Consider the following 57,671-nt stretch of genomic DNA (forward strand, 5'->3'; position numbering starts at 1 on the left):
GAACCGGGAGAATTTGAAGTAAGAATCGGAGCATCCTGCGAAGACATAAAATTGAAAAAGGAATTTACGATAACAGCGGCTAAATGAAATGCGTTTATGAGGTTAAAACGGAGCAGGACGCTTTAAATAACCTGCTCTAATTATAAATCTGTTTTTTCTGATTCAGTAAAAAAATGCTAATTAGTTATTAAGCCAAAAAAATGGAAATTAATTGCATCTAAACAATGTTAACTGTGAAGCTCTTGTAGTTAATGTAATTTATTAATTAAAATATTTAAATATGGCAAACAGAAGAAATTTCATCAGAACGTCAACCCTTAGCTTAGCGGCCACCACTTTGCATCCACTTATCGACAAGGGTGCAAGGGTTATTAACTATGCGCCTGGCTCAAATGATTTATCCATCGGCATTGCTGATTATACTTTTGTTCATTTTGATATTACACAATCAATTCAAATGATGCAAAGAATCGGTATTCATTATATGTCAATTAAGGATTTTCATTTGCCTCTTGATAGTTCACAAGAAAAAATTGATGCGATAATAAAACAATATAAGGACGGAGATATTAGTGTCTATGCGGTTGGCGTTATTTATATGAAAACCAGGGATGCAGTTGATCGGGCATTTGATTATGCAAAGAAAGTAGGTGTGCCTCTCATAATAGGGGTGCCTGATTATGATCTTATTGATTATACAGAACAACAGGTAAAAGCCTATGATATAAGACTGGCTATCCATAATCACGGGCCCGAAGACAAATTGTATTCCTCCCCTGAAGAAGCTTACAAAAGAATTAAAACCAGAGATTCCCGTATGGGGCTTTGCCTGGACATAGGCCATGCAATGCGTGCAGGAGTTGATCCTTCACAAGCTGTTTTACATTACGGCAGTCGAATATTTGATCTGCACATTAAAGATGTAACAAAGGCGCAAAAGGACGGTGAGGCAATAGAGGCAGGGCGGGGCATTATTAATTTCCGGGCATTGATAAAAGCACTACGCAAGATAAATTATACAGGACATTGCAGTATCGAGTTTGAAAAGGATATGAAAGATCCTTTGCCGGGCATTGCGGAGTCAGTGGGGTTTTTTAGAGGAGTGAACGACGGCAGTGTTTGAAAAGATGTATAGTTAGAAGATGACAACAGCATCGAACTATCTCAAACGAAGAATTAACGATATAAGAAACGATTGAAAAATTTAGTGTACTGGCGAATGAAGTGTAAGTTGATTTCGAAAGTCCGCCAAAACCTCACACGGCTAATAATCCGCTATCTACTAATTCTTAACCTTTATTACTTCTGCTAACAACTTGCAGGACGTTATTATTTGGTATTTATATTGGAAGAGAGATATACGGGCTTGAAAAAATTATTTACCTTCTATAAGTCTTTGCAAACTTGCTTCATTTTCCATCAAGCGGCGAAGCAACATTACTTGGTTACCGGCTCTTACAAAATTCTGATCTTTATATTTAGCGCCGTAATAAACATCATTGTTTAAATAATCTGCAAGAAAGCGAATTGCCTGCATGTATATCATGAATTTGCCGGCATAAATAAAATGATTCTTTTCTTCGGTTGATAATTCATTACTCATCTCACTCATATAGCCTTTCCAGATTGCAGCAAAATATTCTTCTCGTATTTTTATTTTGGAGAAATCTTTTTCTTCTTCGTCTACAGGTGACAGGTAGGTTCTTATCATGTCGCCCACATCACTGATGAAATATCCTGCCATTACCGTGTCAAGGTCAATCACACATAATCCTTTATCATTTTTGTCAAAAAGTACATTGCTTATTTTTGTATCATGATGTGTAACTCTTAATTTAAAAGCAGGATTGTGTAATATATGTTCATAAGTTTCAACAATTTTTTTATTTTTAGTTATGAAATTGATCAACTCTTTTGATTGTTGAATCCTCTCTTTATTCCCATTTTCTAAAGCTTCAGTAAATTGCTGGTACCTTAGCGAAAGATTATGAAAATCGGGTAACGTAACCCTTAATTTATCAATTGGGAAACCCGACAATAGTTTTGTAAACTGGCCAAATTTTTTGGCAGCTTCATAAGCCTGCTCTTTTTTCTCTACCGCGTTAATGGTATGCGATTGCCTTACGTAATGGCAAAGACGGAAATATCCTTTGCCATGGATGTGCACAATTTCTTCGTTGGTTGTTGTTTTTATTGGTCTGATAAATAAGAAGTCAGGATAAGCGTTGGCAAGGTAATCCGCCAACATTCTTACATTAGCGGCAATTGCCTCCGGGTGTTTAAACACCGTATGATTAATTTTTTGAAGAATATAATCATCGTGCGAATTTTTTATCCGCCATGTTTTATTAATGAGCCCGTTTCCAAAGAGTTCCACGTCAAGCTGGTTCTGCGATAAGTTATACGCAGAAAAGATTTCTTCCATCATTAAATGATATTCATTGTTGATCGTTATTGAACAAACTTATGCGAGTTACTGCTATTATATGTGCGCAACCGATTGTTCAATTTTTATAAGAATAATATCCTGGTAAAGTTTTAAAATTGTGTATGCCCTAAACGAAATTTTCTATTTTTTATGAATTATCAACTGTCCTTCAATTAGAATATTATGATATTTTTTTTCCTCCTCATCTGGTATATTATCAGCATTAAACAGATCGAATAATATTTCAGTTGCTTTTTTTGCCTGCTCATAAGGATATTGCTCAACAGATGCAAGTGGCGGAAACTCGAGGTAATTTATTATCGGTAAATTAGCATAGCTAACAAAAGAAATGTCCTTATTTATTTTAAGCTTCGATTTTCTTGCATATTGAATTGCGTCTAATGCAACATAGTCGTTAATTGTTAAGATGGCTGTTGGAGGATATTTTAAATCCAATAAATTTTTCATAGCCTCGAAAGTTTTTACCTGTGTCAGGTCTGTAGTTACAATGAGAGATAAATCGATTTTAATTCTCTTTTTTTGTAACACTTCCATGTAGGTTATAATTCTTTCCTTACTCGACTTCATTTCTTCGGGGCCATTAATAACACCAATTCGTCTATGCCCTTTCGTTATGAGAAATTCAATTGCCTGTTTTGTGCCGGTATTGAAATTGGAAGCTACTTTATGAACCGTCGGGAGATCGGGAACCCTGTCAAAAAATACAACGGGTATATTATATTTTCGCAGGCTGATAAAGTGGTCGTAATTTTTGGTATGCTTTGATATAGAAACAATCAGGCCGTCTACCCGTTGATTTTTCATTGCTATCGCAATTTGTTTTTCCTGGTCTATATCATCATGCGATTGACCTATTAATACACTATACTTATTTATTTTGGCAACGTCTTCTATACCATTTATAGCTTGAGAAAAAAATTCTTCTTTGAGGTTCGGCAGTATAACACCTATGGTATGTGTCTTTTGTTGTTTAAAGAACAAGGCTGTTTGGTTAGGCTCATAATTTAATTCTTTTGCTAACTGCTTTACCTGCATTTTAGTGCGAAGCCCTATACTCGGGTGGTCATGCAATGCCCTGGATACAGTTGAAACAGAAAATTTCAAACGCCTGGCAATTTCTTTAAGAGTTGGTAATTTATTATCCATAAGCACTAAGTCCGCAAATTACAACAAATGCTGAAAACGATACGGAGGTTTAGTTGGTTGATCAATCGATTGCGCGAAAAGTTCCCTCGTATCATGTCGATTTTGTTTTTGACCAATTCTAAATCAGCCATTGAAATTTTTTTTGTAAAATCATCTTGCACGTTCATAGGCCGTTTTTGTTTTTTTATTTTAAAAAATCCATGTTGTTGAAAAATAGAACAAACGGTTGCGCTGATTTTTCAATCGTTTGCGTAGCAAAACTTCGGCTGCACAACGATTCCAGGTACAGCATTTATAAATAAAATATGTCAATTTAGTTCCGAAGCATTTAATACAATATTAATTTGCCAAAGAAAAATTGCGATATGTTATCATAGTAAGATGTACTTATTAACAATAATCTAAACCAAAAAATAGCGAATGAAAAATCAGTTGCTGCGTTGTAAAAGTGGCATGGTGAATTACTTGACCACGACGAGGTGCTATCAAGGCGTTGTTAACAATCATTAAATATGTTAATTGCTTATCCGATTGTACTTACGTGCCTGCTAACTCATGTTTTGATATTACCGGGTGCGTTGCCACTGCGCTAATTAACGCAGTGGAACCATATGACTCAGGGAGGAGATAAATTCCGGGTATGAAGGCGAATATCTCACGAGATTTTTAAATTCGCTATTGACTGTGTAGCCCTTATCTTGCTTACAAATTTTATAAATTGTGACTGATGTTAAAAGCCCTTCCTTTACTTTTTATTTTCTCTTTGGTTTTCTTTCATGCAGCAACCTCACAGGTAAGCATAAATGATAATCTTGTATTTGATTCGTTGCCTAAAAGGTGGGACGAAGCGATCCCCTTAGGGAATGGCATGTTAGGTGCGTTGGTCTGGCAAAAAAATGATAAGCTTCGATTTTCCCTTGACCGGGCTGATTTGTGGGACGAAAGGCCAGTGATAGATTTTTCTAAGTTCAATTTTAAATGGGTACAGCAGCAGGTTGCCAAAAAGCAATATGACACGGTCCAAAAATTGGGAGATGTTCCTTATGAGGCATATCCTTATCCAACAAAACTTCCCGCAGGCGCTATAGAATTCGACATGACATCTTTCGGCAAAATAAAAACTTCAATGCTGGACGTTGAACATGCGCTTTGCAAAGTAGAGTGGGAGAGCGGTATCGAGCTGGAAACGTATGTTTGTGCAAATGCCGGCTGTGGTGTTTTCACTTTTAAGAATATTTCAAAAAATATTGCTGCCAGTATTATTGCACCGCCTTATCGCACTAACAGGAAAGGCGTTGCAGGGAATTCCGTGGAGGGCCAGGGATTGGAAAGATTAGGATATCAACAGGGTGATATTCTTAAACGAAAAAACTTTCTTCAATATACACAACCTATAACTAACGGTTACGTGTATGTGATAACGGTGAAGTGGAAAGAACAGGGCAATGAAGTGAGGGGAATTTGGTATATCAATAAAGCCCGAGCTAACGTGAAAACACAGGATGCTTCTGCATTTGCTGACACCAGTTTTGCCAGGCATTGTTTGTGGTGGAAAAACTTTTGGAACAAATCTTCTGTGTCGATACCCGATAAACAAATTGAAAAGCAATATTATCTTGAATTATACAAGTTGGGCTGCGTTGCCCGGGAAGGCGCTCCCGCTATAACTTTGCAGGCTATTTGGACTGCGGATAATGGCAACCTCCCGCCATGGAAAGGCGATTTTCATAACGATCTCAATACACAACTTTCTTACTGGCCTTCTTATACCTCCAACCACTTGCAGGAGGCAAAGACCTTTACTGATTGGCTTTGGAAGATTAAAAAAGAAAATGAAAAATATACAAGGGAATATTTTGATGTTGATGGTTTGAACGTTCCCGGGGTTGTAACACTATCTGGTTACCCAATGGGTGGATGGATTCAGTATTCATTATCACCAACAATTGCTGCATGGCTCTCGCAGCATTTTTACTGGCAATGGAAATATTCAATGAATAAGAACTTCCTGCAAACAAGAGCCTATCCTTATCTGCATGAAGTGGCCGTCTTTCTTGAAAACATCTCTTACATCGAAAACGGGAAACGCAAACTGCCTTTAAGTTCCAGCCCGGAATATAACGACAATGATATTAGTGCATGGTTTACCAATGCTACTAACTACGATTTGTCCCTGATGAAATTCGCTTTTAAAGCAGCAGCAGAATGTGCCACCGCTATGAATAAAAAAGATGAGGCAATACATTGGCAAAAGATAAATGCCGAGTTGCCTGCATTGGATATTAATGAAACCGGTCTTACCATTGCTCCCGGTTTTACAAGAAAAGTTTCTCATCGCCATCATTCGAATCTGATGTCAATTTATCCGCTGGGATTATTGAACGCAAATAATGCGCATGATAAAATGATTATAGATTCATCATTACGCTGGATGGAAAAAACCGGCACTGATGAATGGTGCGGTTATTCATTTAGCTGGGCTGCTTCCCTGTATGCAAGAGCTAAGCAGGGCGACAGTGCCGCGAAGGAATTAAAAATATTTGCATCCAATTTTTGTTCGCCCAACAGCTTTCATTTAAACGGAGACCAGAAGGGTGGCCAATATTCTAAGTTTACGTACCGGCCTTTTACATTAGAAGGAAATTTTGCATTTGCACAGGGATTGCAGGAAATGTTATTGCAGAGTTATAGCGGTGTTATAGAGATTTTCCCTGCAATACCAGCCTCTTGGAAAGAGGTAAGTTTTAATAATTTACGTGCAGAGGGCGCTTTTTTGATCAGTGCTGTCAAAACTAGCGGAACAATAGACGAAGTTAAAGTACGTGCCGAACAGGAAGGAACATTGCATTTAAAACTTCCTTTCAAAACATTTTATCTTTCTGATGCCGCAAAGAAGTTCGTGGTAAAAGATGGAGTTGTCATCATTAAAATGAATGCAGGTGAGCAATTCACCATTGAGAATGGTTTTGAATGATTTCATGCAAACGATTGCCTGTTCATTTATTCTTTTAAAACGATAGTTTCAATTTTTACCATCTGTAACCTGTAATAATTATTTACCTGGCTGAATAGTATCAAAAAAAACCTTTAATGAAAAAATTAAATCGAACAACCTACGCCGTTATAATCATCGGCATCCTGTTTTTTATATTTGGTTTTGTAACATGGCTCAACGGAACGCTTATCCCTTTTTTAAAACTCGCCTGCCAGTTAAAAAGCGATACACAGGCATTTTTTGTAACCTTCAGTTTTTACATGGCTTATTTTTTCCTCGCCATCCCGTCATCTTATGTTTTAAAAAAGACCGGTTATAAAAATGGTATGGCGCTGGGATTGTTTGTTATGGCCATCGGTTCCATTATTTTTATCCCGGCTGCCAATGCAAGGAATTTTGGTTTATTTCTTACAGGTTTGTTTGTGCAGGGGATGGGACTGGCGCTGCTCCAAACCGCTTCCAATCCTTACATCAGTATTATTGGCCCCATTCAAAGCGCAGCAAAGCGAATTAGTATAATGGGTATCTGTAATAAAACTGCGGGTATGCTAAGCCCTATAATTGTGGGTGGATTGGTTTTAAAAAATGCAACCTCAATCGAAGAAAAAATTATGTCTGCTACTGATGTAAATGAAAAAGAAATCCTATTGAACGATCTTGCACACAGGGTGATCACTCCATACATAATTATCACGATCGTATTAGTTATCATGGCCGTTATGATTACCAAATCATCCTTGCCGGAAATTGCATCAGATGAAAAAGAAACCGATACTTACAAACCGGGTCCGGAAAAAACAAGCGTGTTTCAATATCCCCATTTAATGTTGGGTGTGTTATGCCTCTTCCTGTATGTTGGTGTGGAGGTAATGGCCGGCGATGCGATTGGTACTTATGGCAAACACATGGGCATGCCCCTGGACCAAACAAAATATTTTACTGCGTTTACGTTGTTTGCAATGCTGGCCGGTTATGTTATTGGCATTTTTACTATTCCTAAATTTATTTCACAACAAAGGGCGCTGGCTATCTCCGCGATTCTTGGTGCAATTTTTACAATTGGCGTTTTTGTTTCATCCGGTTATGTTTCTATAACGTTTATTGCACTGTTGGGCCTCGCAAACGCATTGATGTGGCCTGCGATTTTTCCATTAGCTATTGATGGGTTGGGAAAGTTTACCAAGTTTGCATCTGCCTTGCTTATCATGGGCATTGCAGGCGGGGCCATTATTCCATTGATCTATACCAGTCTCAGGGATAGCGCACATCTTTCAAATTCATTATCATTTTTAATTTGCATGTTTCCGTGTTATGTATATATTTTTTACTATGCAGTTAAAGGGTTCAAAGTGGGAAAGCCTTTTGCGCTTAAAGCCGTGGCGACTGCGGCATAATATTTTACAAACTACAATGTCAATCTTGTGCAAACGTTTGCCTGTTCATTTATTACGGTAAACTTGTAGTTTTAGGCTGGTTGTTATAGCCGTTTAATCAGTTTACTAAATTTCATTAATGAAAAAAGTTTTATCGGTATTTATCTTTCTCAGTATAGCCTCGGCGGCATTTTCCCAGGAGCTAAAATTTAGTAACTGTACCAATTGCTGGAACCCTGATTCACTGGGCAATCACAGGGTAGTTCTCGTTTTTAATAAACAGGGAAAATATGCAAAGGCCATCATTCCATGGCGAAGGAGAGACGAAAATCCACAGGCTAAAAGAATCATAGTCGAGGACGCCAAAACGAAGGAAAGGATCTTAAATATAAAAACAGGTACGCTTACCCGTGAGGTTGGTGAAGTTTATTTCGAACCTGTGTCAGGGGCTGGTACTTATTATTTGTATTACATGCCTTATAAAAATGAAGGCCGTTCCAATTATCCAAAAGGTATCTATTTAAAGCCGGATTCAACCGCTTCCGCAAAATGGCTCAGTGGTTTAAATAACAACAGCAATATTCCCCTGGCTTCGGTAAAAGAAATTCAATCTATCGACTCGTTCAATACTTTTTACCCGATGGAAATTATTGCGACAAAGTCTGAAACAGAACGGTTGATTCAAAAAAATAAATCCCAATCCTATTTAATTTTTCCTGAAGACCGCTTGCATTCTATAAGAATGACAAACGATCTACCGCAACGCTGGATCGAAATCGGCCCAAAAAATTATTTTAAAGGTGAGGCGATGAAAGGAGAAAACTTTGCTTTTCAATTAGGCATCTACGCATTTGAAAATCTTGAGAATGTAAAAATCAATTTTACCAATCTTAAGACTTCAGCCGGTAAAACTATTTCTTCAAATAATATTTTTTGTATAAATACTAATGGTGTTGACTACGATGGAATTCCTTTCACTAAAACATTGAATGTTGAACCAAACAAAGTACAGGCATTATGGTGTGGCATTGATGTGCCGGTAAATGCAACAGCGGGAACTTACAAAGGAAAAGTGATCATTACGGCAGATGGAAAATCACCCAAAGAAATTCAATTAACCGTTACTGTTAGTAATTCGGTTGCTAAGAACGGGGGCGTGAATGAGCCCTGGAAGATGACAAGACTAGGATGGCTCAATTCAACTATGGCTCAACAGAACACCTTGATAGCGCCTTACACAGCGCTTGTCGTGAATAACGACACTGTTGGTTTGCTGGGAAGAAAAGTTGTTATTAATAAAGACGGATTTCCCCAACAGATTCAAACTTTTTTTACACCTGAAATGACGGAGTATTCAAAGGAGCCAAACGATCTATTAACCGAGCCTATTCATTTTCATTTCACAAAAATGAGCGATGGGAAAAATATGGTTCTTAAAAGCCAGGGAGTGCAATTCATTAAAAAGGAACCTGGAACTGTTCAGTGGCAAGTTACCAGCAGCAGTGATTCGTTGAAAATGGAAGTATCTGCGTCTTTGGAGTTTGATGGATTTATGTCGTATAAAGTTAAAGTGACTGCTTTGCAGGATGTTAGTTTTAAAGACATCGTGATGCATATTCCTTTTAAGAAGGAAGTTGCAAAATACATGATGGGGCTCGGTCAGAAAGGAGGTTACCGGCCTGAAAATTTTGAATGGAAATGGGATGTAGCACATAAAAACCAGGATGGTGCATGGATAGGAAATGTAAATGCCGGGCTTCAATATTCGCTTCGCGATGATAAATATGTCCGTCCGTTAAATACCAATTTTTATTTGCAAAAACCTTTACTGTTGCCTTCTTCGTGGGGCAATGAAAACAAAGGCGGAATAACTATCGGAGTAAAAGGTAAATCTATTCTTGCCAATAATTATAGCGGTGAGCGCCAAATGAAAAAAGGAGATGTACTGTATTACAATTTCAATTTACTCATAACGCCCTTTCATACTATTAATACCGATTTTCAATGGGCAACCAGGTTTTATCATGCTTACAAGCCAATTGATAGCATTAAAGAAACTGGTGCTACTATTATCAACATACATCATGCAACTGCCATTAATCCATATATTAATTATCCGTTCATTGCATGGAAATTGATGAAAGCATATATTGATTCAGCACATAATGCTGGATTGAAGGTAAAAATTTATAACACCATTCGTGAATTATCAAATCATGCGTATGAAACTTTTGCATTAAGAAGTTTGGGCCATGAAATTTATTCAACAGGTAAAGGTGGCGGATTTAGTTGGCTGCAGGAGCATTTGGGAGATGATTATATTGCAGCATGGTTTGTTCCTGAATTAAAAGATGCAGCGATCATTAACAGTGGAATGAACCGCTGGCATAATTATTATGTAGAAGGCATGAACTGGCTTACGCAAAATGTGGGGATTGATGGAATTTATCTAGATGATGTTGCATTTGACCGTGTAACCATGAAGCGCATAAAAAGAGTGCTTACAAAAGATGGGCATCCGGGGATAATTGATTTACATTCTGCCAATCAGTATGATAAAAATGACGGGTTTAATAACAGCGCTAATTTGTACATGGAAAATTTTCCGTACCTCAATCGTCTTTGGTTTGGCGAATACTTTGATTATGAAAAAAATAATCCTGATTTTTTTCTTACCGAAGTAAGCGGAATTCCTTTTGGATTAATGGGAGAAATGTTGCAGGGTGGTGGCAATCCATGGCGTGGAATGGTTTATGGAATGACGAACCGGATGCCATGGAGTGATAATGCAGATCCTCGTCCTATCTGGAAAGTATGGGATGATTTTGGAATGAAAGGCACAAAGATGATTGGTTATTGGGTAGATGATAACCCGGTAAAAACCAGTAACGACAGCGTGTTAGCCACTATTTATAAAAAAGAAGGCAAGGTGTTGGTGTCGATTGCCAGCTGGGCTAACGACGAAGTGTACGTGCAATTAAATATTGATTGGAAAAAATTAGGGATTGAGCCGGCCAAAGCAACCATTACAGCACCCGAAGTTAAAAATTTTCAACATGCAAAGACTTTTCAATCAGATGAAAAAATTTTTGTTGAAAAAGGCAAAGGATGGCTGTTAATTATAAAATAAAAACCACTTAAATCTTATGAACAGAAAAGAATTTGTAAAAACAAGCGGCCTTGCAGCGGCAGCTTTTGCGTTTGCACCATCAACAAAATTTTTTGTAAGAGATGGCGAGCCGAAAGTTAAGATGGCAATAATGGGTGTTGGCGGCAGAGGGCAAAGTCATCTTGATCTGTTGCTGAGAAGAGATGATGTTGACCTCGTTGCCATTTGCGATGTAGAAGCGCATGCACTTGAAGATTCAAAAAAAATAATTGCAAAGAGCGGTAAAAAAATGCCGCAAATTTTTACCGGTGATAATTATGCGTGGAAGAGGATGTTAGAAATTAAAGGTGGCCTGGATGGAGTGGTTATAGCAACTCCATGGGAATGGCATAAACCGATGGTGATGGGTTCTTTGGAAGCGGGTCTTAAATATGTAGCAACCGAAGTGATATTGGGTCTGTCGTTGCAGGATCACTGGGATGTTGTGAAGGCAGCTGAAAAATACAATGCCAATGTTATGATGCTGGAAAATGTTTGCTATCGCCGGGATGTTATGGCTGTTTTAAATATGGTGCGCCAGGGATTGTTTGGGGAATTAATTCATTTACAGGGCGGCTACCAGCATGATCTGCGCGGAGTAAAATTTAATAATGGTTACGCCGGAAAAGAGCATGGTGTTGAGTTTGGGGAGAAAGCATATTCCGAAGCACATTGGAGAACAGAACATTCTGTTCATCGTAACGGTGACCTGTACCCGACGCATGGAATCGGCCCCATAGCGAACTACATAAACATTAACCGTGGTAATCGTTTTCTTTCTTTATGTTCTTTTTCGTCTAAATCAAGAGGACTTCATAATTATATTACCAAATGGGGTGGTGAAAATCATCCCAATGCAAAAGTTAATTTTAAATTAGGTGATGTGGTCACCACTTCAATCAACTGCGCCAACGGTGAAACTATTTTATTACAACACGACACCGATTTGCCAAGACCATATTCATTAGGTTTTCGTGTACAGGGCACCGAAGGATTATGGATGGATGTAAGCAAGACGATTTATATACAGGAAAAATCTGCAAATGAAGACCAATGGGACGATGAAAAAAAATGGTTAGACAAATATGATCACCCCCTTTGGGCAAGATGGAGCAAAGAAACTGCGGGTGCTGGTCATGGTGGCATGGATTTCTTTGTGATTCATGCATTTGTTGAATCCATCAAGCATAAAACGCCAACGCCGTTAGATGTCTATGATGCTGCAACCTGGAGCGTTATTTCACCATTGAGTGAGCAATCAATTGAATTAGGCAATCAGACGGTCGAGTTTCCTGATTTTACCGGGGGACAATGGATGTTTAGAAAACCTGTTTTTGCGCTAAACGATGAATATTAATGCTTACCCATTAATAAACGGGTAACAAGCGATTGGTTCATCCTCTTAATTAAATGCAATTTAAAATTTTCAATATGCGGAAATTATTTTTAATCGTATTTATCTGCGTGTGCTATTCATGCATTGCACAAAGCGATGCAGTAATTCATGAGTATAATAAAGCTTTTACAACCTATCCTTTTTCAGATCCTAATCCTGTTCCCTCATTCACTAAAATGTATCCCTATTTCCGGTACGACGGATTTACGGATAAACCCGTACAAAAAGAATGGAAAGTTGTTGAGCTTGAAAATGATTTTATTAAAATCATAATATTGCCGGAAATTGGAGGAAAGATTTGGTCGGCTGTCGAGAAATCAACGGGTCGCTCTTTTTTTTATTATAATCACGCGGTTAAGTTTCGCGATGTTGCATTGCGTGGTCCATGGACAAGCGGAGGGCTGGAGGCCAACTATGGAATTATGGGGCATACGCCCAATTGTGCTACACCAGTGGATTACACAACGCGAAAGAACGAAGATGGTAGTGTGAGTTGCATTATCGGCACCCTGGATTTGCTTACCAATACCAACTGGACAATCGAAATCAATTTGCCTAAGGACAAAGCTTATTTTACAACAAGATCTTTTTGGTATAATAATACCGATCTTGAAGAACCTTATTATCATTGGATGAATACGGGATTAAAAGCTAAAGGAAATCTTGAGTTTTTGTATCGCGGAAATCATTACCTCGGGCATGAAGGTGAGTATAGTGACTGGCCTGTAAATAAGCAGAACGGAAAGAAAATATCTTTTTACGAAAACAATGATTTTGGCGGGTATAAATCTTATCATGTATTTGGGCAGTATACCGATTTTTTCGGGGCGTACTGGCATGATGATGATTTTGGAATGGCGCGATATTCCGCTCATGATAATAAAGCAGGGAAGAAAATATGGATATGGGGGTTATCGCAACAAGGAATGATATGGGAGAAATTATTAACCGATACAGATGGCCAATATGTTGAATTGCAATCGGGGAGATTGTTTAATCAAACCGCTGATAAAAGTACATTTACACCCTTTAAACATAAAAGTTTCGCACCTTATGGAACTGATGTATGGACGGAATACTGGTATCCTGTTTTAAATACAAAAGGCTTTGTGGAAGCCAATGAATATGGGGCTTTGAACGTAAAATATGAAAATGGCTGGCTGAAACTTTATTTTAATCCTGTCCAAAAAATGAATGATGATCTTGAAGTGAAGGCAGGTGATCAAATCATTTACAATAAACGAATTCAAGCTTATCCACTTAAAACATTTGTTGATTCCGTTAAGATAAATATTGATCCCAACGATTTATTAATAACAGTTGGAGGTAACAAACTTATCTATAATTCAAAACCCGGCGCTTATGATTTAAGCCGCCCGCTTGAGGCACCAAAAGATTTTGCCTGGAATTCGGCGTATGGATTATATATACAGGGCAAAGAATTTTCTGACGAAAAACAATATGATTCGGCAGAGAGCAAGTTAAATGAGGCTATAAAAGCTGATCATAATTTTTTGCCGGCGTTAGTAGAGATGGCAGAACTTATGTACCGTAACATGCGCTACAGTGAGGCGCTTCAATTTGCCAAAAGGGCTTTAAGCATTAATACCAATGACGGGGGCGCCAATTATTATTATGGAATTATTAATGCCAGGCTGGGCAATATTGTCGATGCAATGGATGGACTTGACCTGGCGAGTCTATCTGTTGGCTACAGAAGTGAGGCTTGTACGGGTTTAAGTAATATATATATCAAACAAAAAAATTGGGACAAGGCACTGCAGTATGCGTCTAAGGCAACTGACTTTAACCGTTACAATGTTTCTGCATTACAAACTCAGTGTATCGCTTACCGTTATGAAAATAATCAACGTGCTGCTGACGAAGAATTGAATACAATTTTATCGTATGATCCATTAAATCATTTTGCGTTATTTGAAAAAAATCTATGGCAACCATCTGAAGAAAACAAACAACATTTTGCTGATATTATAACCAATGAACAACCTGCACAAACCTACCTCGAATTAGCGATTAGTTATTATGCCAGGGGCTGTAATGCCGAAAGCGAAAAAGTTTTAGAACTTTGTCCTTCAAACGATCTTGCAATTTACTGGCGGGCTTTTTTGCAAAATAAGCAAGGCAAATCATTTTCAAAATTATTAGCCGAAGCCGATAATTCATCTCCGGCTTTTGTATTTCCTTTCCGCCCGGAAGACGAAGAGATGTTGATTTGGGCCAAAGAACAAAGCAATAACTGGAGAGCGAAATATTATCTCGGCTTATTATATAAAGACAGGAATCGCATTAATGAAAGTCAACAACTTTTTATGGCCTGCGGAAACGAACCCGCATATGCACCCTTTTATGCTGCCAGGTCACTCCTGTTCGCGGGATTTACAACCGGCCAGGCGTTGACTGATCTTCAAAAAGCCATTGCTTTAGATAAAGATAATTGGCGTTATTATAAAATGCTCGGTGAATATTATATCGATCATAAAGAAAACGAGAAAGCAACAGATGTAGTTGGGCCTTTTTATAAAGCTCATTCAGGAAACTACATTATAGGTATTTTGTATGCAAAAATATTATTGCTGAATAAACGCTATCATGAATGCTTTGATCTTTTATTACATATAAATATTCTTCCTTTTGAGGGCGCTACTATCGGCCGAGAATTATATCACGAAGCCGGGTTAATGCAGGCTATGGATGAGATGAAGAGCAAAAATTATAAAAAAGCACTTTCATACATTAATGATGCAAAAAAATGGCCACAAAATTTAGGAGCAGGTAAACCTTATCAGGAAAATATTGATGAGCGTTTGGAAGACTGGATGAGTTACCTGTGTTATGAAAAAGCTGGCCAGCAAAAGCAGGCAGAACGATCCTTGCAAAAGATAATGGAATTCAATCCTAAAATTGAAAATACCGTTATTAATTTTTTCCCGGCAAATGAACTCGTAACTGCATGGGCTTTGGAAAAAATTCAATCGACTACCAAGGCTGCTGAATGGTTGCAGGAGGAGGTAAAAAAGTATCCCGGTAATAAGATTATACAATGGTGCCTGCAGGTTTTTAATGATGAAAAAGCCGGGACTGCCGATAACACTGACTCCGGGACTCGTTTAATTGAGAGACTAATCAATCTTCAACAGTAGCTTTTTTACAACGATTGGGAGGAATTTTATGCCGTTCAATAGCGGTTATGATAGCCCGTTATGATGTTTTTCTGCAACAAATTTTTTTTGGGAATGTTTTCAGAATTGGAAGTTCAATGAAAAAACCTGCCGTAACTTAATACTTACTTTTTGTATTAGCTGTTTTTCCAGGCAAGCAGTTTCTGTTTTTGTTTCGGGAACTGAAGGATATAAAACTTTTCGCATTCCAGCCATTATTGCTTTATCTAATGGGCTTCCGCTTGCCTTTGCAGAAGTCCGTGTAGATGGGTCAGGTGATATTGATATTTTTATGAAAGAAAGTATGAAGGCGAAGTAAGAAAAGGAAATAGGCTACGTGAATTTTGATATAAAACTTCAGCCTACGATGGCGTTACCTGGTCTGATGCAGTAAACATTACGACTTGGGTGAATAAACCCAAAACAGCCAAAAATGAACCCCGATTATAATTTTGCGGAAGATTGGCGCAGCTATGCCAATGCACCGGGGCATGCCATGCAGTTTCAACATGGAAAATATAAAGGGAGAATTTTTATTCCTACTAACCACTCTAACGGTAACCCGAAAACGCATTTTAAAGATTATGAAGCACATGGCTTTTTTACTGCTGATCATGGAAGCACTTTTCATTTGAGTGAGAATATAAATAAGGGCGGCAGTAATGTATCTATTGAACTTAGTGAGGGTAAACTGATGATGAACAGCCGCAATCAAAGTGGCTACGTTAAAGCACGTATCGTTTCAGTTAGCAGTGATGGCGGATTAACTTGGGACACTACGTATTTTGAAAATACATTAATTGATCCTGTGAATGAAGGAAGCTTATTAACTGTAGCGAATACAAAGGAAAAATATTATTGCATAAAACCTGGACGAAAGTTCATGTTATAGATAAAAGTGCAGATGGAAGTGAGGGTGATTACACCGGATATTCTGATATTGTAAAATTGAGCGGGAAAAGATCGGCGTGTTGTACGAGAAGGGAAATTACAGTGAAATTGTTTTTACTACTGTTAGATGGAAATATAAACGTTAGTTTTAGCCGGCGCTTAAAAATATGCCAATTCCCGGTTGGATCGATAATATCCTTAGTTCTACTTCAACCTATGCACTTACCCCAAGCAACGTTCGTTGTTGCTCTTTAAAGCCTTATTAAATTTCAAAATAAAAAATGGATTTCCTCATAACTTAAAAAAATAAAGCAATAATATTTCGAACTAATTAAATTTTTTAAAAAGTTTTGGCAAGTTCAATAAAAAATTTAATTTTGAAAAATGACCAGTAAAGCACTGCTTTATAAGAGAAAGATTCTAAAAGAATTGTGTTTTGGAAATGTTTTATCTGCGCTGGAATTAAGCATTCGAATTGAAAAGAGCCTTCCTTTAACTACCCGCATTTTGAATGAATTGGTGGATGAGCAAATTTTGAAAGAGAGTGGCTATGCCTCATCTACCGGTGGAAGGCGGCCGCAACGATATTCGTTGGTTGCAGGGAAAATGTATGTAGTTTCCGTGGCGATGGACCAGCTCGTAACCCGAATTGGTATTATTGATTTGCAGAATTGTGATATCAGTCTTAGCCAAAAATATAACCTGGTTCTTTCACATAACGACGCTTCACTTTCTACTCTCACCAAATATATTAATGGCTTTATCAAAAAGTCGGGAATAAAAAAAGATAAAATACTAGGAGTTGGAATTGGTATGCCCGGCTTTGTTGATGTGGATAAGGGAGTTAATTATTCTTTTTTAGACCACAAGGGTGAAAGCATACCGGCATATATAGAGGAAATAATTGAGCTTCCCGTTTTCATAGATAATGATTCAAGCGTCATAGCTTTAACAGAATTAAAATTAGGTTCAGCAATAAATACAAAGAACACAATGGTTATCAACCTGGGCTGGGGTGTAGGGCTGGGAATGATTATTAATGGAAAATTGTTTAGGGGAAATAACGGTTTTGCCGGCGAGTTTAGCCACATCCCGCTTTTTGAAAACAATAAACTATGTGCCTGCGGAAAAAGCGGGTGTTTGGAAACAGAAACTTCTTTATTGGTAGTAATTGAAAAGGCAAAAAAGGAATTAGATAAAGGCCGCGTTTCAATTATTAAGAAAATACCCGCGGATTTTGAAGAAGCGTGCAATACAATTATTAGTGCCGCCATTAATGGTGACCAAATGGCCGTTGAGTTGCTGTTGAACATGGCCTATGATCTTGGGAAAGGCATTGCTACGCTTATCCATATATTCAATCCTGAATTGATAGTATTAAGTGGAAGAGGTGCATCGGCAGGCAATATGTTATTGGCTCCGATACAGCATGCTATAAATAAGTATTGCATCCCAAGGCTGTCAGCTTATACTAAAGTAATCATATCAACTTTCAGTAAAAGCGCAGAGCTAATTGGGGGAGCGGCACTCGTAATAGAAAACTATGATAAAAAGCATTCAAAACAATTAATAACCTTGCTCAATAATTAAATGATTTTAAAAATTATGTACTGAAAAATAACACACGCATTATTCAATGGACTCTAAATTTTAAAAGTATAAAAAAAACCAAATTACAATGAAACAAAAATCAAAACGGCTGCTACTGTTTCTTTCGATGTTTTTTTGTGTTGTCGTAACGTCAGCACAGGAAAGGCAAATTACAGGAACAGTCAAAAACACAGACAATGCTCCTATCGCCAATGCCTCTTATCTTATTAAAGGCACCAAAACCGGGGGGCTTACTGATGAAAATGGCCATTTTACTATTTCGGTAAAAGGCACTAACCCAGTATTAGTATTTAGTGCTGTAAATTTAAAAACTAAAGAAGTTACTGTAGGAAAAAATTCTTTACTTGACATAACATTAGAACCTGCGGAAAATAGACTTGCCGAAGTTGTAGTCACGGCCCTAGGTATTCAGAAGCAAAAAAAATCCTTAGGATACTCTATTCAGGAAGTAAAAGGCTCCACTTTAGTGGAAGCAAGAGAGACGAATCTTGTAAATGATCTTTCGGGAAAAGTATCAGGTCTGCAAGTAGTGCGTGCAGGTAACGGACCGGGAGGTTCTTCTCAAATTATATTGCGTGGAAATAATTCTTTAACGGGGCTTTCGCAACCCCTTATTGTAGTGGATGGAATTCCGATGGATAATTCTACAGGACGTGTAGGTATTGGTGCATCTAATGGCTTTTATAATACATCACTCGACATGGGTAATGGTTTAAGCGACATTAATCCGGATGATATTGCTTCCATTAGTGTATTGAAAGGGCCTGCTGCTGCTGCGTTATATGGCTCTCTCGGTGGCAATGGAGTTATTTTAATTACCACAAAAACAGGTAAAAAGCAACCCGGTTTAGGAATTACTCTTTCATCATCAGTAGGATTTGAAAGCATCTTTACCAATCCTGATATGCAGAATTCATTTGCGCAGGGAAGTAATGGCAAGTATGATTCTGTTTCTACCATCAGTTGGGGTCCAAAAATAAATGGGCAAACAGTAACAGATTGGTCAGGTAAACCGGTTAAACTTCAGCCTTATGACAATGTTGCAAATTTCTTTCGTAATGGAGTTATTTCCAATCAGAACATTTCATTTCAGCAACAACTAAATTCAACTTCTATTTATGCTTCTTATAATCGTTTCGATGTTAAAAGCATGATACCAGGCCAAAAGCTTTCACGCAATAACCTTACGGCGAGGGCAGTAACTAAATTTGGCAATAATGAAAACTGGACATTAGATACTAAAGTTCAATTTATTAATGCGACCGCAGATAACAGATCCATTGAAGGACAAGACTATAGTATTTTTGGTACCATAAATAATTTACCGCGAACATTAGATATTCGCAATTTCGAAAATCCCTTAGATGCCAGCGGAAAAATGTTTTGGTGGCAAAAAGGGAGTGGTGCAAATCCTTACTGGACAGCAAAATACAACCTTAATTCAGACACCCGCAACCGCTTCATAATGTATGCCTCTGTTAAGCATAATTTTACGAAGTGGCTCATGGGCCAAGCAAGCGCTGGCGCTGATATGTATACGACAAACACAGAAGCAAAATTATATGCAGGAAGCCCCGGCAGTACTACCGGAAATTATAGTTTGGGAAGACAAACATACCAGCAAACCAATTATAGCGGGTTGCTTACCGCTAAAAAGGATAACCTGTTAGGAAGGTTGGGTGGTTCTGTTATGGTGGGTGGAAACTTGATGAAATGGCAGCAGTCTGAACTCAATGGCAGCGCCGGAACTTTGAAGGTTCCGAACTTGTTTTCTGTGAATAACTCTATTGGGAATCCTGGTGTTTCCCAGGCATTTAGCCAAAAGAAAATCAATTCACTTTATGGATCAGTAGAATTAAATTATGATGGTTATTTATTTTTGAGTAGCACTTTTCGAAATGACTGGTCATCTGCATTAAGCCCGCGAAACAATTCTTATTTTTATCCTTCTGTAAGTCTTTCTTATGTGTTTACAGATATGGTTAACCAAATGGGCGGCACGCTTCCTTCATGGTTTAGTTTTGGAAAATTAAGAGCATCTTATGCCGCTGCAGGTAGTGATCTGAATCCCTACGAACTGTATAATACCTATTATATCGGTACAGATCCTAACGGAAACACTACTGCGGGAAGAAACGGAACATTGTTCAATGACAGTGTAAGAAGCCAGTTAATTAAGTCTTACGAAGCCGGTGCTGAATTACGCTTCTTTCAAAACAGAATTGGTCTAGATGTTTCTATATATAAATCGAATGCTACCAACCAGTTAATTACGCTTCCTATGGACCCATTAAGTGGATACAGCGGCAGAATAATTAATGCTGGTAATGTTCAAAATAAAGGTATAGAAGTTACTGCTGATGCCCGAATCCTGACTAATCCGAAATCTTTAAACTGGACGCTCGGTGTTAACTTCTCCCACAATAAAACCACGGTGCCTTCTATTTATCCTAACGTAAACAAGTATCAGTTACCTGGTGGCGGTTTTGATAATATCCAGATTTTGGCTGTTGCAGGGCAACCCTATGGCGAGATTTACGGCACAAAGTTACTTAGAGTTGCCGACGCTAAAGATGCTAACTATGGCCAGCTTATCCTAACCACTAACGGCCTACCTCAAGCTACTACTGATATATCCAGGTTAGGAAACCAACAGGCAACGGCATTATTGGGCTTTACCAATTCATTCTCTTATAAAGGTTTTGGGCTTTCAGTACAACTTGATGCAAGATTTGGTGGAAAGATATTTTCTCAAACTTTAGATAATATGGAGCGAAACGGAACAGCCGCTATCACGGTAAACAATGGCTCAAGAGATTCAATGGTAGTGAAGGGAGTTTTGCTTGATCCAAGCACAAATAAATATGTTGCAAATACACATAGGATTTCTACACAGCAATATTGGGGAGCCACTGCAGGTTCTGGAAATACCGGAATTACAGAAACCAATTTGTACGATGCATCCAATGTGAGAATACGAAATATTCAATTGAGCTACAATTTTCCCAGCAAAATATTGAATAGTACTTTTATTCAAAAAGCGATTGTATCAGTATCCTGCAATAATGTATGGCTCATCAGCAGCCACATGCACGGTCTGGATCCTGAATCAGTATTCGCTACAGGTACACCTTCTGTAGGTTTTGAAAACGCAAGTCCGCCTACATCTCGTATATTTTATGTCAATTTATCTTTAGGGTTCTAATAATTAACAAAAAAAATTCAAAGCAATGAACCACATAATTAAAAAATCAGCTTTATATATAACAGTGATTCTGTTATTTACAGCCTGTAAGAAAATTACAGACATCAATACAAATCCTACTGCCGCCAGTGCCGAACAGGTGCAAGTGGAATATTTTATCGATAATTCCATTGTTCATGCACAAATGAATCCCGGAGTTTCAGAAAGAGCGTTTATACTTTACTGGGCAGCGGCAGGCCACCAGGTAAGTGATGCAGATGGTGCAACTTTTTCCTGGGGCAGTTACAGCGATGAATGGATTGGTGAATATTACGATAATCAATCAGGTGCACTTAATACTATTAATAGCGCCATTGATGTAGCCAAACAGCAAATTACGGCTGGAACACAAAAAGAGTACACTAATAATCTTATGCAGGTTGCACGCATTTGGCGCACTTATTTGCTGAGTGAAATGAGTGATAATTTCGGTTCAATGCCCACAAGCGCTTTCCAGGGGAAAAACCCGGAATTTAAGGATGTAAAATCCGTTTATTATTATATGCTTGATGAATTAAAGGATGCAACCTCTAAATTAGATCTTTCGATAGCAGCAGTGCCATCAGATGTAAGCAAAGAAGATCCTGCATATTCATTTGATTTTGCAAAATGGCAGGCTTATGGCAACTCTTTGCGTCTTCGCTTAGCTATGCGCTTGTCAGAAGTTGATCCATCAAAAGCACAGGCAGAATTTGAAGATGCTGCCAAGGGACCTTTACTTACAGATAAATCACAAATGTTCCAGATAAAGGAAAAACCGGGATGGGATGACCTTTCGGGCATGTATACACGCTGTTGGTTCCAGGCACCGGAAGCAGTTACTTTTAATAACCTGGTTGTAAACCTTGGAGGCGTTACAACACAGTCACAAATTCCGTCTGTAATCAGTGATCCTGCAGGCCAGGCGGACGCGATTGCAAACATTAAGCCCGCTGACTATGCAGGTCAATACTTTCCTGTTCAGCTTACTACAAAAACAAACAATCCATTTTCTGCTTATTGGTTAAACGGATTACCCAATACTATCGATCCAAGGGCTTATCAGATTTTTTACATGCCGGGCAACAGTAGCGACCCTTCATTTCCCAGCGGAACCTGCGGAGCTGTTAATTCAAATACTGTAGGCAATGTAAAAGATGTAAATAATAATGTGATAAAAACAATTGATGGTAAATATACCTGGAACCCAACACCAGATGGTAACTGGGGTACAAAAGGCGACTGGCACAATACGCTTTTTCAGGGGGTGGATATTGGCAGCGCTACAAGTATGGCACCATCTCTGAAAAATCAGTTCAGAACACAAACAGCTGAGCGGGTATTTTTTGGCCCGTGGGAAACATATTTCCTTCTAGCTGAAGGTGCAGTGAGAGGATGGACATCACCAGTGGATGCTCGAACTGCTTATGAAACAGGCATTGCCAAAAGTTTTGAATATTGGGGAACCTCCAGCTATTTGGCAACTTACTTAGCTTCTACAGATTATAACAGGGACGGCACATCAGTAAGTTGGAACCATACTACTGAACCTGGAAATACTCATATGATGAATTTTGTAGATGGTTTGACAGGAACACCAGGAACAGTTTCGATAAATTATCCTGTAAATAATTTGTATAAAAATGGTACTGTAAAAAATGATCATCTTACCAAGATCATTACTCAAAAATTTATTGCTCAAACTCCCTGGTTGCCTTTGGAAACTTGGAGCGACCACAGGAGACTTGGATTGCCGTTTTTTGAAAACGTGGTACTGGAAGGTCCGATACAAACTCTGCCTGCACTTACTGGTTCTAATTATATGACCAGCAATGTACAGTTCTTTCCGCAACGCATGAAATATCCGTCAGGGTTGCAAAACAGTAATGTTGCAGGTTATAACCAGGCAGTTAGCGAGTTGGGTGGCGCTGATGAAGTTCTGACTCCATTATGGTGGGCTCAACATTAATAGAGTTAAAAATGATAAAATATTTCTCATAAACTAGGCATTGTTAGTAAGGCTCTTATTTCTATAGGAGCCTTTTTTTATGCAGTAAACTTTACTTTGTTTCTTTTTAAGCCACCAGGATGCTACACTAACGGTATCGCGTAAATGACATTTTAAATATATATATTCCTTAAATATGTTTTAAAATGAAACAATCATGCAAAACCATTATCGTGATTAAAAAATACGCAATCGGTTGCGTTCATTTTTCCATAACGATTTTATTATGTTTGATGAATTACCAATATTTCTATTTTTTAAATTTGGTTGCATCGTGCAGTTCACCAGGTTATTTATGAAGAAACTACTTTTTTTAACCGTTTTCCTTTTAACAATAATGAATTGTTTTTCCCAGCAAAAGCACTCATTTGAAATAAAAGACGGATCGTTCATATATGACGGAAGAGCTATTCAAATCCACAGTGGAGAAATGCATTTTGCCAGGGTTCCAAAACAGTACTGGCGCCATCGTTTGCAAATGATAAAGGCAATGGGGCTAAATACGGTAGCTACTTATGTATTTTGGAACTATCATGAAACAGCACCCGGTGTATGGGATTTTAAAACAGGAAATAAAAATATACGCGAGTTTATAAAAACCGCACAGGAAGTGGGTCTAATGGTAATTTTAAGACCAGGTCCTTATGCATGTGCTGAGTGGGAATTTGGCGGGTACCCGTGGTGGTTAGTAAAAGAAAAAGCACTGGTAATACGTTCTTATAACAAGGCATTTTTAGATTCCTGTAAAACTTATATTAATAAGCTGGCTCAACAGGTAAAAGATTTACAAATGACCAAAGGCGGGCCGATAATTATGGTCCAGGCGGAAAACGAATTTGGTTCTTATGTGGCACAGCGTAAAGATATTTCCTTGAAAGACCATAAAGCATATAGTGCTGCCATTAAACAAGAATTAATTGACGCAGGTTTTAGTGTTCCCTTATTTACGTCCGATGGAAGCTCGTTGTTTAATGGCGGTACTATTGCAGGTGCTTTACCCACGGCTAACGGAGAAGACAATATTGAAACTTTAAAGAAAGTGGTTAATGAATATCATGATGGAAAAGGACCCTACATGGTTGCTGAATTTTATCCCGGCTGGTTGGATCATTGGGCTGAGCCTTTTCAAAAAGTGTCCACTCAAAATGTAATTGCACAAACTGAAAAATATTTAAAAGCTGGTGTATCATTTAGTTTTTATATGATACACGGGGGGACCAATTTTGGTTTTACAAGCGGAGCTAATTACAATGGAGAGCACAATATCCAACCGGACATAACGAGTTATGATTATGATGCACCTATAAATGAAGCAGGATGGGAAACACCCAAGTACAAAGCATTGCGACAGTTGTTTCAACAATATGTTTCGTACAAAATTCCGTCCGTACCCGCCCCGATACCCGTTATATCAATTTCATCAATTCAATTAAATAAAGCGGTTGATCTGTTTGATTTTAAGGAAAAAATTATTCCTGTTGAAAGTGATACGCCACAAACATTCGAATCAATAAACCATGGTTATGGCTATGTATTGTATTCTAAAAAAATTGAAAAACCAATAAAAGGAAAATTAAGGATTGATGGACTGAGAGATTATGCGACCATTTTTGTAAATGGCAAAAAGGTTGCAACACTTAATCGTGTTTTTAATAATTATTCCTGTGACATCAACTTACCTCTGAATGCCACATTATCAATTTTGGTTGAGAACATGGGAAGGATAAATTACGGGGCTGAGATTGTTCACAATTTGAAGGGAATTATCAGTCCCGTTTTAATTGATTCCGCTGAATTGAAAGGTAACTGGAAAATGTATAGGTTACCTATGAATGCAGAGCCAGATTTACACTCTTTTAAAAACAGGTATGTTAAAAGCCATCCTGTTATTTACAGTGGATCTTTTAGTTTGATAAAAACAGGAGATACGTTCTTAGATATGAGATCCTGGGAGAAAGGAATTGTTTTTGTAAATGGTCAAAACTTAGGCAGGTACTGGAATGCAGGTCCGCAGCAAACTTTATATCTCCCTGGTTGCTGGTTACATAAAGGGAGAAATATTATTACCATCTTTGAACAGGAAAATAATGAGGAGCATACGGCAATAAGTGCAATTGCAACACCAATATTGGACGAACTAAGAAAATAAATTAGTTAATTGCCAAATTAAAAATAGCTGGATAGAATACTTTCGTCCAAGCGTGAAAAAGATGCCGAAAGACGGTACTCCTTAATTAGAACAGATTATTTATGATCCGCACTTTATTACAAGTTCAGTTTATTTTATATACCTTTTTTTGACAGGATTATTCAAAAGCATTTTTGAAAAAAGATTCTTTTGTAAATTCCTTAATTTCGTTAAGTAGTATAATACAAAATATAATAAAATGAATACAAATCGCCTGAGTGAAACATTGCGTTCCGCCCTAAACACACAAATGACCAGGGAAGCTTATGCCTCGCAAATCTATTTGTCTTACGGTTCCTGGGCAGCAACCCAGGGCTACGATGGAATTTCCAATTTTCTTTTTCGCCATGCAAATGAAGAACGTACTCACATGATGAAAATACTTGAATACATTATAGAACGAGGAGCGAAGGTAAACGTGGAAGCAATCGAAGCGCCTCCTGCAGATCCGCAAAGCGTACAGGATTGTTTTGAAAAAACATTTGCCCATGAAATAGACAATACCAACGGAATTTACAAAATTGTGAAAATGAGTCATGATGAGGGCGACTGGGCCACCTGGAATTTTATGCAGTGGTTTGTGAAAGAACAAACTGAAGAAGAAACGATGGTTATGAATATGCTCGACAAATTAAAAATTGCCGGCGGAGAAAAAGCTTCAGGAGAAGCATTGTATTCACTCGACAGGGATATGAAAACAACTCCTGACGATGCTGACCTGGCACAGGATAAAACCGTCGAGAGCCCTTAGGTTAATAAGATATTATTCGTGTAACCTTTAACGTTATACAGCAGCTAACGCCGAAGCATAGCTTATAAATTCAATGCTAAACTAATTACTTAATTTCTATATGAGCTTTGCCCCTGTAGTAGAATTTATTCAGTGAATCAAGTACTCGTGTTGTGTCAGAAAGGGGCAGCATGAAGGGATGAGCAACTTTATAAGTTATAGAATCTTCAGTATAAACGATAACTTTTCTTCCATAATTTTTTAGGTGCTGAAGCAATGCCAATGCAACATCTTTGCTTTGTGTTTCTCTTATAACTACTTTAAAAGTAAAACTATCTGCAGGATTCTTTTGGAGGTTGGCAAGGCTATCTGTTATTTTCTGAACACGTGCCAACGAATCTTTTCTAAGTTGTTCAACTGTATCTATCGTATCTTTTATTGGAACAATATTTTCAGTACTGCCAGCAGGCTCGGTACTATTTTTCTTAAAGCCGTAATTCCATGCCGCCCACGAGCCAAATCCTACTAGGATTATTATAATAACAACAAATAATGTTTTGCCATTATTTGAAGCCGGCTCTCTTTGATAATCATTGAATAAATTTTCTTCGTGCTTTTCTGCGCCTTCATCTTCAATCTTAGCTTTAGGAACTTCTACTCTTTGAATGAGTGGCCCGGGCTTAAATTCAAGTACTCCTGATTTTACTTTTTCGAGTGTACCCAGGTTTTGTATAGTAAAAGGTTTTCCTATATTTAAAAACTGCCTGCCTAAAGTTAAAAACGAATCCAGGTCAGCAGAAGCCAGCGGTTTTATCTTTTTTGTGTTCTGAACTATAAAATCTATAAGATCATTATCTTCTTTAACTTTTGGATCATATATAAATGATATGGCTTCCGCTGGAATTATAACTGGTTTATCATTTTCAGTAGTTTCAGGAATTGCGCCATCAATTTTAAAAGTTCCAATTCCCTGTAAAGAAATTTGTTTGTGCTTTAATAAATAGAGTACAAGAGCCTGCTCAATTTTCACAGTTATATTTTTAATGAAAGCAAACCTACATTTTATTGACCGAATTCCAAAAAATGCAGGACTGGTTTCATATCGTTCATTTTTTTACAGGAGTTTTACTTGGTAAATTTGCGAATGCTTACAAAAGATGAATTACTATTTTTAGAATATTGGGAAAAAAACAGGGATAAAGAAAACGGATTTTTACGACAGCTATTGGTTGGACTTCCTATGGGCCTTGTGTTTTCACTTCCGGTATTACTTGCTGTCATCTTTCATGGATGGTATAAAAACATGATTTACATTTCTAACTCGCAACTTATAGTAATCATCATTACCGTTTTAATTGTTGCTGTTTTCTTTTCAATATTTCGTGGCAAGTTTAAATGGGAGTATAATGAACAACTATACAAAGAGTTAAAATTTAAAGAGAGAAAAGATAATGCAGCAATTTAATAAATTTTATGCTCTTTATTTGCAAACAAAATTATTAAACGATGATTAAAAAAACGCTCTCTGGTTTGTTTATGGCTTCGATTATTTTTGCTAGCTGTGTAAAAAATAGTACTAAATGTAATTACTCTGATTCTAATGTAACTGCTCCTGATAGTGAGATACAAAGTTTAAAAGACTCTCTATTTTCTCATAACATTACAGATGCAACATTAAACCCTATTGGATTTTATTACAAGATCGATAATGCCGGGTCAGGCAACGCCGTTGCCAACCTCTGCACGAACATTAGTGTTAGTTATAAAGGAACTTATTTTAATGGCGTTTCATTCGATTCTACCGCCGCTAATCAATCCGCGACATTTCAATTGGGGCAGGTTATTGTAGGCTGGCAAAAAGGTATTCCATTGGTAAGTAAGGGTGGTGTAATTAGCTTGTATATTCCTCCTACACTTGCTTATGGGCCTAATCCGGTAAAAGATAATGCCGGAAATGTACTGGTTCCCGGTAACTCGTACCTTGTATTTAAAGTTCATGTTGAAGACATACAATAGTTTATAGTTTTATTATAAAATACTTTTTAAGGCTTTGATGGTATCATCAAGGCCTTTTATATTTATTACTAATGCTGATATTAAACTCGATTTTTCGCATATCCTTTTACATAACTTTGGTGTATAAATTTTTTATGTGAGCCACGAAGCGATTTCTGTTTTTGATATGTTTAAAATAGGAGTAGGTCCATCCAGCAGCCATACACTAGGCCCCTGGCGTGCAGCTAGTCTTTTTTTACATTCATTACAACACAAAGATTTATTACATAAGGTAACGAGGCTGGAAGTACTACTTTATGGATCACTTGCAAAAACGGGAAAGGGCCACGGTACCGATATTGCTGTGCAACTGGGTTTATGTGGAGAAGATCCCGTAACATTTGATGTAAATATGATTGATGCTAAAATAAATGATATTAATGCAATGAAAAAATTGTTACTGGATGGTAAATACGAAATTGATTTCGAGCCCGAAGAAGACATAGAGTTTTTATATACCGAAACATTGCCTTATCACCCCAATGCACTTACATTTTTAGCTGTACTTGATAATGATGAACATATAGCTGAAACCTATTATTCAGTTGGTGGAGGTTTTGTTCATAAAGAAGGGGCACAATTGAATGATGATAGTAATGTTACACTTCCATTTCCCATTAATGATGCCGGAGATTTGTTGCATTGGTGTATGAAAACAGGCATGAGTATAAGTGAGGTGGTAATGGAAAATGAAATTACCTGGCGGACTGAAAAGGAAACACGGTTAAGGCTACTCGAGATATGGAATGTTATGAAACAATCTATTTTCCTGGGATGCCATATGCAGGGTTTACTACCGGGCGGGTTAAATGTGAAAAGAAGAGCGGCGGCTTTAAATAAAAAATTATTGAAAGATAAAACTTATAATGATTTTGAATCGTGGATAAAAATAATAAAAGAAGGAGGGAATGATTTTAAATATACACTCGATTGGGTAAGTTGTTTTGCACTGGCAGTTAATGAACAAAATGCTTCATTTGGAAGAGTTGTAACAGCGCCTACTAACGGCGCTGCAGGTGTTATACCTGCAGTGCTTACTTACTATATTATTTTTTGTGATGGAAATGATGATAATAAGATCATCCAGTTTTTATTAACCGCTTCTGAAGTAGGAAGTATTTTTAAAAAAGGCGCAACAATATCAGCGGCAATGGGTGGCTGCCAGGCAGAAATTGGTGTGTCATCTTCTATGGCTGCTGCGGCCTTAACTGAATGTTTTGGTGGCACACAAAGACAAGCTTTAATGGCTGCTGAGATTGCAATGGAACATCACCTCGGCATGACTTGCGATCCTATAAATGGGCTCGTACAAATACCCTGCATTGAAAGGAATACAATGGGGGCCATAAAAGCTATAACCGCTTGCCAGCTTGCGTTACAGAGCGCACCGGATTATGCAAAAGTTAGCCTCGATAATGTTATTAAAACCATGTGGAATACGGCTTTAGATATGAATAATAAATATAAGGAAACCTCCGATGGTGGATTGGCGATTAATGTACCATTGAGTTTGAGTGAGTGTTAAATATCTATTGCTTCTGCGTTTAGCCTTTAGAGTTATATTTAAACCCCATACTTCCTTTTAATGTCTCTGTCGCTTTCTCTTTCTTTAATGGTTTCCCTCTTATCGTAGATCTTTTTCCCTTTTCCTAAACCTATTTCCATTTTTGCAAATCCATTTTCTGCAATAAAAATTTTTAATGGAATAATAGAATAACCTTTCTCTTTTATTTTGCCTTCAAGCTTGCGCAATTCTTTTTTATGCAATAATAATTTGCGCTCCTGCATCGGCTCATGATTATAATGGGTGCCAAAATTATATTCGGAAATATGAAGGCTTTTTACAAACAATTCACCTTTATTAAAAATGCAATAGCTGTCATTGAAACTTGCTTTGCCCGCACGAAGCGATTTAATTTCAGTACCGCTCAATACCATACCTGCAATATATTTTGCTTCAATATTGTATTCGTAATATGCTTTGCGGTTACTAATATCCATGTGAATGGTGAGTAGTGAAAGCGAGTAGTCAATGGAGCCGATTCGCAACTCACAACTGACCATTCGCGATCTAGTTACGAAACAATGTCAACAACTGTGTCAACTTATCTTTAAGTTCTTTCCTGGCAACGATAAAATCGAGGAAACCATGTTCCAGCAAAAATTCGCTGCGTTGAAATCCTGGTGGCAGATCTTTCTTAATAGTTTCTTTTATAACACGCGGACCGGCAAATCCAATAAGGGCACCCGGTTCGGCCATAATAATGTCTCCAAGCATAGCAAACGAAGCTGTGGTTCCACCGAATGTGGGGTCGGTACACAAAGAGATGTAAGGAATTTTTGCATCAGACATTTTAGATAAACCTCCCGATGTTTTTGCTAATTGCATTAACGAAAAAGCGCTTTCCATCATACGGGCCCCGCCACTTTTATTAATAATCATAAACGGGATTTTATGTTCAATGCAATAATCACATGCCCTTACAATTTTTTCGCCCATCACGCTTCCAAGGCTTCCTCCAATAAATTCAAAATCCATACAGGCAATAACCATATCCATAGCGCTTATTTTTCCATGCGCTACTGTAATAGAATCATGAATGGAGGATTTTGCATAGGTTTCTTTTAACCTTTGTGCATAAGGTTTCAAATCAACAAAGCCTAAATAATCTTTTGATTTTATATTGGCATAAAGTTCCTGGTAACTATCATTATCAAAAATAATTTCAAAATATTCTGCGCTTCCAATACGATGATGGTAATCACACTTTGGACATACAAATAGATTTTCCCTTAATTCTGAAACAGTGCAGGTATAACGGCAAGCTGGGCATTTGGTCCATAAGCCATCCGGAGCTTCTTTTTTATCTTTTGTTGAAGTGGTTATTCCTTTTTTTATTCTTCTAAACCACCTTCGTTTGGTTTCTTCAGTATCTCCTTCTTCACCCGCAAGGTTTGCATCAAAATCTTCTTCCTGTTTCATAAAAAAGTCATTAAGTCATTACTCATTGAGTCATTAAATTCCAGATCATCTATACATTTCAATGACCATTGACTTAATGACCTTTACATTGAACTATGCAATCGTTATGCTATTATCCAAATAAACATCCTGTGTTGCCAATAATAATTCCACACCTTCCTTATACGGTTTTTGAAAAGCCTTTCTTCCCAATATAAGACCAGTTCCACCGGCACGTTTGTTAACGACTGCTGTTTGAACCGATTCAGCTAAATCAGTTGCGCCTTTGCTTTCGCCGCCACTATTTATTAAACCAATTTTTCCGCTATAGCAATTTAATACCTGGTAGCGGCAAAGATCAATCGGGTGGTCTGTGCTTAATTTTTCATAAACTAATTTAGAAGTTTTTCCAAACTTTACTGCATTATATCCGCCATTATTTGTGGGCATTTTCTGTTTAATAATATCTGCCTGAATTGTTACTCCAAGGTGATTGGCCTGTCCTGTAAGATCGGCAGAAGTATGATAGTCCACGTCACCAACTTTAAAAGCATTGTTTCGTGTGTAACACCAAAGAATGGTGGCCATTCCCAGTTCATGCGCCAACTCAAAAGCCTGGCTTACTTCCTGCAACTGGCGCGTGCTTTCCTGGCTGCCCCAGTAAATAGTTGCACCAACAGCTACAGCGCCCATATTATAAGCACTTTTTACAGTGCCATACATTACTTCATCAAATTTATTCGGATAGGTTAATAATTCATTATGGTTAATTTTTACAATGAAAGGAATTTTATGCGCATACTTTCTGCTTAAAATACCCAGCACACCAAAAGTGGAAGCAACTCCGTTGCAACCGCCATCGATAGCAAGTTTTACAATATTTTCAGGATCGAAATACATTGGATTGGGAGAAAAAGATGCGCCGGCACTATGTTCTACACCCTGGTCAACCGGAAAGATTGAACAGTAGCCGGTATTGGCAAGGCGGCCATGGCCCATCAGCATTTGCAAACTTTGCACAACCCGGTTATTGCGGTTGCTGTTCACAAAAATCTCGTCAATATAATTTGGAGAGGGTAGTGTAAGCGTTGATTTGTCAATAATACACTTGTGATTTAATAAATCATCGGCTTTATCGCCTAATAATTCTGAAATTTTTTTAGAAGACATTACAATTTTTTTTTAAATGTATGCAAACCTACATGAAAATGATAAAAACACAATACACTTCAATTTTTTGTAATCACAATTAAAAATTTAAATGAATAATTGAATTTTATCAATCAATCTTTACAGCAGGGCAGTAATTTAAAATTTTTTCAGATCATGAGGCCATTATCCTCCGCTCCGGTTTAAGGAGTAATTTTCTATTACCCTATTCATCCAGCATAATTACCCGAAGGTTATCAATCATTGCCTGGTTTATTATTCCATTCATATTGTTATCAAAATCTTCGAAGCTTAGGCTAATGACATGTTTTCCTTTTGGCAAATACACTTTTACAGAATTGCTATATCCCCAATTGCTCCATTCATTTTTACCGCGTTGCGGAAATACAACAGTTCCTGTTTCCCTGTTATCAACTTTCAGCGTTCTTATAGCGCATTTATTTTCAGTATTCGTGGGCCCGTTACCGTTAGCATACCGGAAATCAATGCTGTAAAAGCCTGGGTTTTCAATAGTAACTTTGAATGACAAATTCCGGTTTAAGCTGGTACTTATTTCAACGAAACGTTCGCCGGTGAAACCTTTATATGCTGAATCGGATTTTAGAGCAAAGTTTTCTGCTTCAAAAGTTTTTACATTTTTATCGTCGGCTATTAAAATAGGTTCACTGGCAAAAGAAGTAACCTTATTTTTATCAACAGCCATTACCTGGTACTCTGCAGTTCCGTTTTTTTCAATGTTGAATGAATTCGTTTGAACAGAAGCAATCTGTTTTCCATTTTTAAAAATGCTACACGATACAGCATCTTTAACAGGCTGCCAGGTAAGCTTATTCTTATCAGGCAAAACAACAGGTGCTGCTAAAGAAAAATAAACAGGTTGATGATTAATAGTATTGTTGATTGTGTTCTTATTGGAAAGTTGTATATGTATTGTATGCGTCCCTTTAAGTGTTGAAGGTATAACATAGGCGGATGTTGGTTTTCCGTCTATCGTAAAGGAAGAAATTTTATTACCAAATCCATTCATTTGTATATTTAAAATTGAATTCCTGTATTTAAAATTATCCAGGCTTCTTTCGCCTTTTAATGCTTCAGGCACAAAAGGATGAAAAGTCAATTCATTACTTTCGAACTTTATGCCAAACAAAACTTTATGCACTAAACTTATATTGCCGGATAAGCTCCAAAGCATATTGCTTGAATTAATCTGCGTGCCTGCAAAGTCGCCATTTTCCGCAACTAAATTTTCTTTGTTGGTAACAAACAAAGCCGCAGGGCGATAGATGTCTGCAATACTTTGCATCACAGCTTTTTCATTTCCGGCTCTTGCAGCAGCCCATGTATAATAAGTTTGCACAAAGGGCCATACTGCATCATTGTGATAGGGAGGGATGTTTGGTATCTGCGGGTAAATGCATGTTGTACCAAAATCTGTAACAGGCATGTTTGCAATCATTTCTTTTTGCTTTGCCGAATCAGCGATGTTCCAGATTATGCATAATGCTTCGCCCAACGCTTCACTTCGCGGTGAAACTATTTTATAATTTCTTCCATATAAATATTGTGCATAATATCCTTTAGCAGGTATCCATAAATATTTATTGATGCCATTTTTTATCTGCAATGCAATTGCTTCATGTTTTGCGGCAACATCCTGATGATTTAGTAACAGGGCCATTTGCGCCAGCACTTTATTGGCTTCATAATGAACGGCATTTGTTCCAAGACATTCACTTTCGTAAATATCTGCGGGCTGCATCCATTTGGGGTAGGTTTGTTCACGCCAGTCAAGAAAGGATGATTCACCTCTTACCAGGCCTGTTGTTTTATCGTAAGCAACATGTTCATCATCCTCGATAGAATTTTTTATAATGACATAAGCCTGCTGCAGCCACTCTTTATTACCGGTTGCTTTATATACTTCATAAGCTGCAACTGCCCATATCATTCTGTCGGTGGAACAAGGCCATGCGCCACCGGTTCCGGTGTCCTGTATAATTCTTTTTTTACCATTCACCTTGCGCAACAAACTATTAATGGCAACCTGGGGTTGCATGTAAGCCATTGAAAGAATAATGCTGTAGCTTATGTCTCTGGTCCATACTCCCGCCCATTCTTTTCCTGTTCTGAAAGTACTGTCGGGTTCAATGGCTTTAATCATTTCCTCCAGTGACATGTTATAGAGTGCGTCTGAAATCGGGTAGCCTGACTTGTATTGTGGGTAAAGAGAAATATCTTTTGTTAGTTCCCAATTTGCATTTGTTTTCTTTTCATCTTCCTGCGCATTTAATACTAACGTTGTAGAGTAAACGTGATTACCCTTTTCATCTTTTAATTGTAATTGCGGATGATTTACGAGGTTATCAAAATCCCAGATTAATGGAGAAGAATTGCCAGCGATGTAAACGCCTTTAAAGTCTTCTTTATAAATTTTATTGCCGTTAAATGTTGTATAATATCCCTGCTTATTGAAATCGTTAAATACATCACTCATATCCACACTTACCACAAATTTTGCATTAGGCGCCAGGTAGGTATTATCTTTTACATTGACGTTATCTTTTAACTGGGTTCCAAATTTTATCACAGGCGTTTCGCAAGCACCATTTGTTGCCGTACAAATAAAATGATGATCTGTCCCGGAGGGCATTTCATTATCTTTTCCATTTATGCTAAACTTGAAGGCAATATCATTGCTCTTAAACTGGTTGGCCGGGCTTTGATAATTGGAGGTAAGCTTTGTTGACGACAATGCCTTTGCTGTAAACTTACCCTGCACGATGCTATCCTTATATACAATAAATTTTTTATTTTGATATAAAGGCGTGCTCATCGTTTGCGCATTACTGATATGAGTGAATACTAAACAAAAAATAAGAATATGTATACTGTTCAACAATTTTAATAATTTAAGCATATCGGGTATCTATAAAAGATTACTTATAATGAAGTGTTGATCAAAAACCACGATGAAACGTATTCATCCGGAATTAGCTTGAAAGTTAAGTTATAAAATTTATAAAGGTAAATACCGCAGAGTCTGGTGAATTTTCATTCAATAGAATTTATTTTCCTGAAATAATCGGCAGTTTTTAATAACCTACTTCCGTACCAGCTGAACATTTCCCCATCAACTAAAATAATTTTTATGTCCGGAAAAGAATCCTGCAATTCTTCTTTTTGTTTTTCTTTAAAAGGATAAGGCTCCGAGGATAACAGTATCAGTTCGCAATCTCTTTCTTCAATTTCCTGTAATTTAATTTCAGGATACCGGTTCTCTTTGGAAAAAATATTTTCATATCCGCAATAATTCAGCATATCATTGATGAAAGTATTTCCGCCTGCAACCATATATGGATTCTGCCAGATAAAATACGTGACCCTTGTTTTCCTTTTTACTTGTGCAGCTTTTTTTAATTTTTCAAACTCATCAGTTATTTGCGATGCCAGGGCTGAGGCTGGGCCTGATCTTTGCGTTAATTTTCCCATGTGATTGATCATATTAACCGCATCAGCCAGGTTCTTGACGTCTGTAACCCAAACATCATGTTTGAGAGCCAACTCTTCAACCTGGTCTTTTACATTTTCTTCTTTATTAGCTATGATAAGATCCGGAACAATTTTTTTAATGGCACCAATATTTATATTTTTTGTTCCCCCGATATGCGTTTTATTTTTATGCCACGCTTTGGGATGAACACAAAATTTAGTAATGGCTTTTACTTCCTCATCGAGCCCGAGGTGATACAAGAGTTCTGTTTGCGAAGGAACTAACGAAACAATTCTTGAGTAAACAGGAAAAGCAGAAATATCTTGCGGATGTATAATCATAAATCATCTGCAAGATATTAGTAAAATAAAAACTTCTGCAATGAAGAACGAATCAACTTTGCAGAAGCAATTCTTTTTGCCTTGTTTAAAGGCTTCCTGGGATGGTGGTTTTTCTTTCCAGAAAAAATTTACTGGTTTGAGGTGAGCCGTTTCAGGAGTGAATTTTTTAGTGTTTTCCTGGGTTCGTTTTTCAAATGGATCTCAGACAATTTTGGTCTTAATGGTATTGGAAAAAATTAGAAGTTGACTGATACTGGATTTTTTGATTTTTCAGGAATTTGGATAGATTCTGATCTTTGTTTTTCGCTGGATATTTGGATATGTGATTAATGCTAAATCAACATCAATCAACTTCTGATAACAAAGATATAAGTGCGTGTAGATCTATGCAATAGCGTTATTGCTTAATCTTCTAATATAGAAAAATACTATCTACGTAGCGTTTCAAAGAAAATTAACTAAGAAAAAATACTTTTATTATTTAGTGTTTTTACGAAGACAGTTATAAAAAAATAGGTAGCTATCCCAACGAATTATTTAAAATCAATCGTTTATCCAGGAAATTTATTTTGTAAGTATTACTTGGCCAGGCTTTGTATAATATCATATTTGGTAACGATATGGTAATCTCCCGTTTCATCCTTGCTAAGTACTGCACCGGTTTGTTTCGAAATAAGCCTGCTTAATTTTTCAACAGGCGTGTCAAAAGCAACTACCGGGTATTCCTTTTCCATTACTGATTCTACCGTTTGGTTTTTAATTTCAGGATCTGATAAAATTTTATCAAACAATCCTCCTTCACTTAACGATCCAACAATTCCTTCGCTGTTTACAACGGGGAGATTTTCTATATCATGTTTTTTCATCATTGCAATTGCTTCGGCTACTTTTTGTTCGGGCGAAATAGTTAATAATTTTTTTGTACCACGGCCGCTAACCAAATCTTTAAATGTTTTTACTTCAAGAAATCCTCTTTCCATCATCCATTGGTCGTTATAGATTTTTGCAACATACCTGCTTCCATGATCATGAAATATGCAAACAACCACATCATCTTTTTTCAATTCATTTTTAAGTTGCATTAATCCCTGCAAGCAACTTCCTGCACTATAGCCGCAAAACAAACCTTCTTCTTTGGCAATGCGGCGGGCCATTACAGCGCCGTCTTTATCGGTTACTTTTTCAAACCGGTCAATATATTTCATATCATAATTTGCAGGCACAAAATCTTCACCAAAACCTTCGCTTATATATGGGTAAACTTCTTTCTCATCTATTTCACCAGTATCAAAATATTTTTTAAGTAATGAACCATAACTGTCAATTGCCCAAACTTTGATCGCAGGATTTTTTTCTTTCAGATATTGACCGGTTCCAACAATAGTTCCGCCGGTTCCTGTGGCAACAACAAGGTGGGTTATTTTGCCTTCCGTTTGTTCCCATATTTCGGGACCAGTCTGCTCATAATGTGCCAGCCTGTTTGCAAGATTATCGTATTGGTTTACATACCACGAATTAGGAACTTCAGCAGCAAGTCTTTTTGATACAGAATAATAGGAGCGTGGGTCTTCAGGATCTACATTAGTAGGGCACACGATAACTTCTGCGCCTACTGCTTTTAAAATATCTGCTTTTTCTTTAGATTGTTTATCCGTAGTCGTGAAGATGCACTTATAACCTTTTACACACGCAGCCAGCGCAAGTCCCATCCCTGTATTGCCTGATGTTCCTTCGATGATGGTTCCACCGGGTTTTATTTTTCCTTCTTTTTCTGCAACCTCAAGCATCTTTAAAGCCATCCGGTCTTTAATAGAATTCCCTGGATTAAAATATTCCACTTTAGCAAGAACGGTGCAAGGCAATTCTTTTGCAATCTTATTTAAGCGGATAAGTGGAGTGTTTCCAATCGTCTCTAAAATGCTGTTTTTCCACATAAAAATATTTTACTCAAAGTTAAAAAAAATAGGAGGTAAGGAGTTATTTGCCTGAAAGCGTAACATCGCCGCTGGTTATTACTTCCAGCGCTTTCTTTACCGTCTCGTCTTCAGGATTACTTACTTCGTATAACCCTTCAGTGCGCCAAATCTGGCGTGCAGTCAACGATTTAATTTGCTTTTCTAAAAGTTTCTTTCCTTTTATATCTTCAATATTATAATCGATGGAATCTTTTGCTGCGTAATTTTTAAAATCATTTAAAGTTGCCTCGTCAACGGTATATCTTTCTTCAAAATCTTTTGGAGTTTTATAAGCATCAAACTCCTTTTCATGGTCAAGAAAATTTAAATAAACAAAATTATTAAGCGTTCCGCTTAAATAAACTTTTGCCAATGCCCTGTCGAAAGAAGTTGTATCGTACGGAACAAAAACATCCGGTGTTATACCGCCACCGCCATATACAAGTTTACCTGATTTTGTTTTGAACACTTTTTCATTAGTGTGTTTAATGGAATCGGCAGAAATCATTTCTCCATCGTGAAAGCGGTTCATGATATCCATGTTGTAGGCTTCCACACCGTTTTTGTAGGACTTCTGGATGCTGCGCCCGAGCGGCGTATAATATCTTGCAACAGTCAATCGCAACCCGGATCCATCACTTAATTGAAACTGTTCCTGCACCAAACCTTTTCCAAAAGTGCGTCTACCCACTACCGTTGCCCTGTCCCAGTCTTGTAAAGCTCCTATTAATATTTCACTGGCAGATGCTGTTCCTTCATTGGCGAGAACAACTAATTTTCCTGTTTCAAAAATGCCCGGCTTACTGCAACGATATTCTTTTTTCGGTGAATGTTCTCCAACCGTATAGGTAATGAGTTTATCATCACTTAAAAATTCATCTGCAATGTTGGTTGCTTCAGTAAGTATGCCGCCACCATTATCTCTTAAATCGAGGATCATACTTTTCATTCCCTTCTTTTTAAGTTCCTGCGTTGAAGTCATAAATTCATCATAAGTTGTTTCAGCAAACTTATTAAGGCGGATATAACCTACGGTGTCTGCGATCATGTAAGCGGCATCAAGACTGTACAGCGGAATCATTCCACGGGTAATAGTTACTTGCTTTTGATTTCCATGCCGGAGTATTAAAATATTTGCTTTGCTGCCACCAGCACCCCGTAATAATTTTCTTATTCTTTCGGAAGTAATATGAACACCGGCAACTGCAGAGTCACCCACTTTTAAAAATTTATCACCGGGTTCAAGAATATTATCAGACGGGCTATTTTTAAGAACGTTCAACACATTTATAGTATCGTTAAAAATATTAAACTCAATACCTATTCCATAAAACTGTCCTTCCAGGTCTTCGGTAATGGATTGGAGTTCCTGCTGTGGTAACAAAACAGAATGGGGATCAAGCTTTGCCAGCATGGATTGTATGGCGATGTCGCCTAAAGAATCTTCATCTTCTTTATCAACATATTCTCTTTGTATTAAATCCATAACTTCCTGCACAGGCTTAGGTTTATTGGTAAAAAATATGCCTGTATTTGGCATATTTCCTTTAATACGATAACCAATGAACATTCCTGCAACTATGCAAATACTCAAAATCAGCGGAAGCCAAACCTGTAATTTTTTATTGCGCATACAATTCTTTATTATCTAATTTTAATTTTTGGAAGTGCAAATTTCCTTAATAAACACGAGATAAACATGCCAACCATCAAATTGATTGCAGATAGCGGCTCAACAAAAACCGAATGGTGCCTTTTAAATGGTAAAAAGAAAACAATTATTTACTCCCAGGGAATGAGCCCTTATTTTGTTAATGATGTACAAATGGAAGCTATATTAAGGCAGGAAGTGTTGCCTCATCTTAAAAAAATAGCAGTTGAAGAAATATTTTATTATGGCACAGGATGTTCCAACCCGGCAAATGTAAAAATGGTGAAGAAAGCGTTAAAAAACTCTTTTAATACAGCAAGGGTTAATGTTGAAACGGACGTGGACGGCGCAGCGAAAGGGCTCTGCGGCAGCGAAAAGGGAATTGCCTGTATCCTGGGGACCGGTTCCAGTTCCTGTTATTATAATGGAAAACGTATCATGAAAAATAACCCCGGCCTTGGTTACATTTTGGGTGATGAAGGAAGCGGTGCTTATCTCGGTAAAAAAGTAATTCAATATTATTTGTATAATACTTTTGATGAAGACCTCCGCTCCAGGTTCGACTCAAAATTTGTTACGAATGCTAACGAAATTCTAAACGCAGTGTACAAGCAACCCTTGGCGAATCGCTACCTCGCTTCGTTTGCCATTTTCTTAGCCGAAAACCGCGGACATTATATGATAGAAAATATTATTGAAGATGGCTTCAACGATTTTTTTTATCAGCATGTTTATAAATTTCGCGAAAGCTGGAAATATCCGGTTCACTTTACCGGAGGAATTGCGTTTGGCTTTAAAGATGTATTGGCTGAAATGTGCGACGGCTACCAGCTACAACTTGGAAATGTTTTAAGAAATCCAATGGAAGGATTGATAAAATATCATTCATAATAAATAAAAGCAGGCCACCTTTCAGGAAGCATCATTTAGAATTTATTTTAGGAAAATAAAACAGACAATGGATTACGAAGCTTTTTGTAACGATTACCCGGACTATCAAAATACAGCCGCTATGTTTGATTCTGTGAGGTCAAGCGAATACGCACAGTTAGATAAGGCAAACCATGTATATTTAGATTATACCGGCGGAAACCTTTATGCAAAATCCCAAATACAAAAGCATGTGTCCCTGTTGGAGAACAATGTATTTGGCAACCCGCATTCAACTAATCCCACATCTATTGTTTCTACTATGTACGTAGAATCTACAAGGAAAACAGTACTGGACTTTTTCAATGCAAGCGATGATTATTTCTGTGTATTTACGGCTAATGCAACACAGGCTTTAAAGATTGTAGGAGAGTCTTATCCCTTCGATCACCGGAGTTATTTTTTATTACTTTTCGATAATCACAATTCAGTAAATGGCATCAGGGAATATGCAAAACGCAAGGGCGCAGATTTTGAATATTGCCCGGTATACTTAGAAGACCTTAGAATTGATGAGATTAAATTGAATAAAAAATTATCGGCTGCTAAATACAAACACAATAAGCTTTTTGCATTTCCTGCTCAATCGAATGTATCTGGTGTAAAACATGATTTGAAATGGATTGAAACAGCCCACGAACATGGATGGGACGTGTTATTGGATGCTGCAGCGTTTGTGCCTACCAATACGTTAGATCTTCAACAGGTAAAACCTGATTATGTATCCATTTCTTTTTATAAAATCTTCGGATACCCCACAGGCGTGGGTGCTTTATTGATAAAAAAAGCGCTTTCGAAAAATTGGATAAGCCATGGTTTGCAGGTGGTACTGTTTCGTATGCTTCCGTAACAATGCCTGAATTTTTTTTAGTGGAAAACCAGGAGCGCTTTGAAGAAGGCACGTCGAATTATTTATCTATACCTGCGGTGAAAACAGGCCTTGATTGGATAAACGCATTAGGCATGACTAATATTCAGAAAAGATTATTTTGTTTAACGGATTATTTGCTGAAAGAATTACAAGCCTTACAACATAATAATGGCAAAAAACTGATTCATGTATTTGGCCCGGCTAATTCAGAAAAAAGAGGCTCAACTATTATCATGAATTTCTTTGATAGTAATGAAAATAAAATTGACGTTTCGGAGATTGAGCAGCGGGCAAATGAAAGAAATATTTCTATCAGGATCGGTTGTTTTTGTAATCCCGGAATTGATGAAATTACCAATTGCATTACATCAGAAGAATTATCTGCTTTTTATTCATCAAGGGATGATGCCAAATATGATAAGATTCATTTTTTAGGAAAGATGAGAGGAGCCATTCGTGTTTCTCCGGGCCTTATGACCAATTATAAAGATTGTGAATCGTATTTAGATTTTTGTCGTGGTTTTTTGCAGTAATTATTATTATTATTGATTGCTGCTGTTTCAAAAGCGGCGCTCACTCCTTCGGTACCTCCAATCCATGCTGCCGCAGAAAGGTTAACCTATCCCAATAACCTCTTTGAAAAATAATTTTATCATCAACGATATGAAAAAGTCCACAACCTCTCAGTCCTAACGGATTTTTCCATTCTAATATCGCCCATTCACCATCTTCAAAAATATTTTCGATAATGCAGACCATGTTGGCTTTTGCAAATTCTTCCCCAAACATTTTTTGTATGGCAGCTTTGCCTTCTATCGGAGAAGTATTCACCTGGTGGTTTATGGCATTTTCGCTATATAGACTGGCAAGGCTTTTTGCATCTGCTTTATTAAATATTTCAACCCATTGTATTACTAAAGCTTTCGGGTTCATTTTAGGTTAATCAATTATAAATTATTACTCCATGGTATTTTCTATATGAACCAATCTTCCATCACTACTCATTCCTTCAATTACAACATGAAAGGCCTGGCTTATATCGTTGTTGTAAAAGGTAACGGTTACTTTATTGTTATCACGATTGGTAAGTACCTGCGGGTTCCAATAGAGTGTTGAGCGTATGTCCTTTTTATCATCATTTTCATTAATGGTGCCATAGTTGGGAGAATAAAATTCACGCATAGAAGTATAACCTCTCACGGTGTTGTTGCTTAAGCCCTTTCCCGGCTGCATAGCCTTGTCATTTCCCCTGCGGGTATAAATTGCAATGGCGCCGCTCCCGCCACCTCCGGTGCCTCCAATAAAAGGTGGTCGTAAAACTTTTACATAGGCAACATCAGTAATTGAAAGTGACGAAATCATGTCTGCATCGGCGGGTACTTCATCAAGATAAATTTGGGGGGTTCCGCCACGCCATTGAAGAGAAGGAGGTGATCCCGTGGTAATTTGAAGACCCGCAACTTTGCCTTGCAGGTAGTTGAAAATATTCATTGACCCTACCGCACTTGGATCGTTTAAAAGGTCGAATTGGTAAGCATCGCCGCCGCTAAATAAACCAGAGGTATATTTTTCATCCAAAACATCCAAAGGTTTTTTTGTTTTTGCCTGTACAGTTACTGCTTCCAAAACTTTGGCTTTATATAAATTAGCCAATCGCTTTTCTTCATCCGCAAATAATAAATGCCGCGAGTCCCCGGCTGTATCCTGCAGTTGATTATTAAACAATCCATTTGCTGCAATATTATTTGAAAAAGGAGGAAGCCTGTTTTCCATAAACTGAACGGAAGCATCGCCAAGTCCTTTGGCCTTTGGGAGCTGGTAAAAAATATTACTGGTATCAAAAAGAATAACCGATGGATCATGAAAAGTTCCGTTGGGTTCGATTGGTACCACTACCATTTTATTTTCATGTTTTTGTTTTTGCATGATCAACACAATGCTTCCGGCATCACGCAGTTGCGACGGCATTGCCCCATATATTTTTCCCGAAAGCGAGAGATAGGATGTATCCCTGGGATAAATAATTTTAGGAAACTTTCCCGCAGTTACCTCCTCCCACTTAAACCTGCGCCAGCCGTGGGTAAGCATTACAAGATCGAGTTGCTGACTAATGGTATCCGAGTTATTGGAAAAATAATAAGCCGGGTTATACACCTGTCCTTTTAAATCGCCTGTTAATAAAAGATGAGATATGATGTTATCACTGCTGTCCGTATCTATACCTATGTCTGTTACCGCAATAGAAAAACTTGCCGCGAGACTATCCGGAACTGTGATTGAAACTTCATCTCTCGCTCTTTTGTTAAGCCCCCAATGCTCCACATTCATTTCTGCATTAAAGGTATATTCCTGGTTATTAATGTAAGTGATCCGTTCGGCAAGCGGAGACCAATGCTCATCAAAAACTGTGATGGTTAAAATACCGCTGGGTAAATCTTCAGCAGGAATAATTCCTTTAATGTTGCCTTGTGAAAAATCTTTGGTAAGCTTAAACACCTCATGCTGATTCATAGTGCCCAGCACGTGTATATTACCCAGGGACGCTGCGATGTCCGGTGTGGCGCTGACAACAAAATTTCTTTTATTTCCTGCTATAGTAACCTGTAACGAAACGCCGGTTTGTTTAATCGCAGGTAATTCTGAAACATGTACTGTCCCTTTCTGGTCCTTCCATTTGGCAGTAAAGCTTTCACCGGCTTTAGGAAAGATATAAAAGTAACCCATGCCGTCGTGAATCGTTCGCAGGCTGTCAATTTTTACACCATTGTTGTCCTGTACAATGCCCTTTATCTTTATGGGGTGGCCCCATTGATCATTGGCTTTAAATGCAATTTTATTTACCACGCCTTTTACCGCATCACCACCCTCGGGAAAAAATTGCAGAGAAGGAATGGTGGTGCTTTTTAATGCTGATGAATTATTGGCTTTAGATAGGATGCGTATGTCTTTATTATATAAGAAAGAAGAATCAAAATTCAGCATCCATTTCGTGTATGCTTTAACGTGAATGTATTTGCCCGTGTAATCTGCAGGAATATCAAACTGGCCAGCGGCAGTGGCGTAAACAACCGGGATAACGCTATGAGAGAGGAGTTTGCCTTTATCATCCGTCCAGTCAACATAAAAAGTTTTGCTTTCATCCGCGGCATTAATGCCATTCATAATGTAGGCCTTATACCAAATAGTTTCACCTGTTGCATAAGTAGACTTATCATAATGCAAATAAGTTTTTTCCTGCCCGTAATCGTTACCATATTTTTCAATGGTTGAATCTATATTTTGCGCAAAGGAATTAAGAAATAGAAAAATAAAAATGGAAGTAAGCGGTAGAATTTGTCTCATTTTATAAAGGCCATAGTTTTTATCGTGAGATAATATGTGGTGTAAATTACTATAACACGTTGTATGAAACAAAGTTGACTAAAGTTTAACAACTTTTTTGCTTGTATATTCACGCAACCCGGTGGGGAAATTAAAGAGCCCGAATTATTTTAAAGCAAAAATCCCGGCGGCATTATACACTATAAATAACTTATTAAAAATTATTTATTCTACTGTAATTTCAAAATTGTTGTAATAGTTTTGACAAACAAAACCTTGGTATGGATTTTATAAAAGTTACGGAACAACCCTCTCCCTACCGGCACCTTGAAAAGATGTCAGTTGCTGAAATAATTGGAAACATTAATAAAGAAGATTTCCTGGTAGCTGCAGCCGTTCAAAAAGCACTTCCGGAGATTGAAAAGATGATAACGGCCGTTTCAGAAAAAATGATTGATGGTGGAAGGTTATTTTATTTAGGCGCAGGCACCAGCGGCAGGCTTGGTATTTTGGATGCCAGCGAATGTCCGCCTACTTATGGGGTGCCCCAGGGCCTTGTAATTGGCATAATAGCGGGAGGGGAAAAGGCCATTATTAATGCCATTGAAAATGCCGAAGATAATACCGAGCAGGGATGGAAAGATTTACAGGCTTATGATATAAATGATGGCGACGTGGTGATCGGAATCGCTTCCAGCGGCACTACACCTTATGTAATTGGCGCTTTAAAAAAATGTAAGGAAAATAATATTACAACAGGAAGCATTGCGTGCAACCCCGATTCGCCTGTAAGTGATGTGGCTGATTTTCCGGTTGAGGTAATTGTAGGCCCTGAGTTCGTTACCGGCAGCACCCGGATGAAAAGCGGCACGGCGCAAAAGATGGTTTTAAATATGATTTCTACAACCGCCATGATACAACTGGGTAGGGTAGAGGATAACAAGATGGTAAATATGCAACTCACCAATGTAAAGATTATCAACCGGGGCATCCGCATGCTCATGGAGAGGTCCGGCATTAAAGACCAGGTTCAGGCAAAGAAATTATTGTTACAATATGGCAGTGTAAAAAAGGCTATTGAAAACTATAAATAATTAAAAAAATTGATGTAGAATTTACTTAAATTTATAGTGCAGACTTTCTTTGTTAATCTAAAACTTGCACTATGAGATCCAGAATTTTACTCGTCCTGTTTTTCAGCTTCATTTTTTCTGCCGGCTTCTCCCAACAAAGCGATGTTGCTTATGCTATAACGGGCCAGGATAATAGTAGTTTTAATTGGACCGACATCAGGTCCATTGATATGAGGTCCGGCAACGTTAATGCAACACTTTTTGAAAATGGTAAAACAAAATTTTCTTTTTTAGATGCAGATACAAGATCACCTGTTGACCGGCTTGCAATAAATGGCACTCCCGCTGTTTTTAAGCAAAACAATGTCTCGGTATCCTCCAATAATATTTCTTTTATTCATCCATCGCCAACGGTTTTAATGAGTGCTGCCGTAGCTTATGATAAAAGACATGATAAATTATTTTTTGCTACAATGAAAACCGGCCAGCTTATATGGCTCGATCTGAAAAACAATACTGGTACTCCTTCGTTTTATACAATTCAAAAACCATTAATAAATAATGTGAATTATAATGATGAATCGTTTAACATAACAAGGATGACAATAGGGGCTGACGGGTACGGCTATGCGCTTACCAATGATGCCAATCATTTAATTCGTTTTACCACCAGCAATAAAACGGTTATTGCAGATATGGGAAGTCTTATCGATGCAGCATCGAACAACGGTATTTCGGTTCATAACCAATGTAGCAGTTGGGGAGGTGATATTGTTGCTGATGCTTTTGGAAAATTGTATCTTTTTAGCGCAGGCAAAAATGTCTTTTTAATTGACCCCGAAGCGATGACGGCCACTTATAAGGGAGCCATCAGTAATTTATCCGCAACCTTTTCAGTAAACGGGGCAGCAGTTGTTGATGATAATAATGTGATTGTAAGCAGCGCCAATACTTTTGAAGGCTTTTATAAAATTGATATTAATAATCTTTCGGCAACTAAAATAGTTACGCAGGGTAAAATTTATAATGCTTCTGACCTTGCAAGTTGCAACCTGTTACATCAAACCGAAAAACAAAATAGCATTGGCACACCTGTTCTTAAAAATATTGAAGTAATGGGCAACAAGTTCATTTCAATATATCCTAATCCTGTTGAGAACGGGCAGGTAAAAATTACATTTGATAATAAAGCAGCGGGCAAATATAAAATTGCATTAACCGATTTGGAAGGAAGGCTCATACAAACCAAAGATGTGTATATCAAAGGGCCCGGGCAGGTAGAAAGTTTTCTAATGCGTAGAAAACAGGCTTCAGGAATGTATATGATTAAGATTACAGATGCCACCAGCAAAGCTATTTTTTCTGATAAATTGGTGGTAGAATAATAAATCGGGAGTGTTAGTTAAAAGACCGTTCATCGAACGGCCTTTTTTTATTTTGATTATTTTAATCATTAAATAATGTTCTGCTAAATGAGAAGTAATATTTTTGCAATAGGAAGATAATTGATCAACCACTTGAAGACTGAATTCTTACATGCAGGACATAGAACCATACGATAACTGGCAATATTTATACACATCAGAAAATGATGAACGCTCCCCGTTTTATGGAAGAGAGTATAGTGAATTTGCGTTTACACAAACAGTGTATAATTATTACATTCATCCGCAATGGGATGAATTTGGAAGCTCAACTTTGTACCTGAAAGTATTGATGGCAGATTACCAGGAGCAATATGCCATTATTGAATTTATTGGCGAATGGAACGATGCAATTGAAAATGATGTTATGCGCCTGAAGCGTGATGTAATTGATGAATTTGAAAGGCAGGGCATCACTAAATATATTTTGATAACAGAAAATGTTTTAAACTTTCACAGCAGCGATGATAGCTATTATGAAGAATGGTTTGATGATATAAAAGACGATGGCGGCTGGATTGTGGCTCTAAACATGCCGGAGCAAACTCAATATGATTTTAAAAAAACACATTTGAATAATTATATTGAACTCATCAATTTTATTCCCTGGCGCACCATGAAGCCGGATATTCTTTTTAACCAGATCGATAATATTTTATTAAGACGGCTGGATTAAACTATTTTCATTGAGCGTTGTTGATTTGCTAAGTTTTAATTATCAATCATCAATTATTAATTATTAAACTTCCTGTAGTATTTTTGCACATCTGAAATTTAACAACTCTCTCACTTATGACCTGGAAACAGTTATTCACGTCTTCGATTGGCAAAAAGTTTTTAATGGCCTTAACCGGATTTTTCCTCATTATTTATCTCATAGTTCATGCAGGGATCAATGCAATGATTTTCTATAACGACAATGGGGAAACTTTTAATAAAGCAGCTTATTTTATGAGCCGTAATTTTTTTATGCGGTTCCTCGAGATAGGATTGTTTGCGGTTTTTATTCTTCACATTATCCAGGGCCTTTTATTATGGAAAAAGAACCGTGCTGCAAGGAGTATCGGTTACCAGAAGCAAAATTACCCGGCAGGAATAAAATGGTATAGCCGGTATATGGGCTGGTTAGGAACATTTTTATTATTATTCCTGGTTATGCATTTATATCATTTTTGGGCAGGCACTAAAAACGAAATGTATTTTAACGGCCCACAGGTGAACCTGTATTACGAAATGAAAGATGTATTTACTAACCCCTTATTTTTTACTTTATATATGGTAGGTTTGGCATCTCTCTTATTTCATTTACTGCAAGGTTTTCAAAGTGCATTTCAAACTTTTGGAATAAATCACCGCAGGTGGACGCCCATTTTAAAAGGAATCGGCATCTTTTATTCAGTAGCTATTTGCATTTTGTTTGCAATGATGCCAGTTTCATTTATGGCGGGTTGGCTTCAATAAATTTATTATAAACTGGAAAATATTTCAGCATAAAATATTCAATACTAACGTATGGCATTAGACGCAAAAATTCCGGAGGGTGAGCTTGAACAAAAATGGACTAACTATAAAGACCATGTAAACCTGGTAAGCCCTACTAACAAAAGAAAACTGGAAGTGATAGTTATAGGCACAGGACTTGCCGGTGCATCTGCTGCGGCAACTTTGGGCGAACTGGGTTACAAGGTAAAGGCATTTTGTTTCCAGGATAGCCCGCGACGTGCGCATTCTATAGCAGCGCAGGGAGGCATTAACGCTGCAAAAAATTATCAGAATGATGGTGACTCTGTCTTCAGGCTTTTTTACGAAACTGTAAAAGGCGGCGATTACCGCTCCCGCGAGGCAAATGTTTATCGTTTGGCGCAGGTAAGTGGAAATATTATTGATCAATGTGTGGCACAAGGTGTTCCTTTTGCCCGTGAATATGGCGGCTTATTAAGCAATCGCTCCTTCGGTGGAACGCAGGTACAACGTACATTCTATGCTGCTGGTCAAACAGGGCAGCAATTACTGTTAGGTGCTTATAGCGCTTTGGAAAGACAAGTTGCCCTGGGAAACGTGGAGATGTATTCACGCCATGAAATGGAAGATATTGTAAAAATTGATGGTAAAGCAAGGGGCATTATTGCAAGAAATTTAGTTACCGGGAAACTGGAAAGATATTTCGGACATGCGGTGCTTATTTGTTCGGGTGGCTATGGAAACGTATTTTATTTAAGTACCAATGCCATGGGCAGCAATGTAACTGCCGCATGGAAATCGCACAAGAAAGGCGCTTATTTTGCCAACCCATGTTTTACCCAAATTCATCCAACCTGTATTCCTGTTACCAGCGACCACCAAAGCAAGCTGACTTTGATGAGTGAAAGCTTAAGAAATGACGGAAGAATATGGGTTCCAAAAGCCAAAGACGATAAAAGAAAAGCAACAGATATTCCGCAGGAAGAACGTGATTATTATTTGGAAAGAAGGTATCCTGCATTTGGAAATTTAGTACCAAGAGATGTTGCATCCCGGGCTGCAAAAGAAAGATGCGATGCGGGCTACGGTGTCGGTACCACGAAGATGGCTGTGTACCTCGATTTTGCAGATGCTATTAAACGTTATGGAAAAATAGAAGTAAGTAAACGTGGCCTGGAAGATGCAAGCGAGGAAAATATCATAAGGCTGGGCAAAGAAGTAATTACAGAAAAATATGGTAACCTTTTTGAAATGTATGAAAAGATAACGGGCGAAAATCCATATGATGTTCCTATGCGTATCTATCCTGCTGTGCATTATACGATGGGTGGCCTTTGGGTAAATTATGAATTGATGACAACCGTTCCCGGTCTATATTGTTTAGGCGAAGCTAACTTCAGCGATCATGGAGCTAACAGGCTGGGAGCTTCTGCACTTATGCAAGGATTAGCTGATGGATATTTCGTAATTCCGTATACGCTTGGTAGTTATATGGCTGGTGAAATCAGGAATTCCGCAATACCAACTTCTCATCCCGCCTTTGAAGAAGCAGAAAATGCAGTAAAAGAAAGAATAGAAAAACTGATGAGCATACAAGGTAAAGAGTCGGTAGAAAGTTTTCATAAACGCCTTGGGAAAATTATGTGGGAAAAATGCGGCATGGCCCGTAACGAAGCGGGATTGTTAGAAGCTATTGATGAAATAAGATTATTAAAAAAAGAGTTTTGGCAAAATGTAAAAATACCCGGAGAAATATATGAAATGAATCCGGAACTTGATAAAGCAGGAAGGGTAGCAGACTTTATCGAATTGGGTGAATTAATATGCCTGGATGCATTGAATCGCCGAGAAAGTTGCGGCGGCCATTTTAGAGAAGAAAGCCAGACAGAGGAAGGCGAAGCATTGCGTGATGACAATCATTACAGCTATGTCGCAGCTTGGGAGTTTACGGGGGATGATGAGAAGTTACATAAAGAAGAACTGCATTTTGATGTAGCAAAACCAAGCCAAAGAAGCTATAAATAATTTATTTTTTTGCCTATATAAGAGACCAACTTATTGTTTAAAAAAACAGGCCGGCTTTTAAAGACTGTTTAATAACAATTAAACAAAATAACAATAAAGCAATTTACGATATGGAACATTACAATATGAATTTAACGTTGAAGGTATGGAAGCAAAAGAATGCTACATCTAAAGGAAAATTTGAAACCTATGAAGTAACAAATATTTCTTCTGAAATGTCTTTTCTTGAAATGTTTGATGTGTTGAATGAAAGATTAATTGATGAAGGTAAAGAACCTATCACTTTCGACCATGATTGCCGTGAAGGAATTTGCGGTGCCTGCAGTATGTATGTAGATGGAAGAGCCCATGGGCCATGGCAAAAGAATACAGTTTGTCAATTGCACATGCGGGCATATAAAGATGGAGATACCATTGTTGTGGAACCGTGGCGATCTGGAGCTTTTCCGGTTATAAAAGATCTTATGGTTGACCGGAGAGCCTTTGACAGAATAATAGAAGCCGGCGGTTTTATATCAGTAAATACAGGTAATGCCGTAGACGCAAATTCATTACCTGTTGATCGTGCAAAATCTGAAGAAGCTTTTAATGCTGCCGCCTGTATTGGTTGTGGCGCTTGTGTTGCTGCTTGTCCTAACGGCTCAGCTATGCTGTTTGTAAGTGCCAAGGTTTCCCAATTGGCTTTGTTACCCCAAGGGGAACCTGAAAGGCATACGAGGGTTTTAAACATGGTAACCCAAATGGATAAAGAGGGATTTGGCAATTGTGGCAATATTTATAATTGCGAAGCAGAATGCCCTAAAGGAATTTCCGTTGAAAATATTGCGAGAATGAACAGGGAATACCTGGGAGCATCGCTTTCTTCGGATATATAAGATTTGATTTTCAATCATCATTTCCCATATCTCATTCATGCGAAAAATTGCCGTTACAGTTCTTATTTTATTTTCTTTTCTTAAACTTACAGCACAACAGGTGTCCGAAGCCGTTAGTTACGTGGATTATGTAAATCCTTTAATGGGTACAGACTCTAAGCCCGATCTTTCTAACGGTAATACCTATCCTGCAATTGCACTGCCTTGGGGAATGAACTTGTGGACACCGCAAACGGGTAAGATGGGCGATGGTTGGGCGTACCAGTACACAGCAAACAAAATAAACGGTTTCAAGCAAACTCACCAGCCCTCACCATGGATGAATGATTACGGCGAATTTGCAATTATGCCGGTTACCGGGAAAATTCGTTTCAAAGAAAATGAAAGAGCAAGTTGGTTTTCTCATAAAGCAGAAATTGCTAAACCTTATTATTACAAAGTTTACCTGGCAGACGATGATATAACTACTGAGGTTACCCCTACCGAACGTGCGGCAAGTTTTCGTTTTACCTTTCCAAAAGCCGATAGTTCATCTGTAATTATTGATGCATTAGACCGGGGTTCTTATATTAAAATTATTCCTGCAGAAAATAAGATTATTGGATACACGACCCGTAACAGTGGCGGCGTTGCTAAGAATTTCAAAAATTATTTTATTATCATTTTTGATAAAGCATTTAATTATACTTACACCTTTTCAGACAGCATTATAACAAAAGCTACCGAACAAAAGTGCAATCACGCCGGTGCAATTATAGGCTTTGCAAATACCGGCAAAGGTGAAGTAGTGCAAGCTAGAATTGCCTCATCATACATCAGTTTTGAACAGGCAGCCATTAATTTACAGGAAATAGGCAATAAGAGTTTTGACGTTGTAAAAAGCAATGCAAAAGATGAATGGAATAAAATACTTGGCAAGGTGAAAGTCTCAGGCGGCTCTATAGATCAGTTGCATACATTTTATTCCTGCCTGTACCGGATGGTTTTCTTCCCTTTAAAATTTTATGAGAAAAATGCCGAAGGAAAGATTATTCATTACAGCCCATACACTGGTGAAATTAAAGACGGCTACATGTTTGGCGGCACGGGCTTTTGGGACACTTTCAGGGCATTGTATCCTTTCCTCAATTTGGTGTACCCCTCAATTGTAAAGGAGATGCAGCAGGGTTTGGTAAACGATTATAAAGAAGGAGGCTGGCTGCCTGAATGGTCTGCGCCGGGATACCGCGATGTAATGGTAGGAAATAATTCTGCTTCTATAGTTGCGGAAGCTTACTTAAAAGGCGCACGCGGTTATGACATCAATACTTTGTATGAAGCATTGAAGCATGGCGCCAACAACGAAGGGCCGCAAGGCACGGGCCGCACGGGCGTGAGGTATTATAACGATCTGGGGTACGTGCCGTATGATGTGGGTATTAATGAAAATGCAGCACGTACATTGGAATATGCGTATGATGATTATTGTATCTATCAATTGGGAAAGGCTTTAGATAAGCCGGAATCAGAAATTGATATTTACAGGCAACATGCAATGAATTATAAAAAGTTGTTTGATCCATCTCATTTGTTAATGCGTGGAAAAAATAAAGATGGAAGTTTCGAAACCCCTTTCAACCCATTTAAATGGGGCGATGCATTTACCGAAGGGAATAGCTGGCATTACAGTTGGTCCGTTTTCCAGGACGTTGCAGGATTAATACAATTAATGGGTGGCAGGAAAAAGTTTGTACAAATGCTGGATTCTGTTTTTGTAATGCCACCGGTATTTGACGATAGCTATTATGGCGGCGTTATTCATGAAATACGGGAAATGCAAATTGCGGGTATGGGCCAGTACGCACACGGTAACCAACCCATACAACACATGATTTATTTATATGATTATGGAGGTGAGCCATGGAAGACCCAGTATTGGTCACGGGAAACCTTGAATAAATTATACAAAGCAACGCCTGATGGTTATTGCGGGGATGAAGATAACGGGCAAACTTCTGCGTGGTATGTATTTTCCGCCCTGGGCTTCTATCCCGTAACGCCTGCCAGCGCTGAATACGCTTCGGGCGCACCTTTGTTTCCCCACGCTGAAATTAACTTTGAAAATGGAAAAAAGCTCACCATCAATGCACCGGGAAATAATGAAAATACACGTTATATTAAATCAGTTAATTTTAACGGAAAGCCGTACACGAAAAACTATTATAATCATTTCGAATTGCAAAAGGGCGGTACTATCAATATCAAAATGACTTCTCTGCCCAACAAACAAAGAGGCACCACTGAAAAAGATTTTCCATTTTCTTTGTCAAATAATCAGACGAACTGATGTGAATATATAGATAAAGGCATTCCTGAAAACCATACTTAATGAACAGAAATTTTTTATCGTTACCTCTCTTATTTTCCTGTGTTGTAACTAACGCACAACAAAATGAAAAACTAAGCTCTTATATTCATCCTATCATTGGCACAGAGCGCATGGGGCATACTTATCCCGGTGCAAGGAACTGAATAAAATAGTGATTGGCGCAAGTGAAGATGAGAAAGTAAACTTTTATACCGCCATGTATCACGCGTTTATTAATCCTACTATTTACATGGATGAGGATTATAATTATAAAGGGTTAGATCAGAACGTGCATGTGGCAAACGGCTTTACCAATTACACCACTTTCTCGCTTTGGGATACCTATCGTGCCTTGCATCCTTTATTCAATATAATACAGCCGAAACGCAATGGTGATATGATTCAATCCATGCTGGCGCATTATGACCAAAGCACGCTACACATGTTGCCTGTTTGGTCTAATTCTGCCAATGAAAACTGGTGCATGTCCGGTTATCATTCCGTGGCAGTTATTGCAGACGCCCTTATAAAAGGCAATGCACCGTTTAATGTCAATAAAGCTTTGGATGCCTGTATCGCTACGGCTACGCATAAGAGTTATGATGGCATAGGTGCGTATATGGATAAGGGCTATATACCGGTTGATAAGAACGGAACGGGAGCTTCCACCACCCTGGAATACGCTTATGATGACTGGGCAATAGCCCAGATGGCAAAAAAGCTAAACAGGATGGATGTCTATAATGATTTTATAAAACGTTCCGCCAATTATAAGAATGTATTCGATCCTACTGTTGGCTTCATGCGCGGTCGCTTAAGCGATGGAAGTTTCAAAAAGGAATTTGATCCTTTAAGCACATCAGGGCAGGGATTTATTGAAGGCAATTCATGGAACTATACCTTATTCGTGCCGCGGGATCCCGGTTCGCTAATTCAATTGATGGGAGGAAAGAAGAAGTTTACACATTACCTGGATACCTTATTCACCATGCATTTACCGGATAAGTTTTTTGAAGAAACAGAAGATATAACCAGGGATGGAATTATAGGCGGCTATGTACATGGCAATGAACCATCGCATCATGTAGTGTATCTCTACAACTGGACAGACGAGCCCTGGAAAACCCAACAAACAGTGCGGATGATCCTGAAAAATCAATACCATACCGGCCCTGCAGGATTAGGCGGAAATGATGATACCGGCCAGATGAGCGCCTGGTATATTTTTAGCGAAATGGGTTTCTATCCGGAGGCGCCGGGTTCCGATGTATACCAAATCGGTAGCCCGGGTGTTAAAGCTGCTGCGCTTCATTTGGAAAACGGAAATACCTTTAGCATTGAGGCAATAAATCAAAGTGATAAAAATGTATACGTAAAGAAAATTGAATTGAATGGCAAACCATTAAACAGGTTATCCATTACCCATGACGAAATAATGAATGGCGGTAAATTGATTTTTTATATGTCGCCAAAACATGGTAAATAAATATTTGAATTATTTTGCACAGGGTATTTTTAAAATCTTGTTGCCATGGAAAAAACAATTCAGCAATTACAATCGATAATAGAAGATTATACGCCCCAACTACAAAGCATACACGAAAATGCATGGCCGACTAAACCGAACCCTGCCAAATGGAGTAAAAAGGAGATACGGGTCATTTGATCGATTCGGCGCAAACCAACATCCGGCGATTTATAGTAGCACAATACGAGGATAATCCAAAGATTATGTACGCACAGGATGCCTCGGTAGCTGCGGCCAATTACCAAAATTATGTAACCAAAGACTTAATCAGTTTGTGGATGCTGCTCAACAAACATATTTGCATGATCCTGCAAAACACTACCGCGCCTGCTGCTCAAAGGTTATCCGAAACCAATGAGCCACACACGATTCAATGGCTTGCAGCTGATTATAATAAACATTTGTTACATCACCTGCACCAGCTATTGGAATTAGAGCCGGTTGCTTATCCGTGAGGGATTTTCATTTTGTAATATGAGGAGACTTTCCAGAGATTTTGCGACGCATAAAATTATGGAAATGATGGATATTGATTTGAGTAAAAAGAAGTGACCTTCCGGATGTTTACTTTTATACGCACCCGGTCCCCTGCAGAGATTCGGCCAGGACGGAGTATATTTCAGCATAATAACCTTACCCTTAGCAACATGGGGAATTTGCCACACTGATGGTAAATACTTACCCTTTGGGGCGTAAAACGTTGAAAAATTTTTGTGTGTACAGCCTGCACGGTTAGTTCTCAATTTAAAGTTGTGGGTGAAAAATAACGCTGGGGGAAGATACCAGCGTTCAAGAAGTGAAGGGTTTATAGCTTGGTATAAAGTTTGAACCAAAGTTATGATGATGAGTTAGGAATTATTCCAATTAATTAAATTAAAGATTATGTTGTTTACAGCTATTAGCCTTGCCTTTGTAACGCTGGTAATTATTTCAATTTTTATTCTTAGACAAGCGAGAAAAAGCAAAAAGAAGAACGAGGGCAAAGCAGATTATTTTGCGGATTAAGAGTTAAATCGAAATAACTCTTTTTCCCGCCGGGCCACCGTCATTAAGTTTAGTAATCAAACAAAAGAACTGTAGGTGTATAGCTTTAAGGTTTTGAATCTTAGACCTGGTTGCAATGCCATGTTTGATCTAAATGTAATTTCATTGAATTAAAGAATTCTATTACCGTAGTTTCTTCAGATCGCCGGGGGCGGAGACTGTATTGGATCATGTTAATCAAGGTCGGCCCCGATTGCGGTAATAAGACCACCAGTATTGAGGGTGAAGTTCAAAGAACCTGTCTCGTGGCCAAAGTCCCCCGTGAAATCAACTTGTGCATTGGCATTTAGATCGTTAATCGCTTCAACAGATGCTAATTTTGTCATGGTCTTGTAGTTAACGAAAAACTTTTCAAGATAGTCCCGTACACCAGTCGTATTTTTAAACTTTTCACCAACTGATACATCATCAATTACTGCATTGTCTGCAAATAACGTCAACGTTGCTTCTACGTCAAAAGCGTTCAATGACTTTATAAATTGGTTGATGATTGTATTTATATTAGCTTCTTTCATTTTTTCTTTAAGTTTCAATTAGCATTTTATTTTTATCGGTTCCTGAATTCGAATTCTTACTGCCGCCTTTGTTCACACACATGATAAGTGCCCTCACCTTAATTAAATCTCAGCAAGATATTTATGTACAAAGCTAATGGCCATGGATCCTTCACCCACTGCAGAGGCAACGCGGTTCATAGCGCCGGCCCGGACGTCGCCCGCAGCAAATACTCCGGTGCAACTTGTCTCTAACAGATAAGGATCACGCTCCAGCTTCCATATTTTTTTGAATTCATCATAATGCTGCAGGTCCC

41 protein-coding genes and 1 pseudogene (1 of these 42 running past the window's edge) are annotated in these 57,671 nt (G+C 38.0%); 28 read left to right on the top strand and 14 right to left on the bottom strand.

Annotated elements, in window-relative coordinates; genetic code table 11:
- The first annotated feature begins 280 nt into the window (after window positions 1–280).
- Window positions 281–1,123 carry a sugar phosphate isomerase/epimerase family protein gene (locus tag FW778_RS18770; protein ID WP_150416403.1) on the top strand — a complete coding sequence of 281 codons (843 nt, stop codon included), beginning with the start codon at window positions 281–283 and terminating at the stop codon, window positions 1,121–1,123.
- Between the two features lie 252 nt (window positions 1,124–1,375).
- On the opposite strand, the gene FW778_RS18775 is transcribed toward FW778_RS18770, so the two are convergent.
- Both FW778_RS18775 and FW778_RS18780 read right to left on the bottom strand, forming a co-directional pair.
- Window positions 1,376–2,428: a phosphotransferase enzyme family protein gene (locus FW778_RS18775; RefSeq protein ID WP_235906442.1), complete on the bottom strand. Its 1,053-nt coding sequence runs from the start codon at window positions 2,426–2,428 to the stop codon at window positions 1,376–1,378.
- 141 nt (window positions 2,429–2,569) lie between these two features.
- Window positions 2,570–3,595, bottom strand: a complete 1,026-nt coding sequence (locus tag FW778_RS18780; protein WP_150416404.1) for a LacI family DNA-binding transcriptional regulator — start codon at window positions 3,593–3,595, stop codon at window positions 2,570–2,572.
- 727 nt (window positions 3,596–4,322) lie between these two features.
- Here FW778_RS18780 and FW778_RS18785 point away from each other — a divergent pair.
- From FW778_RS18785 to FW778_RS18835, 11 genes are all read left to right on the top strand, one after another.
- Window positions 4,323–6,569, top strand: a complete 2,247-nt coding sequence (locus FW778_RS18785; RefSeq protein ID WP_150416405.1) for a glycosyl hydrolase family 95 catalytic domain-containing protein — start codon at window positions 4,323–4,325, stop codon at window positions 6,567–6,569.
- A gap of 116 nt (window positions 6,570–6,685) precedes the next feature.
- Entirely contained in the window at window positions 6,686–7,984 is a 1,299-nt protein-coding gene (locus FW778_RS18790; protein ID WP_150416406.1) for a sugar MFS transporter, read from the top strand.
- 118 nt (window positions 7,985–8,102) lie between these two features.
- Entirely contained in the window at window positions 8,103–11,093 is a 2,991-nt protein-coding gene (locus tag FW778_RS18795) for a glycoside hydrolase domain-containing protein (RefSeq protein WP_150416407.1), read from the top strand.
- A gap of 16 nt (window positions 11,094–11,109) precedes the next feature.
- Window positions 11,110–12,468 carry a Gfo/Idh/MocA family protein gene (locus tag FW778_RS18800; protein ID WP_150416408.1) on the top strand — a complete coding sequence of 453 codons (1,359 nt, stop codon included), beginning with the start codon at window positions 11,110–11,112 and terminating at the stop codon, window positions 12,466–12,468.
- 74 nt (window positions 12,469–12,542) lie between these two features.
- Window positions 12,543–15,668, top strand: a complete 3,126-nt coding sequence (locus tag FW778_RS18805; protein ID WP_150416409.1) for a DUF5107 domain-containing protein — start codon at window positions 12,543–12,545, stop codon at window positions 15,666–15,668.
- 451 nt (window positions 15,669–16,119) lie between these two features.
- The gene (locus tag FW778_RS23280; RefSeq protein ID WP_202552347.1) at window positions 16,120–16,578 is read left to right on the top strand and encodes an exo-alpha-sialidase; all 459 of its coding nucleotides are present in this window, start codon (window positions 16,120–16,122) and stop codon (window positions 16,576–16,578) included.
- 383 nt (window positions 16,579–16,961) lie between these two features.
- A complete protein-coding gene (locus FW778_RS18815) occupies window positions 16,962–18,167 on the top strand; it encodes an ROK family protein (RefSeq protein WP_150416410.1) in 1,206 nt (401 codons plus the stop codon).
- Window positions 18,168–18,255: 88 nt separating this feature from the next.
- On the top strand, window positions 18,256–21,393 hold the full coding sequence (locus FW778_RS18820) for a SusC/RagA family TonB-linked outer membrane protein (protein WP_150416411.1): 3,138 nt from the start codon (window positions 18,256–18,258) through the stop codon (window positions 21,391–21,393).
- Between the two features lie 25 nt (window positions 21,394–21,418).
- Window positions 21,419–23,380, top strand: a complete 1,962-nt coding sequence (locus FW778_RS18825) for a SusD/RagB family nutrient-binding outer membrane lipoprotein (protein WP_202552348.1) — start codon at window positions 21,419–21,421, stop codon at window positions 23,378–23,380.
- 334 nt (window positions 23,381–23,714) lie between these two features.
- Window positions 23,715–25,568 carry a glycoside hydrolase family 35 protein gene (locus FW778_RS18830; RefSeq protein WP_150416412.1) on the top strand — a complete coding sequence of 618 codons (1,854 nt, stop codon included), beginning with the start codon at window positions 23,715–23,717 and terminating at the stop codon, window positions 25,566–25,568.
- A 238-nt stretch (window positions 25,569–25,806) separates the two neighbouring features.
- Window positions 25,807–26,358, top strand: a complete 552-nt coding sequence (locus FW778_RS18835) for a ferritin (RefSeq protein WP_150416413.1) — start codon at window positions 25,807–25,809, stop codon at window positions 26,356–26,358.
- A gap of 85 nt (window positions 26,359–26,443) precedes the next feature.
- Here the strand turns inward: FW778_RS18835 and FW778_RS18840 are convergent, their stop codons facing one another.
- The gene (locus FW778_RS18840) at window positions 26,444–27,367 is read right to left on the bottom strand and encodes a hypothetical protein (protein WP_150416414.1); all 924 of its coding nucleotides are present in this window, start codon (window positions 27,365–27,367) and stop codon (window positions 26,444–26,446) included.
- A gap of 114 nt (window positions 27,368–27,481) precedes the next feature.
- Here FW778_RS18840 and FW778_RS18845 point away from each other — a divergent pair, with 114 nt between their 5' ends.
- The 3 genes from FW778_RS18845 (at window position 27,482) to FW778_RS18855 (ending at window position 29,917) form a co-directional block, all read left to right on the top strand.
- Entirely contained in the window at window positions 27,482–27,802 is a 321-nt protein-coding gene (locus tag FW778_RS18845; protein ID WP_150416415.1) for a hypothetical protein, read from the top strand.
- 41 nt (window positions 27,803–27,843) lie between these two features.
- Window positions 27,844–28,353 carry an FKBP-type peptidyl-prolyl cis-trans isomerase gene (locus FW778_RS18850; protein WP_150416416.1) on the top strand — a complete coding sequence of 170 codons (510 nt, stop codon included), beginning with the start codon at window positions 27,844–27,846 and terminating at the stop codon, window positions 28,351–28,353.
- Between the two features lie 136 nt (window positions 28,354–28,489).
- On the top strand, window positions 28,490–29,917 hold the full coding sequence (locus tag FW778_RS18855; RefSeq protein ID WP_150416417.1) for an L-serine ammonia-lyase: 1,428 nt from the start codon (window positions 28,490–28,492) through the stop codon (window positions 29,915–29,917).
- A gap of 38 nt (window positions 29,918–29,955) precedes the next feature.
- Here FW778_RS18855 and smpB read toward each other — a convergent pair whose 3' ends face one another.
- The 7 genes from smpB to FW778_RS18890 form a co-directional block, all read right to left on the bottom strand.
- Complete coding sequence (smpB, locus tag FW778_RS18860) at window positions 29,956–30,456, bottom strand: SsrA-binding protein SmpB (protein ID WP_317132388.1); 501 nt, start codon at window positions 30,454–30,456, stop codon at window positions 29,956–29,958.
- A 7-nt stretch (window positions 30,457–30,463) separates the two neighbouring features.
- Complete coding sequence (gene accD / locus FW778_RS18865) at window positions 30,464–31,375, bottom strand: acetyl-CoA carboxylase, carboxyltransferase subunit beta (protein ID WP_150416418.1); 912 nt, start codon at window positions 31,373–31,375, stop codon at window positions 30,464–30,466.
- A 93-nt stretch (window positions 31,376–31,468) separates the two neighbouring features.
- On the bottom strand, window positions 31,469–32,524 hold the full coding sequence (locus FW778_RS18870) for a class I fructose-bisphosphate aldolase (protein ID WP_150416419.1): 1,056 nt from the start codon (window positions 32,522–32,524) through the stop codon (window positions 31,469–31,471).
- A 205-nt stretch (window positions 32,525–32,729) separates the two neighbouring features.
- Entirely contained in the window at window positions 32,730–35,441 is a 2,712-nt protein-coding gene (locus FW778_RS18875) for an alpha-L-rhamnosidase-related protein (protein ID WP_150416420.1), read from the bottom strand.
- A 134-nt stretch (window positions 35,442–35,575) separates the two neighbouring features.
- Entirely contained in the window at window positions 35,576–36,355 is a 780-nt protein-coding gene (locus FW778_RS18880) for an ABC transporter substrate-binding protein (protein ID WP_150416421.1), read from the bottom strand.
- Window positions 36,356–36,933: 578 nt separating this feature from the next.
- Window positions 36,934–38,289: a pyridoxal-phosphate dependent enzyme gene (locus tag FW778_RS18885; protein WP_150416422.1), complete on the bottom strand. Its 1,356-nt coding sequence runs from the start codon at window positions 38,287–38,289 to the stop codon at window positions 36,934–36,936.
- 43 nt (window positions 38,290–38,332) lie between these two features.
- Window positions 38,333–39,943 (bottom strand): S41 family peptidase, encoded by a 1,611-nt coding sequence (locus FW778_RS18890; protein WP_150416423.1) that lies wholly within the window; start codon window positions 39,941–39,943, stop codon window positions 38,333–38,335.
- Window positions 39,944–40,009: 66 nt separating this feature from the next.
- On the opposite strand from FW778_RS18890, the gene FW778_RS18895 reads away from it, so the two are divergent.
- Both FW778_RS18895 and FW778_RS23515 read left to right on the top strand, forming a co-directional pair.
- A complete protein-coding gene (locus FW778_RS18895; RefSeq protein WP_150416424.1) occupies window positions 40,010–40,852 on the top strand; it encodes a BadF/BadG/BcrA/BcrD ATPase family protein in 843 nt (280 codons plus the stop codon).
- 121 nt (window positions 40,853–40,973) lie between these two features.
- Window positions 40,974–42,295: pseudogene (locus FW778_RS23515) on the top strand (aminotransferase class V-fold PLP-dependent enzyme).
- Window positions 42,296–42,335: 40 nt separating this feature from the next.
- On the opposite strand, the gene FW778_RS18910 reads toward FW778_RS23515, so the two are convergent.
- Both FW778_RS18910 and FW778_RS18915 read right to left on the bottom strand, forming a co-directional pair.
- Window positions 42,336–42,695: a nuclear transport factor 2 family protein gene (locus FW778_RS18910; RefSeq protein ID WP_150416427.1), complete on the bottom strand. Its 360-nt coding sequence runs from the start codon at window positions 42,693–42,695 to the stop codon at window positions 42,336–42,338.
- A 24-nt stretch (window positions 42,696–42,719) separates the two neighbouring features.
- Complete coding sequence (locus tag FW778_RS18915; protein ID WP_150416428.1) at window positions 42,720–45,104, bottom strand: hypothetical protein; 2,385 nt, start codon at window positions 45,102–45,104, stop codon at window positions 42,720–42,722.
- Between the two features lie 260 nt (window positions 45,105–45,364).
- Between FW778_RS18915 and murQ the strand changes: the two genes are divergently transcribed.
- From murQ to FW778_RS18960, 11 genes are all read left to right on the top strand, one after another.
- Complete coding sequence (gene murQ, locus FW778_RS18920) at window positions 45,365–46,177, top strand: N-acetylmuramic acid 6-phosphate etherase (RefSeq protein WP_150416429.1); 813 nt, start codon at window positions 45,365–45,367, stop codon at window positions 46,175–46,177.
- A gap of 71 nt (window positions 46,178–46,248) precedes the next feature.
- On the top strand, window positions 46,249–47,541 hold the full coding sequence (locus FW778_RS18925; protein ID WP_150416430.1) for a T9SS type A sorting domain-containing protein: 1,293 nt from the start codon (window positions 46,249–46,251) through the stop codon (window positions 47,539–47,541).
- Between the two features lie 151 nt (window positions 47,542–47,692).
- Window positions 47,693–48,256, top strand: coding sequence for a hypothetical protein (locus tag FW778_RS18930; RefSeq protein WP_150416431.1), 564 nt, complete (start codon window positions 47,693–47,695; stop codon window positions 48,254–48,256).
- A gap of 116 nt (window positions 48,257–48,372) precedes the next feature.
- Window positions 48,373–49,041 carry a succinate dehydrogenase cytochrome b subunit gene (locus FW778_RS18935; RefSeq protein ID WP_150416432.1) on the top strand — a complete coding sequence of 223 codons (669 nt, stop codon included), beginning with the start codon at window positions 48,373–48,375 and terminating at the stop codon, window positions 49,039–49,041.
- Window positions 49,042–49,092: 51 nt separating this feature from the next.
- Window positions 49,093–51,066: a fumarate reductase/succinate dehydrogenase flavoprotein subunit gene (locus FW778_RS18940; RefSeq protein WP_150416433.1), complete on the top strand. Its 1,974-nt coding sequence runs from the start codon at window positions 49,093–49,095 to the stop codon at window positions 51,064–51,066.
- A 110-nt stretch (window positions 51,067–51,176) separates the two neighbouring features.
- Window positions 51,177–51,941 carry a succinate dehydrogenase/fumarate reductase iron-sulfur subunit gene (locus tag FW778_RS18945; RefSeq protein WP_150416434.1) on the top strand — a complete coding sequence of 255 codons (765 nt, stop codon included), beginning with the start codon at window positions 51,177–51,179 and terminating at the stop codon, window positions 51,939–51,941.
- Window positions 51,942–51,978: 37 nt separating this feature from the next.
- Window positions 51,979–54,267, top strand: coding sequence for a GH92 family glycosyl hydrolase (locus tag FW778_RS18950; RefSeq protein ID WP_150416435.1), 2,289 nt, complete (start codon window positions 51,979–51,981; stop codon window positions 54,265–54,267).
- Between the two features lie 41 nt (window positions 54,268–54,308).
- Entirely contained in the window at window positions 54,309–54,452 is a 144-nt protein-coding gene (locus tag FW778_RS23285; protein ID WP_202552350.1) for a hypothetical protein, read from the top strand.
- A gap of 8 nt (window positions 54,453–54,460) precedes the next feature.
- Window positions 54,461–55,774, top strand: coding sequence for a GH92 family glycosyl hydrolase (locus FW778_RS18955; RefSeq protein WP_235906450.1), 1,314 nt, complete (start codon window positions 54,461–54,463; stop codon window positions 55,772–55,774).
- A gap of 45 nt (window positions 55,775–55,819) precedes the next feature.
- Entirely contained in the window at window positions 55,820–55,954 is a 135-nt protein-coding gene (locus FW778_RS23610) for a hypothetical protein (RefSeq protein WP_262714420.1), read from the top strand.
- Window positions 55,955–56,019: 65 nt separating this feature from the next.
- Window positions 56,020–56,271 (top strand): hypothetical protein, encoded by a 252-nt coding sequence (locus FW778_RS18960; RefSeq protein WP_150416437.1) that lies wholly within the window; start codon window positions 56,020–56,022, stop codon window positions 56,269–56,271.
- 762 nt (window positions 56,272–57,033) lie between these two features.
- Here the strand turns inward: FW778_RS18960 and FW778_RS18965 are convergent.
- Entirely contained in the window at window positions 57,034–57,393 is a 360-nt protein-coding gene (locus tag FW778_RS18965; protein ID WP_202552352.1) for a Cif family virulence factor, read from the bottom strand.
- An 84-nt stretch (window positions 57,394–57,477) separates the two neighbouring features.
- Window positions 57,478–57,671: the 3' portion of an FAD-dependent oxidoreductase gene (locus tag FW778_RS18970; RefSeq protein ID WP_150416438.1), read on the bottom strand. Its footprint extends 1,465 nt past the window's final position; only the last 194 of its 1,659 coding nucleotides appear in the window; its start codon lies beyond the right edge, outside the window; it ends in the stop codon at window positions 57,478–57,480.

The organism is Ginsengibacter hankyongi (assembly GCF_008710285.1).
GTDB classification, from domain to species: Bacteria; Bacteroidota; Bacteroidia; order Chitinophagales; family Chitinophagaceae; genus Ginsengibacter; species Ginsengibacter hankyongi.

Bases quoted from the DNA above. Each gene is read 5' to 3' on its own strand.
- FW778_RS18845 (WP_150416415.1), top strand. From the start codon at position 27,482: ATGCTTACAAAAGATGAATTACTATTTTTAGAATATTGGGAAAAAAAC.
- FW778_RS23610 (WP_262714420.1), top strand. From the start codon at position 55,820: ATGGAAAAAACAATTCAGCAATTACAATCGATAATAGAAGATTATACG.
- accD (WP_150416418.1), bottom strand. From the start codon at position 31,375: ATGAAACAGGAAGAAGATTTTGATGCAAACCTTGCGGGTGAAGAAGGA.
- FW778_RS18945 (WP_150416434.1), top strand. From the start codon at position 51,177: ATGGAACATTACAATATGAATTTAACGTTGAAGGTATGGAAGCAAAAG.
- FW778_RS18775 (WP_235906442.1), bottom strand. From the start codon at position 2,428: ATGATGGAAGAAATCTTTTCTGCGTATAACTTATCGCAGAACCAGCTT.
- FW778_RS18875 (WP_150416420.1), bottom strand. From the start codon at position 35,441: ATGCTTAAATTATTAAAATTGTTGAACAGTATACATATTCTTATTTTT.
- FW778_RS18950 (WP_150416435.1), top strand. From the start codon at position 51,979: ATGCGAAAAATTGCCGTTACAGTTCTTATTTTATTTTCTTTTCTTAAA.
- FW778_RS18885 (WP_150416422.1), bottom strand. From the start codon at position 38,289: ATGTGGAAAAACAGCATTTTAGAGACGATTGGAAACACTCCACTTATC.
- murQ (WP_150416429.1), top strand. From the start codon at position 45,365: ATGGATTTTATAAAAGTTACGGAACAACCCTCTCCCTACCGGCACCTT.
- FW778_RS18800 (WP_150416408.1), top strand. From the start codon at position 11,110: ATGAACAGAAAAGAATTTGTAAAAACAAGCGGCCTTGCAGCGGCAGCT.
- FW778_RS18795 (WP_150416407.1), top strand. From the start codon at position 8,103: ATGAAAAAAGTTTTATCGGTATTTATCTTTCTCAGTATAGCCTCGGCG.
- FW778_RS18780 (WP_150416404.1), bottom strand. From the start codon at position 3,595: ATGGATAATAAATTACCAACTCTTAAAGAAATTGCCAGGCGTTTGAAA.
- FW778_RS18805 (WP_150416409.1), top strand. From the start codon at position 12,543: ATGCGGAAATTATTTTTAATCGTATTTATCTGCGTGTGCTATTCATGC.
- FW778_RS18910 (WP_150416427.1), bottom strand. From the start codon at position 42,695: ATGAACCCGAAAGCTTTAGTAATACAATGGGTTGAAATATTTAATAAA.
- FW778_RS18935 (WP_150416432.1), top strand. From the start codon at position 48,373: ATGACCTGGAAACAGTTATTCACGTCTTCGATTGGCAAAAAGTTTTTA.
- smpB (WP_317132388.1), bottom strand. From the start codon at position 30,456: ATGGTCAGTTGTGAGTTGCGAATCGGCTCCATTGACTACTCGCTTTCA.
- FW778_RS18925 (WP_150416430.1), top strand. From the start codon at position 46,249: ATGAGATCCAGAATTTTACTCGTCCTGTTTTTCAGCTTCATTTTTTCT.
- FW778_RS18915 (WP_150416428.1), bottom strand. From the start codon at position 45,104: ATGAGACAAATTCTACCGCTTACTTCCATTTTTATTTTTCTATTTCTT.
- FW778_RS18830 (WP_150416412.1), top strand. From the start codon at position 23,715: ATGAAGAAACTACTTTTTTTAACCGTTTTCCTTTTAACAATAATGAAT.
- FW778_RS18890 (WP_150416423.1), bottom strand. From the start codon at position 39,943: ATGCGCAATAAAAAATTACAGGTTTGGCTTCCGCTGATTTTGAGTATT.
- FW778_RS18850 (WP_150416416.1), top strand. From the start codon at position 27,844: ATGATTAAAAAAACGCTCTCTGGTTTGTTTATGGCTTCGATTATTTTT.
- FW778_RS18880 (WP_150416421.1), bottom strand. From the start codon at position 36,355: ATGATTATACATCCGCAAGATATTTCTGCTTTTCCTGTTTACTCAAGA.
- FW778_RS23285 (WP_202552350.1), top strand. From the start codon at position 54,309: ATGAACAGAAATTTTTTATCGTTACCTCTCTTATTTTCCTGTGTTGTA.
- FW778_RS23280 (WP_202552347.1), top strand. From the start codon at position 16,120: ATGAACCCCGATTATAATTTTGCGGAAGATTGGCGCAGCTATGCCAAT.
- FW778_RS18835 (WP_150416413.1), top strand. From the start codon at position 25,807: ATGAATACAAATCGCCTGAGTGAAACATTGCGTTCCGCCCTAAACACA.
- FW778_RS18895 (WP_150416424.1), top strand. From the start codon at position 40,010: ATGCCAACCATCAAATTGATTGCAGATAGCGGCTCAACAAAAACCGAA.
- FW778_RS18785 (WP_150416405.1), top strand. From the start codon at position 4,323: ATGTTAAAAGCCCTTCCTTTACTTTTTATTTTCTCTTTGGTTTTCTTT.
- FW778_RS18770 (WP_150416403.1), top strand. From the start codon at position 281: ATGGCAAACAGAAGAAATTTCATCAGAACGTCAACCCTTAGCTTAGCG.
- FW778_RS18820 (WP_150416411.1), top strand. From the start codon at position 18,256: ATGAAACAAAAATCAAAACGGCTGCTACTGTTTCTTTCGATGTTTTTT.
- FW778_RS18825 (WP_202552348.1), top strand. From the start codon at position 21,419: ATGAACCACATAATTAAAAAATCAGCTTTATATATAACAGTGATTCTG.
- FW778_RS18870 (WP_150416419.1), bottom strand. From the start codon at position 32,524: ATGTCTTCTAAAAAAATTTCAGAATTATTAGGCGATAAAGCCGATGAT.
- FW778_RS18815 (WP_150416410.1), top strand. From the start codon at position 16,962: ATGACCAGTAAAGCACTGCTTTATAAGAGAAAGATTCTAAAAGAATTG.
- FW778_RS18940 (WP_150416433.1), top strand. From the start codon at position 49,093: ATGGCATTAGACGCAAAAATTCCGGAGGGTGAGCTTGAACAAAAATGG.
- FW778_RS18930 (WP_150416431.1), top strand. From the start codon at position 47,693: ATGCAGGACATAGAACCATACGATAACTGGCAATATTTATACACATCA.
- FW778_RS18960 (WP_150416437.1), top strand. From the start codon at position 56,020: ATGTACGCACAGGATGCCTCGGTAGCTGCGGCCAATTACCAAAATTAT.
- FW778_RS18790 (WP_150416406.1), top strand. From the start codon at position 6,686: ATGAAAAAATTAAATCGAACAACCTACGCCGTTATAATCATCGGCATC.